The sequence below is a fragment of the Streptomyces sp. NPDC002888 genome, assembly GCF_042888465.1.
In the GTDB taxonomy this organism is placed as follows: Bacteria; Actinomycetota; Actinomycetes; order Streptomycetales; family Streptomycetaceae; genus Streptomyces.
Window position 1 is genome coordinate 114,727 of record NZ_JBIAPU010000005.1, and the last position, 57,302, is coordinate 172,028.

50 protein-coding genes and 5 tRNA genes (2 of these 55 only partly in view) are annotated in these 57,302 nt (G+C 70.2%); 37 read left to right on the forward strand and 18 right to left on the reverse strand.

What is annotated here, in order from left to right:
- The 4 genes from ACFYWX_RS10130 to serA all read left to right on the forward strand — a co-directional run.
- Positions 1-1,196, forward strand: partial view of an acetolactate synthase large subunit gene (locus ACFYWX_RS10130; RefSeq protein WP_389423515.1) — the 3' portion only. Its footprint begins 679 nt before the window's first position; the window shows 1,196 of its 1,875 coding nt (coding positions 680-1,875); the start codon falls outside the window, past its left edge; it ends in the stop codon at positions 1,194-1,196.
- Positions 1,197-1,215: 19 nt separating this feature from the next.
- The gene (gene ilvN / locus ACFYWX_RS10135; protein ID WP_389423516.1) at positions 1,216-1,740 is read left to right on the forward strand and encodes an acetolactate synthase small subunit; all 525 of its coding nucleotides are present in this window, start codon (positions 1,216-1,218) and stop codon (positions 1,738-1,740) included.
- Between the two features lie 127 nt (positions 1,741-1,867).
- Entirely contained in the window at positions 1,868-2,866 is a 999-nt protein-coding gene (ilvC, locus tag ACFYWX_RS10140) for a ketol-acid reductoisomerase (protein ID WP_389423517.1), read from the forward strand.
- A gap of 291 nt (positions 2,867-3,157) precedes the next feature.
- On the forward strand, positions 3,158-4,747 hold the full coding sequence (gene serA, locus ACFYWX_RS10145; RefSeq protein ID WP_389423518.1) for a phosphoglycerate dehydrogenase: 1,590 nt from the start codon (positions 3,158-3,160) through the stop codon (positions 4,745-4,747).
- 105 nt (positions 4,748-4,852) lie between these two features.
- Here the strand turns inward: serA and ACFYWX_RS10150 are convergent, their stop codons facing one another.
- Complete coding sequence (locus tag ACFYWX_RS10150) at positions 4,853-6,358, reverse strand: MFS transporter (protein ID WP_389423519.1); 1,506 nt, start codon at positions 6,356-6,358, stop codon at positions 4,853-4,855.
- A 109-nt stretch (positions 6,359-6,467) separates the two neighbouring features.
- Between ACFYWX_RS10150 and ACFYWX_RS10155 the strand changes: the two genes are divergently transcribed.
- Positions 6,468-7,055 carry a TetR/AcrR family transcriptional regulator gene (locus tag ACFYWX_RS10155; RefSeq protein WP_389423520.1) on the forward strand — a complete coding sequence of 196 codons (588 nt, stop codon included), beginning with the start codon at positions 6,468-6,470 and terminating at the stop codon, positions 7,053-7,055.
- A gap of 176 nt (positions 7,056-7,231) precedes the next feature.
- On the opposite strand, the gene ACFYWX_RS10160 is transcribed toward ACFYWX_RS10155, so the two are convergent.
- Positions 7,232-8,500, reverse strand: a complete 1,269-nt coding sequence (locus ACFYWX_RS10160; RefSeq protein ID WP_389423521.1) for a PucR family transcriptional regulator — start codon at positions 8,498-8,500, stop codon at positions 7,232-7,234.
- Between the two features lie 163 nt (positions 8,501-8,663).
- Here ACFYWX_RS10160 and ACFYWX_RS10165 point away from each other — a divergent pair, with 163 nt between their 5' ends.
- The 4 genes from ACFYWX_RS10165 (at position 8,664) to ACFYWX_RS10180 (ending at position 12,806) form a co-directional block, all read left to right on the forward strand.
- Positions 8,664-9,590, forward strand: coding sequence for a proline dehydrogenase family protein (locus ACFYWX_RS10165; protein ID WP_389423522.1), 927 nt, complete (start codon positions 8,664-8,666; stop codon positions 9,588-9,590).
- Positions 9,591-9,647: 57 nt separating this feature from the next.
- On the forward strand, positions 9,648-11,279 hold the full coding sequence (gene pruA / locus ACFYWX_RS10170) for an L-glutamate gamma-semialdehyde dehydrogenase (RefSeq protein WP_389423523.1): 1,632 nt from the start codon (positions 9,648-9,650) through the stop codon (positions 11,277-11,279).
- A gap of 87 nt (positions 11,280-11,366) precedes the next feature.
- On the forward strand, positions 11,367-12,221 hold the full coding sequence (locus ACFYWX_RS10175) for an alpha/beta fold hydrolase (protein ID WP_389423524.1): 855 nt from the start codon (positions 11,367-11,369) through the stop codon (positions 12,219-12,221).
- 45 nt (positions 12,222-12,266) lie between these two features.
- On the forward strand, positions 12,267-12,806 hold the full coding sequence (locus tag ACFYWX_RS10180) for a GNAT family N-acetyltransferase (protein ID WP_389423525.1): 540 nt from the start codon (positions 12,267-12,269) through the stop codon (positions 12,804-12,806).
- 18 nt (positions 12,807-12,824) lie between these two features.
- Here the strand turns inward: ACFYWX_RS10180 and ACFYWX_RS10185 are convergent, their stop codons facing one another.
- Positions 12,825-13,850: a zinc-binding dehydrogenase gene (locus tag ACFYWX_RS10185; RefSeq protein ID WP_389423526.1), complete on the reverse strand. Its 1,026-nt coding sequence runs from the start codon at positions 13,848-13,850 to the stop codon at positions 12,825-12,827.
- Positions 13,851-13,972: 122 nt separating this feature from the next.
- Between ACFYWX_RS10185 and ACFYWX_RS10190 the strand changes: the two genes are divergently transcribed.
- On the forward strand, positions 13,973-14,869 hold the full coding sequence (locus ACFYWX_RS10190; RefSeq protein WP_389423527.1) for a LysR family transcriptional regulator: 897 nt from the start codon (positions 13,973-13,975) through the stop codon (positions 14,867-14,869).
- A 212-nt stretch (positions 14,870-15,081) separates the two neighbouring features.
- Entirely contained in the window at positions 15,082-15,213 is a 132-nt protein-coding gene (locus ACFYWX_RS10195) for a hypothetical protein (protein WP_106971817.1), read from the forward strand.
- Between the two features lie 52 nt (positions 15,214-15,265).
- Here the strand turns inward: ACFYWX_RS10195 and ACFYWX_RS10200 are convergent, their stop codons facing one another.
- Positions 15,266-16,834, reverse strand: a complete 1,569-nt coding sequence (locus tag ACFYWX_RS10200) for a purple acid phosphatase family protein (RefSeq protein ID WP_389423528.1) — start codon at positions 16,832-16,834, stop codon at positions 15,266-15,268.
- Between the two features lie 142 nt (positions 16,835-16,976).
- Here ACFYWX_RS10200 and ACFYWX_RS10205 point away from each other — a divergent pair, with 142 nt between their 5' ends.
- From ACFYWX_RS10205 to ACFYWX_RS10225, 5 genes are all read left to right on the forward strand, one after another.
- A complete protein-coding gene (locus tag ACFYWX_RS10205; RefSeq protein WP_389423529.1) occupies positions 16,977-18,020 on the forward strand; it encodes a 3-isopropylmalate dehydrogenase in 1,044 nt (347 codons plus the stop codon).
- 248 nt (positions 18,021-18,268) lie between these two features.
- On the forward strand, positions 18,269-19,375 hold the full coding sequence (locus ACFYWX_RS10210; protein ID WP_389423530.1) for a branched-chain amino acid aminotransferase: 1,107 nt from the start codon (positions 18,269-18,271) through the stop codon (positions 19,373-19,375).
- A 102-nt stretch (positions 19,376-19,477) separates the two neighbouring features.
- Entirely contained in the window at positions 19,478-19,975 is a 498-nt protein-coding gene (locus tag ACFYWX_RS10215; RefSeq protein ID WP_389423531.1) for a hypothetical protein, read from the forward strand.
- A 339-nt stretch (positions 19,976-20,314) separates the two neighbouring features.
- Positions 20,315-21,919 (forward strand): citramalate synthase, encoded by a 1,605-nt coding sequence (gene cimA, locus ACFYWX_RS10220; RefSeq protein ID WP_389423532.1) that lies wholly within the window; start codon positions 20,315-20,317, stop codon positions 21,917-21,919.
- A gap of 108 nt (positions 21,920-22,027) precedes the next feature.
- Positions 22,028-23,380, forward strand: a complete 1,353-nt coding sequence (locus ACFYWX_RS10225; RefSeq protein ID WP_389423533.1) for a hypothetical protein — start codon at positions 22,028-22,030, stop codon at positions 23,378-23,380.
- Positions 23,381-23,478: 98 nt separating this feature from the next.
- Here the strand turns inward: ACFYWX_RS10225 and ACFYWX_RS10230 are convergent, their stop codons facing one another.
- Positions 23,479-24,264 carry a S1 family peptidase gene (locus ACFYWX_RS10230; protein WP_389423534.1) on the reverse strand — a complete coding sequence of 262 codons (786 nt, stop codon included), beginning with the start codon at positions 24,262-24,264 and terminating at the stop codon, positions 23,479-23,481.
- A 1,999-nt stretch (positions 24,265-26,263) separates the two neighbouring features.
- Here ACFYWX_RS10230 and ACFYWX_RS10235 point away from each other — a divergent pair.
- A complete protein-coding gene (locus tag ACFYWX_RS10235) occupies positions 26,264-26,779 on the forward strand; it encodes a YdeI family protein (RefSeq protein WP_389423746.1) in 516 nt (171 codons plus the stop codon).
- 265 nt (positions 26,780-27,044) lie between these two features.
- Here the strand turns inward: ACFYWX_RS10235 and ACFYWX_RS10240 are convergent, their stop codons facing one another.
- Positions 27,045-27,656, reverse strand: coding sequence for a YceI family protein (locus ACFYWX_RS10240; RefSeq protein ID WP_389423535.1), 612 nt, complete (start codon positions 27,654-27,656; stop codon positions 27,045-27,047).
- A 173-nt stretch (positions 27,657-27,829) separates the two neighbouring features.
- Here ACFYWX_RS10240 and ACFYWX_RS10245 point away from each other — a divergent pair, with 173 nt between their 5' ends.
- From ACFYWX_RS10245 to ACFYWX_RS10255, 3 genes are all read left to right on the forward strand, one after another.
- Positions 27,830-30,241: a polysaccharide lyase 8 family protein gene (locus tag ACFYWX_RS10245; protein WP_389423536.1), complete on the forward strand. Its 2,412-nt coding sequence runs from the start codon at positions 27,830-27,832 to the stop codon at positions 30,239-30,241.
- Positions 30,242-30,392: 151 nt separating this feature from the next.
- Positions 30,393-32,000: an acyl-CoA carboxylase subunit beta gene (locus ACFYWX_RS10250; RefSeq protein ID WP_389423537.1), complete on the forward strand. Its 1,608-nt coding sequence runs from the start codon at positions 30,393-30,395 to the stop codon at positions 31,998-32,000.
- Between the two features lie 57 nt (positions 32,001-32,057).
- Positions 32,058-32,252, forward strand: a complete 195-nt coding sequence (locus ACFYWX_RS10255; RefSeq protein ID WP_389423538.1) for an acyl-CoA carboxylase subunit epsilon — start codon at positions 32,058-32,060, stop codon at positions 32,250-32,252.
- A 164-nt stretch (positions 32,253-32,416) separates the two neighbouring features.
- On the opposite strand, the gene ACFYWX_RS10260 is transcribed toward ACFYWX_RS10255, so the two are convergent.
- The 8 genes from ACFYWX_RS10260 to ACFYWX_RS10295 form a co-directional block, all read right to left on the reverse strand.
- Positions 32,417-32,998, reverse strand: a complete 582-nt coding sequence (locus ACFYWX_RS10260; protein WP_026248371.1) for an ATP/GTP-binding protein — start codon at positions 32,996-32,998, stop codon at positions 32,417-32,419.
- The gene (locus ACFYWX_RS10265; RefSeq protein ID WP_389423539.1) at positions 32,979-33,563 is read right to left on the reverse strand and encodes a DUF742 domain-containing protein; all 585 of its coding nucleotides are present in this window, start codon (positions 33,561-33,563) and stop codon (positions 32,979-32,981) included. The genes ACFYWX_RS10260 and ACFYWX_RS10265 overlap by 20 nt, the downstream gene beginning before the upstream one ends.
- Before the next feature lie 97 nt (positions 33,564-33,660).
- Complete coding sequence (locus ACFYWX_RS10270) at positions 33,661-34,074, reverse strand: roadblock/LC7 domain-containing protein (RefSeq protein WP_190151225.1); 414 nt, start codon at positions 34,072-34,074, stop codon at positions 33,661-33,663.
- A 10-nt stretch (positions 34,075-34,084) separates the two neighbouring features.
- Positions 34,085-37,336, reverse strand: coding sequence for a nitrate- and nitrite sensing domain-containing protein (locus ACFYWX_RS10275; RefSeq protein ID WP_389423540.1), 3,252 nt, complete (start codon positions 37,334-37,336; stop codon positions 34,085-34,087).
- 390 nt (positions 37,337-37,726) lie between these two features.
- Positions 37,727-38,302 carry an ATP/GTP-binding protein gene (locus ACFYWX_RS10280; protein ID WP_133930189.1) on the reverse strand — a complete coding sequence of 192 codons (576 nt, stop codon included), beginning with the start codon at positions 38,300-38,302 and terminating at the stop codon, positions 37,727-37,729.
- On the reverse strand, positions 38,283-38,681 hold the full coding sequence (locus ACFYWX_RS10285; protein WP_019058642.1) for a DUF742 domain-containing protein: 399 nt from the start codon (positions 38,679-38,681) through the stop codon (positions 38,283-38,285). Before ACFYWX_RS10285 ends, ACFYWX_RS10280 begins: the two co-directional genes overlap by 20 nt.
- A 111-nt stretch (positions 38,682-38,792) precedes the next feature.
- Positions 38,793-39,206: a roadblock/LC7 domain-containing protein gene (locus ACFYWX_RS10290; RefSeq protein WP_003993189.1), complete on the reverse strand. Its 414-nt coding sequence runs from the start codon at positions 39,204-39,206 to the stop codon at positions 38,793-38,795.
- A gap of 9 nt (positions 39,207-39,215) precedes the next feature.
- Complete coding sequence (locus ACFYWX_RS10295) at positions 39,216-43,058, reverse strand: nitrate- and nitrite sensing domain-containing protein (protein ID WP_389423541.1); 3,843 nt, start codon at positions 43,056-43,058, stop codon at positions 39,216-39,218.
- Between the two features lie 601 nt (positions 43,059-43,659).
- On the opposite strand from ACFYWX_RS10295, the gene ACFYWX_RS10300 reads away from it, so the two are divergent.
- From ACFYWX_RS10300 to ACFYWX_RS10340, 9 genes are all read left to right on the forward strand, one after another.
- Entirely contained in the window at positions 43,660-43,848 is a 189-nt protein-coding gene (locus ACFYWX_RS10300) for a hypothetical protein (RefSeq protein ID WP_389423542.1), read from the forward strand.
- A 178-nt stretch (positions 43,849-44,026) separates the two neighbouring features.
- Complete coding sequence (locus ACFYWX_RS10305; protein WP_389423543.1) at positions 44,027-44,803, forward strand: fumarylacetoacetate hydrolase family protein; 777 nt, start codon at positions 44,027-44,029, stop codon at positions 44,801-44,803.
- Positions 44,796-46,280, forward strand: a complete 1,485-nt coding sequence (gene gltX, locus ACFYWX_RS10310; protein ID WP_389423544.1) for a glutamate--tRNA ligase — start codon at positions 44,796-44,798, stop codon at positions 46,278-46,280. Before ACFYWX_RS10305 ends, gltX begins: the two co-directional genes overlap by 8 nt.
- A 99-nt stretch (positions 46,281-46,379) precedes the next feature.
- Positions 46,380-47,111, forward strand: a complete 732-nt coding sequence (locus tag ACFYWX_RS10315) for an HAD family hydrolase (RefSeq protein ID WP_389423545.1) — start codon at positions 46,380-46,382, stop codon at positions 47,109-47,111.
- Between the two features lie 90 nt (positions 47,112-47,201).
- Positions 47,202-47,273, forward strand: a tRNA-Gln gene (locus ACFYWX_RS10320).
- 22 nt (positions 47,274-47,295) lie between these two features.
- Positions 47,296-47,368, forward strand: a tRNA-Glu gene (locus ACFYWX_RS10325).
- 29 nt (positions 47,369-47,397) lie between these two features.
- Positions 47,398-47,470, forward strand: a tRNA-Glu gene (locus tag ACFYWX_RS10330).
- A gap of 20 nt (positions 47,471-47,490) precedes the next feature.
- A tRNA-Gln gene (locus tag ACFYWX_RS10335) sits at positions 47,491-47,562 on the forward strand.
- Between the two features lie 28 nt (positions 47,563-47,590).
- Positions 47,591-47,663, forward strand: a tRNA-Glu gene (locus ACFYWX_RS10340).
- A gap of 68 nt (positions 47,664-47,731) precedes the next feature.
- Here ACFYWX_RS10340 and ACFYWX_RS10345 read toward each other — a convergent pair.
- Entirely contained in the window at positions 47,732-48,376 is a 645-nt protein-coding gene (locus ACFYWX_RS10345) for a MerR family transcriptional regulator (protein ID WP_389423546.1), read from the reverse strand.
- Between the two features lie 85 nt (positions 48,377-48,461).
- Between ACFYWX_RS10345 and ACFYWX_RS10350 the strand changes: the two genes are divergently transcribed.
- Complete coding sequence (locus ACFYWX_RS10350; protein WP_389423547.1) at positions 48,462-48,971, forward strand: DUF4188 domain-containing protein; 510 nt, start codon at positions 48,462-48,464, stop codon at positions 48,969-48,971.
- A 170-nt stretch (positions 48,972-49,141) separates the two neighbouring features.
- Here the strand turns inward: ACFYWX_RS10350 and ndgR are convergent, their stop codons facing one another.
- On the reverse strand, positions 49,142-49,858 hold the full coding sequence (gene ndgR / locus ACFYWX_RS10355; protein ID WP_028806673.1) for an IclR family transcriptional regulator NdgR: 717 nt from the start codon (positions 49,856-49,858) through the stop codon (positions 49,142-49,144).
- A gap of 189 nt (positions 49,859-50,047) precedes the next feature.
- Here ndgR and leuC point away from each other — a divergent pair, with 189 nt between their 5' ends.
- From leuC to ACFYWX_RS10375, 4 genes are all read left to right on the forward strand, one after another.
- A complete protein-coding gene (leuC, locus tag ACFYWX_RS10360; RefSeq protein WP_389423548.1) occupies positions 50,048-51,478 on the forward strand; it encodes a 3-isopropylmalate dehydratase large subunit in 1,431 nt (476 codons plus the stop codon).
- A gap of 6 nt (positions 51,479-51,484) precedes the next feature.
- On the forward strand, positions 51,485-52,078 hold the full coding sequence (gene leuD / locus ACFYWX_RS10365; RefSeq protein WP_389423549.1) for a 3-isopropylmalate dehydratase small subunit: 594 nt from the start codon (positions 51,485-51,487) through the stop codon (positions 52,076-52,078).
- A gap of 265 nt (positions 52,079-52,343) precedes the next feature.
- Positions 52,344-52,574 (forward strand): hypothetical protein, encoded by a 231-nt coding sequence (locus tag ACFYWX_RS10370; RefSeq protein WP_389423550.1) that lies wholly within the window; start codon positions 52,344-52,346, stop codon positions 52,572-52,574.
- 137 nt (positions 52,575-52,711) lie between these two features.
- Positions 52,712-53,374 carry an HU family DNA-binding protein gene (locus ACFYWX_RS10375; protein ID WP_389423551.1) on the forward strand — a complete coding sequence of 221 codons (663 nt, stop codon included), beginning with the start codon at positions 52,712-52,714 and terminating at the stop codon, positions 53,372-53,374.
- 82 nt (positions 53,375-53,456) lie between these two features.
- Here ACFYWX_RS10375 and ACFYWX_RS10380 read toward each other — a convergent pair whose 3' ends face one another.
- Both ACFYWX_RS10380 and cofC read right to left on the reverse strand, forming a co-directional pair.
- A complete protein-coding gene (locus ACFYWX_RS10380; RefSeq protein WP_389423552.1) occupies positions 53,457-53,660 on the reverse strand; it encodes a hypothetical protein in 204 nt (67 codons plus the stop codon).
- Between the two features lie 9 nt (positions 53,661-53,669).
- Complete coding sequence (gene cofC, locus ACFYWX_RS10385; RefSeq protein WP_389423553.1) at positions 53,670-54,308, reverse strand: 2-phospho-L-lactate guanylyltransferase; 639 nt, start codon at positions 54,306-54,308, stop codon at positions 53,670-53,672.
- Positions 54,309-54,453: 145 nt separating this feature from the next.
- Between cofC and ACFYWX_RS10390 the strand changes: the two genes are divergently transcribed.
- The 3 genes from ACFYWX_RS10390 to ACFYWX_RS10400 form a co-directional block, all read left to right on the forward strand.
- Entirely contained in the window at positions 54,454-55,260 is an 807-nt protein-coding gene (locus ACFYWX_RS10390) for a lysophospholipid acyltransferase family protein (protein ID WP_389423554.1), read from the forward strand.
- Positions 55,257-56,267, forward strand: a complete 1,011-nt coding sequence (locus ACFYWX_RS10395) for an NAD(P)H-dependent glycerol-3-phosphate dehydrogenase (RefSeq protein WP_389423555.1) — start codon at positions 55,257-55,259, stop codon at positions 56,265-56,267. The genes ACFYWX_RS10390 and ACFYWX_RS10395 overlap by 4 nt, the downstream gene beginning before the upstream one ends.
- A 91-nt stretch (positions 56,268-56,358) precedes the next feature.
- Positions 56,359-57,302, forward strand: partial view of a D-alanine--D-alanine ligase family protein gene (locus ACFYWX_RS10400; protein WP_389423556.1) — the 5' portion only. 214 nt of this gene lie beyond the right edge of the window; only the first 944 of its 1,158 coding nucleotides appear in the window; it begins with the start codon at positions 56,359-56,361; its stop codon lies off the right edge, out of view.

A 57,302-nucleotide genomic window follows, 5' to 3' on the forward strand; every position in this document is an offset into this window, starting at 1 on the left:
CCAAGCGGCCGATCCTCTACGTCGGCGGCGGAGTCATCAAGGCCGGCGCCACCGCCGAGCTGAAGGTCCTCGCCGAGCTGACCGGCGCCCCTGTCACCACCACCCTGATGGCGCTGGGAGCGTTCCCCGACAGTCACCCGCAGCACCTGGGCATGCCCGGCATGCACGGGTCGGTGGCCGCTGTCACAGGACTCCAGAAGGCCGACCTGATCGTCGCCCTCGGCGCGCGCTTCGACGACCGCGTCACCGGCAAGCTGGACAGCTTCGCCCCGTACGCCAAGATCGTCCACGCCGATATCGACCCGGCGGAGATCGGCAAGAACCGCGCCGCCGACGTGCCGATCGTGGGCGATGCCCGCGAGGTCGTCGCCGACCTGATCCAGGCCGTCCAGAACGAGCACAGCGAAGGTCACGCCGGCGATTACACCGCCTGGTGGAAGGACCTCAACCGCTGGCGCGAGACCTACCCGCTCGGCTACGACCAGCCCGCCGACGGCTCGCTCTCCCCGCAGCAGGTCATCGAGCGGATCGGCCGGCTCGCCCCCGAGGGCACGGTCTTCGCAGCCGGCGTCGGCCAGCACCAGATGTGGGCCGCCCACTTCATCGAGTACGACAAGCCCGCCACCTGGCTGAACTCCGGCGGCGCCGGGACCATGGGCTACGCCGTCCCGGCCGCCATGGGCGCCAAGGCCGGCGTGCCCGGGAAGACCGTCTGGGCGATCGACGGCGACGGCTGCTTCCAGATGACGAATCAAGAGCTCACCACCTGCGCCCTGAACAACATCCCGATCAAGGTCGCCATCATCAACAACGGCGCCCTCGGGATGGTCCGCCAGTGGCAGACCCTGTTCTACAACCAGCGCTACTCCAACACCGTGCTGCACTCCGGCCCCGAGGCCGACGGTGCTGCATCCAACGGCGGCTCCGCCGCGGGGCCCAGTTCCGGCACCCGCGTCCCCGACTTCGTGAAGCTGTCGGAGGCCATGGGCTGCTACGCCATCCGCTGCGAGTCCCTGGACGACCTCGACAAGGTCATCGAGGAGGCGAACTCCATCAACGACCGCCCGGTCGTCGTCGACTTCATCGTCCACGAGGACGCGATGGTGTGGCCGATGGTCGCCGCCGGCACCTCCAACGACGAGATCATGGCCGCACGGGACGTCCGCCCCGACTTCGGCGACAACGAAGACGACTGAGCGAGAGAGACCAAGAGACATGTCCAAGCACACGCTCTCCGTCCTGGTGGAGAACAAGCCGGGCATCCTCGCCCGGATCGCCGCCCTGTTCTCCCGCCGCGGATTCAACATCGACTCGCTCGCCGTGGGCGTCACCGAGCACCCCGACATTTCCCGCATCACCATCGTGGTGAGCGTCGACGCCCTGCCGCTGGAGCAGGTCACCAAGCAGCTCAACAAGCTCGTCGAGGTGCTGAAGATCGTCGAGCTGGAGCCGTCGCAGGCCGTTCACCGCGAACTCGTTCTGGTGAAGGTGCGCGCCGACAACGAGACGCGCTCCCAGATCGTCGAGATCGTCCAGCTGTTCCGCGCCAAGACCGTCGACGTCTCCCCGGAGGCCGTCACCATCGAGGCCACCGGAAGCAGCGACAAGCTCTCGGCGATGCTCAAGATGCTCGAGCCCTTCGGCATCAAGGAACTCGTCCAGTCCGGCACCATCGCGATCGGACGCGGTGCGCGTTCGATCACCGACCGGTCCCTGCGCGCTCTGGACCGTTCGGCGTAAGCCTCCTTACGACCGGAAACGGGCGGCCACAGGTCGTCGGCCGCCCGTATACCGAGACCCCGAAACCTCCCTCCCGCTCCCCGTCATACGGTGGACGCAACACCTGCATCCAAGGAGAGAACCCAAAGTGGCCGAGCTGTTCTACGACGCTGACGCCGACCTGTCCATCATCCAGGGCCGCAAGGTCGCGGTCATCGGCTACGGCAGCCAGGGCCACGCCCACGCCCTGTCGCTGCGTGACTCCGGTGTCGACGTGCGTGTCGGTCTGCACGAGGGCTCCAAGTCCAAGGCCAAGGCCGAGGAGCAGGGCCTGCGCGTGGTGACGCCGTCGGAGGCCGCCGCCGAGGCCGACGTCATCATGATCCTCATCCCGGACCCGATCCAGTCCCAGGTCTACGAGGAGTCCATCGCTCCGAACCTGAGCGACGGCGACGCGCTGTTCTTCGCCCACGGCTTCAACGTCCGCTTCGGCTTCATCAAGGCCCCGGCCGGCGTGGACGTCGCCCTGGTCGCCCCGAAGGGCCCGGGCCACCTCGTGCGCCGCCAGTACGAGGAGGGCCGCGGCGTCCCCGCGATCGCCGCCGTCGAGCAGGACGCCACCGGCAATGCCTTCGCGCTGGCCCTGTCGTACGCCAAGGCCATCGGCGGCACCCGCGCCGGTGTCATCAAGACGACCTTCACCGAGGAGACCGAGACCGACCTGTTCGGTGAGCAGGCCGTCCTCTGCGGTGGCACGGCCGCGCTGGTCAAGGCGGGCTTCGAGACCCTGGTCGAGGCCGGCTACCAGCCGGAGATCGCCTACTTCGAGTGCCTGCACGAGCTGAAGCTGATCGTCGACCTCATGTACGAGGGCGGCCTGGAGAAGATGCGCTGGTCCGTCTCCGAGACCGCCGAGTGGGGCGACTACGTCACCGGCCCGCGCATCATCACGGACGCCACCAAGGCCGAGATGAAGCAGGTCCTCGCCGAGATCCAGGACGGCACCTTCGCCCAGAACTGGATGGACGAGTACCACGGCGGTCTGAAGAAGTACAACGAGTACAAGGACCAGGACTCCGAGCACCTGCTGGAGACCACCGGCAAGCAGCTGCGCAAGCTGATGAGCTGGGTGAACGAAGAGGCGTGAGCCTCGTGCTCCGCGACGGTGCCGCCACCTTCGGGGCGCCGTCGCGGGGCTCCGCCCCGGACCCCGCTCCACAAACGCCGGAGGGGCTATTTTGGTGTTATCCGGCGTGTACAGCCTCGTCCGGGTGATCCCGCCGTCGTGGCGTAAGGCGACGTTCGCGGCGCCACTACACTGCTGCACTACATACGCGTCAGGCCCACAGCGTCGTGCGTCTTCCACGCGGCTAGCAAACCTCCTCCGCTGCGGCCGTCGGGACGGCCGTCCGCACGCATTGGACTTGTGAGGACTCACGTGAGCTCGAAACCCGTCGTACTCATCGCTGAAGAGCTGTCGCCCGCGACCGTGGACGCGCTTGGCCCGGACTTCGAGATCCGGCACTGCAACGGAGCGGACCGCGCCGAACTGCTCCCGGCCATCGCCGACGTCGACGCGATCCTGATCCGCTCGGCCACCAAGGTCGACGCCGAGGCGGTCGCCGCCGCGAAGAAGCTGAAGGTCGTCGCCCGAGCCGGCGTCGGCCTGGACAACGTCGACGTCTCCGCCTCCACCAAGGCCGGCGTGATGGTCGTCAACGCCCCCACCTCCAACATCGTGACCGCCGCCGAGCTGGCCTGCGGTCTCCTCCTCGCCACCGCCCGCCACATCCCGCAGGCCAACGCCGCGCTGAAGAACGGCGAGTGGAAGCGCAGCAAGTACACGGGCGTGGAGCTCGCCGAGAAGACCCTCGGTGTCGTCGGCCTCGGCCGCATCGGTGCGCTCGTCGCGCAGCGCATGTCCGGCTTCGGCATGAAGGTCGTCGCCTACGACCCCTACGTGCAGCCCGCGCGCGCCGCGCAGATGGGCGTCAAGGTGCTGTCGCTGGACGAGCTGCTCGAGGTCTCCGACTTCATCACCGTCCACCTGCCCAAGACCCCCGAGACGGTCGGCCTGATCGGCGACGAGGCGCTGCGCAAGGTCAAGCCGAGCGTGCGCATCGTCAACGCCGCGCGCGGCGGGATCGTCGACGAGGAGGCGCTGTACTCGGCGCTCAAGGAGGGCCGGGTCGCCGGCGCGGGCCTGGACGTGTACGCGAAGGAGCCGTGCACCGACTCCCCGCTGTTCGAGTTCGACCAGGTCGTGGCCACGCCGCACCTCGGTGCCTCCACCGACGAGGCGCAGGAGAAGGCCGGTATCGCCGTCGCGAGGTCCGTGCGCCTGGCGCTCGCCGGTGAGCTCGTGCCGGACGCCGTGAACGTTCAGGGCGGTGTCATCGCCGAGGACGTCAAGCCCGGTCTGCCGCTCGCCGAGCGCCTCGGCCGCATCTTCACCGCCCTCGCGGGCGAGGTCGCGGTCCGGCTCGACGTCGAGGTGTACGGCGAGATCACCCAGCACGACGTGAAGGTGCTGGAGCTCAGCGCTCTCAAGGGTGTCTTCGAGGACGTCGTCGACGAGACGGTGTCGTACGTGAACGCGCCGCTCTTCGCCCAGGAGCGCGGTGTCGAGGTGCGGCTGACCACCAGCTCCGAGTCGTCGGACCACCGCAACGTCGTCACCGTGCGCGGCACGCTCTCGGGCGGCGAGGAGGTGTCGGTCTCCGGCACGCTGGCCGGTCCGAAGCACCTGCAGAAGATCGTCGCGGTCGGTGAGTACGACGTCGACCTCGCGCTCGCCGACCACATGGTCGTCCTGAAGTACGAGGACCGTCCCGGCGTCGTCGGCACGGTCGGCCGTATCTTCGGCGAGGCGGGCATCAACATCGCCGGTATGCAGGTCGCCCGTGCGGCGGCGGGCGGCGAGGCGCTGGCGGTGCTGACCGTCGACGACACGGTGCCGGCCGGTGTGCTGGCCGAGGTCGCCGCGGAGATCGGCGCGACGTCTGCTCGCGCGGTGAACCTGGTCTAGAAGTGGGCCTCGTCCTCGAACGTCGGACGGGCTGTTGTAGCTGAACCCGGCTGAAAAGGCGCCGGCGGCTGGAGTGAACCAGCCGCCGGCGCCTTTCGCATGCCCCTACTTGACGCGAATCCTGCGCAGCGTCATCGAAGCCGCCACCGCCGCCCCGGCCAGCAGCACCGCCCCCGCGATGCCCGCCCCCTGCATCCCGCTGGTGAAGGCTTCCCGCGCGGCCGTCACCAGGGCGTCTCCCGCGCGCCCCGGGAGCTGGTCCGCGACCGCCAGCGCGCCGCCCAGCGTCTCCTGGGCCGGAGCCGGCGCCGACGTCGGCATCTCGTGGCGGTAGATGGCCGTACCGATGGAGCCGAGGATCGCCATGCCGAGGGCGCCGCCGAACTCGGCGCCGGTCTCCAGGAGGGAGGAGGCGGAGCCCGCGCGTTCGACCGGGGCCGCGCCCATGGCCAGGTCGGTCATCTGGGAGACGACCATGACGATTCCGGAGGCGAGGACGCCGCAGGCGACCAGCACGAGCCACATCGAGTCGGTGCCGGTGAAGGCCAGCAGGGCGTAGCCGGCCGCGGCGATCGCGAAGCCCGCCGTCACGACGTAGGCGCGGTTGACGCCCTTCTGAACCAGGGAGGTGGCCAGCGGGGCGGCCATGCCGATCGGCACCGCGGGCAGCAGCGCCCACAGGGCCGCCTCCAGCGCGCTCTTGCCGAGCACCGACTGAAGGTACTGCGTGGTGAAGAATGCCGAACCCATCATTCCGAACGAGGAGACGAGGTTGAGGACGACGGCGGGCGTGAACCCGTGGCCGCGGAACAGCGCCGGGGAGATCATCGGAGAGTCCGCCGTGCGCTGGCGCTGGACGAAGAGGGCCGCGAAGAGCAGGCCGACGGTGACCGAGACGACGTACTCGGTGTGCCAGCCCTCGGAGGGGATCTCCTTCAGGCCGTAGACGACGGGAAGCACGGCGGCCATCGACAGCGGGACGCTCGGCCAGTCGAAGCGGCCGGGAGCGGGGTCACGCGACTCGGGCAGCAGGACCGGGCCGAGGACCAGGAGCAGCGCCATCGCCGGCAGGTTGACCAGGAAGACCGAGCCCCACCAGAAGTACTCGACCAGGACACCGCTCAGCACCGAGCCGAGCGCGACGCCCGCCGTCATCACGCCGGACCACAGGCCGATCGCCTTCGCGCGCTGGGCGGGGTCGGTGAACATCGTGCGGATCAGGGCCATCGTCGAGGGCATCAGGGTCGCGCCGCCGATGCCGAGGACCGCGCGGGCCGCTATCAGGGTCTCCGCGCTGTTCGCGTAGGCCGCGATCAGGGACGCGGTGCCGAAGGCGGCGGCGCCGATCATCAGGAGTTTGCGGCGGCCGATGCGGTCGCCGAGCGAGCCCATCGTCATCAGCAGGCCGGCCAGCACGAACGCGTAGATGTCGAAGATCCACAGCTGCTGGGTGCCGCTCGGTTCGAGGTCCGCGCTGATCGCCGGGATCGCGAAGTACAGGACCGAGACGTCCATCGAGACCAGCAGGAGCGGAAGCATCAGGACGCCGAGGGCGGTCCATTCGCGGCGGCCGGCTCGGGAGCCGGTGGAAGTGCTCGTCGGGTTCGTCATGCCGAGGACTGTACGAGCGTCTTAAACGCTTGTCTAGTACGAACGTTTAAATCGATCGTATAGGTCAAACGTCTAGGACGTTTGTATGGATCGGCTGTAGGGTGTCGGCATGGGACATCGTGAGGATCTGCTCGAAGGCGCCAAGCGCTGCTTGCTGGGCCAGGGGTTCGTACGCACGACCGCGCGCGACATCGTCAAGGAGTCGGGGACCAACCTGGCTTCGATCGGCTACCACTACGGATCGAAGGACGCGCTGCTGGTACAGGCGTACGTCTCGCTGATCGAGGGACTCGGCGACACCTTCGACCCAGCCTGGGGCGGGGCCGAGGCCACGTCGGCCCCGGGGTCGCTGGAGCGCTTCCAGGAGGTGTGGGCGACCATCATCCGCTCACTGCCCGAGGCGCGCGCGATCTGGATGCTGAGCCTGGAGGTCATCATCTACGCGGACCGGCTCCAGGAGGTGCGCAAGCTGCTCGCCGAGGCGCAGGAGCAGGGCCGCTCGGGGATCGTGCCCCTCTTCAACGATGTTCCGGAGGCCGAGCTCGACAAGGAGACCGTCGGCACGGAGGGCCGCTTCTACCAGACCCTCCTCAATGGGCTCATGGTCCAGTGGCTCTTCGACCCCGACACCGCGACGGACGCCGAGCAGCTCACCGAGGGGCTGCGCCGGGTCATCAAGGGTGCGGCGAAGGGCTGATCCTCCGTCCCTGTACGGCACGGGCGCGTCTGCCGCTCCTCGGGCGCGACGAGCTCGCCTCAACTGGTGCTCGGCTTCGGAGATGTGACGGAGCGTGGGATCAAGGAGGGGATCGCGATCGTGGGGGACCTGCTCGGTCAGGTGCGAGTGAGCTGACGCCGGACCTGCCGGGAGACCTACAGCCGCGCCCCTTTCAGCGCCATGTGCAGCAGCAGCCGGTCCTCGCCGTCGTCCAGGTCGAGCCCCGTCAGCTGCTCCACCCGGGACAGCCGGTAGTACAGGGTCTGGCGGTGGATGCCGAGCTCCGCTGCCGTGCGGCCGGCCTGGCCTGCGCAGTCCAGGTAGATCTCGGCGGTACGGGCGAGTTCGCGGTGGGCGGGGGAGAGGAGGGGGCCGGTCGCCGGGTCCTGGGCAGCCTCCGGCGGCAGCGCGGTGAGCAGGCGGTACGGCCCGATCGACGCCCACTCCGCGACCGGACCGAGCCGGGGCTCCGCGAGCGCCGCCCGAGCCGCACCGGCCGCCTCCCGCCAGACGGCCCCCAGCTCCTCGAGCCCGGGCCGCGCCCAGGCGACACCGGCGACCGGCCCGCCTGCGGGCCCGGCACCTCCAGGTACGGCCTCCGCAGACACCGCACCCCCAGCCCCTCCGGACACCGCCCCCGCCCGCTCCAGCAACCGTCCCGCCGCCGAAGTCGCCGGTGTCAGCACGTCCGCCGACCGCAGCCGTACCAGCAGGGCGAGGCAGTGGCCCCGCGCCCCCCACGGCACCGTGCACAGCGCCGTCGCCCCCGGCACCGTACGGACCGAGGGGGCGTCCTGCGGGGCGGCGGACGGCCAGGGGGCCACGCACACCATGGTGTGGAGGGCGTCGGCGCGGGGGCCGAGGGCCGTGCGGAGCTCGGCGATCGCCATGTCGCGCGGCCAGCCGGGCTCGGCGGTGAGGACCGCCCGCAGTTCCCGGGTGAGATCCGCCCCGTGCTGCGCCTCGTCCGCGAGAAGCGCACCGATACGGACCGTCACGTCCATCGCCGCCGCCAGCTGCCGCTCGGCGGGCCCCGGATCGTCGGCCAGCAGCCAGACGTAGCCGAGGACGACGCCCCGATGGCGCACCGGCAGGCAGATGCGCCCCCGGTTCACCCCCGCCTCCGGGGTCGGCGGGATGCGGACCGGGCCGGTCGCCCGGGTGATGCCGAAGCCCTCGAACCACGTGCGCACGGCCGCCGTCGAACGCCGGGTCAGGATCGAGCGGGTCCGCACCGGGTCCAGCGCGGACGCGTCCAGCTCGCCCTCGCTGTCGTACGCGCCGAAGGCGATCAGCTCGAAGTCCCGGTTCTCCAGGGTCGCGGGCGCGCCGAGCAGCTCCGAGATCTCGTCGACCAGCTCCTGGTAGTCACCCGCGTGGTGGGAAGATGCAGCATCGGACGTCACCCGGGCATTCTCCCCCATTCCGTAAGCCCTTCATACATCTGTCTGAGATCTGGGGCACGGATGCGTGACAGCTGTCGATGGCCGACGAACAGAGGGATCCTTAGGTTTCACGGTGGTTCTCCGTGCCGTTCCCGGATCTTCGGGAATCGGCCTCGTATGCGTTGGTATGTGGAGGTGCCCCGTGCTGGGTCCCGTGATTCTCGCCGCGTCGCGCAGCGACCGGATGCGACGCCTGATCTCGGCGGCCCCGGTGACCAAGGGGGTCGTCGACCGCTTCATCCCGGGCGAGACAGTGGACGAGGTCGTCCCGATCGTGCGGGCGCTCACCGACCGGGGTCTGGAGCTGACGATGGACGTCGTCGGCGAGGACATCACCCGCCCCGATCAGGCCGCCGCCGCCCGGGACGCCTACCTGGAGCTCATCGACCGGCTCGGGGGGCTGGAGCTCGGCACCCGCGCGGAGATGTCCGTGAAGCTGTCGATGTTCGGCCAGGCGCTGGAGGACGGCCACGAGCTGGCGCTGAAGAACGTCCGCCCGGTCGTCGAGGCGGCCGCCGCCATCGGTACGACGGTCACGCTGGACGCCGAGGACCACACCACCCTCGACTCGATGTTCGCCATCCACGAGGAGCTGCGGAAGGACTTCCCGCAGACCGGCTGCGTGATCCAGGCCTACCTCTTCCGCACCGAGGCCGACGCCCGCCGCCTCGCCGGCAACGGCAGCCGCGTGCGTCTGGTCAAGGGCGCGTACAAGGAGCCCGCCGAGGTCGCCTACCAGCAGAAACACGAGATCGACAAGGCGTACGTCAGGATCCTGAGGATCCTGATGGAGGGCGAGGGCTACCCGATGATCGGGTCCCACGACCCGCGCCTGATCTCCATCGCCCAGGAGCTCGCCCACCGCACCGGACGCAAACTCGACGAGTACGAGTTCCAGATGCTGTACGGCATCCGCAGCGACGAACATCTCCGCCTCGCCGCCGAGGGCCACCGTATGCGCGTCTACACCGCCTACGGCACCGACTGGTACGGCTACTTCATGCGCCGGCTGGCCGAGAAGCCCGCCAACCTGCGGTTCTTCGCACGAAGCATGATCACCAAGGGCTGACCCCCGCACCCCCCCGCTCGCAGCAGCAACACCGCTCAGTAAGGAGTTACGGAACCCATGGACGCTGTGACCCAGGTCCCCACCCCCGTCAACGAGCCGGTGCACGGCTACGCCCCCGGCTCGCCCGAGCGCGCCCGGCTGGAGGCCAAGCTCAAGGAGCTGGCCGAGAACCCGGTCGACCTGCCCTGCACGATCGGCGGCGTCAAGCGGCTGGGCGGCGGCGAGCGCTTCGACGTCGTGCAGCCGCACAACCACAAGTCCGTGCTCGGCACCTACGGCAACGCCACCCAGCAGGACGCCCAGGACGCCATCGACGCGGCCCTCGCCGCCGCGCCCGCCTGGCGCGCGATGTCCTTCGACGACCGCGCCGCGATCATCCTGCGCGCCGCCGAGCTGCTGTCCGGCCCCTGGCGCGAGACGCTCGCCGCCTCCACCATGCTCGGCCAGTCGAAGACGGCCCAGCAGGCCGAGATCGACACCCCCTGCGAGCTCATCGACTTCTGGCGCTTCAACGTCAAGTACGCCCGTGACCTGCTCGCCGAGCAGCCCCCGGCGAACTCCCCCGGCGTGTGGAACCGCCTCGACCACCGCCCGCTCGAGGGCTTCGTCTACGCGATCACGCCGTTCAACTTCACGGCGATCGCCGGAAACCTGCCCACCGCGCCCGCGCTCATGGGCAACGTCGTCGTCTGGAAGCCGTCCCCGACGCAGACCCACGCGGCCGTGCTGCTCATGCAGGTCCTGGAGGAGGCCGGGCTGCCCAAGGGCGTCATCAACCTGGTCACCGGCGACGGCATCGAGGTGTCCGAGGTCGCCCTGGAGCACCGTGACCTCGCCGGCATCCACTTCACCGGCTCGACCAAGACCTTCCAGTACCTGTGGAAGACGGTCGGCAACAACATCGAGAAGTACCGCTCCTACCCGCGTCTGGTCGGCGAGACCGGCGGCAAGGACTTCGTCGTCGCCCACCCGAGCGCCGACCGGGCGATCCTCAAGACCGCCCTGACCCGCGGCGCCTTCGAGTACCAGGGCCAGAAGTGTTCGGCGACCTCCCGCGCGTACGTCCCGGCCTCCATCTGGAACTCCGGCTTCAAGGAGGAGTTCGCGGCCGAGGTCGACGGCATCGCCATGGGTGACGTCACCGACCTGTCGAACTTCATCGGCTCCGTGATCGACGAGCGTGCCTTCGCCAAGAACAAGGCCGCCATCGACCGCGCGAAGACGGACCCGGCCTGCACGATCGTCGCGGGCGGCAGCTACGACGACTCCGTCGGCTACTTCGTCCGCCCGACCGTCATCGAGTGCGCCGACCCGGAGAACGAGGTCTTCACCACCGAGTACTTCGGCCCGATCCTCGCGGTGCATGTCTACGAGGACGACCAGTACGACGAGATGCTGACCCAGATGGAGTCGGTGTCCGCCTACGCCCTCACCGGCTCGGTCATCGCGGGCGACCGCGCGGCCGCCGCGTACACGATGGCGAAGCTGCGCTACGCCGCCGGCAACTTCTACATCAACGACAAGTCGACCGGCGCCGTCGTCGGCCAGCAGCCCTTCGGCGGCGGCCGCGCCTCCGGCACCAACGACAAGGCCGGCGCCCCGCAGAACCTGATGCGCTGGACCCTGACCCGCGCCATCAAGGAGACGCTGGTCCCGCCGACCGACTACCCGTACCCGCACATGGGCTGACGTCCCCGCGGACATTCCTGCACGGGAACGGGCCAGGTCGATCCGGACCTGGCCCGTTCCCGTGTCCGGGCGGGCAGACTGATCCGCATGACACGAACGGAGAGCGTCACCGCCGACGACGGCGTGGGCCTGTGGGCGTCCCGGTCGGGCGAGGGCACGCCCCTGGTGCTGTGCCACGGCGGCCCCGGCCTGTGGGACACGTTCACCGACGTGGCCGCGCTGCTCGCCGACCGGGCTACGGCGATCCGCTGGGACCAGCGCGGCTGCGGCCGTTCCGAGCCGTGCGCCGGGCCGTGGACGAGCGAGCGGTTCGTCGCCGATCTCGACGCCGTACGACGCCACTTCGGCCTGGAGCGCATGGCGCTGCTCGGCCATTCCTGGGGCGCACAGCTGGCGTTGAGCTACACGCTGGCCCACCCGGAGCGGGTCGGCTCGCTGATCTACGTGTCCGGGACCGGCATCGGGCCGGACGCCGACTGGCACGGCGCGTACCACGCGAACTTCCGCGCCCGGCTCGGTGAACATCCCGAACGCCTGGACCGCTGGCAGGAGTTGACCGACCGTCCCGACCTGACCGCGACCGAGGAGCGGGAACGCGCGGTGCTCCAGTGGTCCATCGAGTTCGAGGACCGAGAACGGGCCCTGGAACACGCCGCCCACATGGCCGATCCCTGGCTCGGCATCAACGCCGAGTGCAGCACGGCGCTCAACGCCGAGCGGCGGCGGAGCTGGGGCACACCCGAGCTGTCCGCCGCCTGCCGGGCCCTCGACGTGCCCGTGCTCATCGTCGACGGCGCCCACGACATCCGGCCGCGCTCGGCGGTGGACTCGCTGGAGCGGGCCCTGCCCCGGGTGCGGCGGGCGATCCTGCCGGACGCCGGCCACCTGCCCTGGGTCGAGGACCCCGAAGGCTTCCGGGAGGCGGTGGCGGGGGCGCTGTGACCTGATACCGGCCGTGGTGCCGACGGGGCTGGTGATACTTGGCCCATGTCCCTCGACCTGCGCACCGCCCACACCGCCGACCTCACCCCCGCCGAACTCCGCTCCGTCCGGGGCCTGTTGTACGACGCGTTCGACGCCGACTTCGGCGACGAGGACTGGGACCACACCGTGGGCGGCATGCACGCCCTCGCGTACGACGAGCGCGGGCTCGCCGGGCACGGGGCGGTCGTCATGCGGCGCGTGCGGTACCGGACGCGGTGGCTGCGCGTCGGATACGTCGAGGGGGTCGCCGTACGCCGGGACGTGCGGCGTACCGGGATCGGCGACCGGATCATGGGCGCCCTCGAAGGGGTCGTCACCCGCGCCTACGACTTCGGAGCGCTCTCGGCGAGCGACGAGGGCGCCCAGCTGTACACCTCCCGCGGCTGGCGGACGTGGGCCGGGCGGATCTGCGCGCTCGGCCCCGACGGCGTGGTCCGGCTGCCCGAGGAGGAGGGCACCACCTTCGTGTGGCCCGCACCGGCCGACGTGGACGATCCCGAGGCCGAGCTGGTCTTCGACTGGCGTGACGGGGACGTACTCTGACGCTTCGTCAGAACGCCGTCACTTGCGTACCAGGATCTTCCCCGTGTTCCCGCCCCGCAGCATCAGCAGGAACGCCTCCACGATCCGCTCGAAGCCGTCCACGATCGTCTCGTCCGACTCCAGTGTCCCGTCGAGCAGACGCGGTACGGCGAACTCGTACAGCTCGTCCTGCACGTCCCGGTGGTCGCTCACCAGGAAGCCCTCGATGCGCAGGCGCTTCTCCACCACGTCGGCGTGGTTGAAGACGACCGGCGGGGCGTCGGGGGTGTTGTACTGGCTGATCGTGCCGACGCGGACCACCCGCCCGCGTTCCCGCAGCGCGCCGATCGCCGCGCCGAGATGGTCGCCGCCGACGTTGTCGACGAAGACGTCGATGCCGGTCGGGGCAGCCTTGTCGAGGAGGTCGGCGACCGGGCCCGTGCGGTAGTCGAAGGCCTCGTCGTAGCCGACGTGTTCGCGCAGGTACCGGACTTTTTCCGCCGAACCCGCGCTGCCGACCAGCCGGCCCGCGCCCAGCAGCCGGGCGAAGCGGGCGGTCGCCGTGCCGACCGCCCCCGCGGCCCCGGAGACGAACAGGTCCTCACCCTCGCGGAGTCGAGCGATCCGGGTCAGGCCCACATACGCCGTCAGGCCCGTACCGCCGAGCACGCTCAGGTACGCCGACAGCGGCACGCCCTCGTGGTGGGGGAGGCGTCTGACCTCGTCCGGTCGGACGACCGCGTGCGTGCGCCAGCCCTGCCGGTGGAAGACGATCTCGCCCTCGGGCAGGGACGGTTCGCGCGAGGCCACGATCCGGCCGAGCGCGCGGCCCTCCAGCGGGGCGTTCAACACGAAGTCCCCGTCCATCATTTCGCGGTGGTACGGGTCCACGGACCAGTAGAGGTTCTCCACCAGGGCCGTGCCCGGGGCCGGCCGAGGGACGGGTGACTCGACGAAGCGGAAGTGGTCGGAGGTGGGGAAGCCGGTCGGTCGGGCGGTCTGCTGCACGGTGAGCGCGACGTCGTTCACGGAGCGCACGGAGCGCACGGAGTTCACGGAGGTCATGGAAGGGGACCGTACGAAGGAATGCGGGCGCCGGGCAGAGGGTTGCGTTCATGGAACGGCCCGATCCATGAAACATCCTCATAGCAGCAGGTGGGAGCCCCCGCGTGAACCCAGTCGACCGTGTGAACCCAGTCGATCTGGCGCCCCAGGAGCTGCGGACCCTGGTCGCGGTCGCGGCCGAGGGCGGTTTCTCGGCGGCCGCCGTCCGGCTCGGCACCACCCAGTCCGCGGTCTCGCACGCGGTGCGCGGCATCGAACGCAAGCTGGGCGTCGTGCTGTTCGACCGCGGCCGGTACGGCGCCCGCCCCACCGCCGCCGGCACACGCGCGGTGGCCCACGCCCGCCGGGTGCTGCGGATGCTGGAGGCCCTCGTCATCGAGGCGCGGGGCGTGGCGGCCGGCGACGAGGTCGCAGGACCCCTGCGCATCGCCGCCTTCCGCAGCGCGGCCCTGCACCTGCTGCCGCCCGTCCTGGAACGCCTGGCGGCCCGGCACCCCGGCATCGAGGCGAGGGTGACCGTCGTCCGGGAGGTCGGCCCCGGCACCGCCGGCGAGGTGGCCGAAGGGCGGGCCGACCTGGGCATCGCCACCATCGGCACCAGCTCGCCGATCCCGCCCGAGCTGGTCGGCGACGTACTGCTGGAAGAGCCGTACGCCCTGGTGCACCCGACAGGTCATCCGGACCCGCGCTCGCTGCCGCTGGTCGACTGGATGGAGAACTGCACCTCCTACACACGCGCGTGGTGGGCCGCCCAGGACTGGATCCCCACCGCGACCGTGCGCGCCGAGGACGACGGAGCGGTGCTGTCGATGGTGAGCAGCGGCTTCGGCATGGCGATCATGCCCGCGCTCTCCCTCACCGGCGCCCCGGCCACCACCCAGATCACCGACCTCGGCCCCGAGCGCCCCACCCGTCACGTCGGTTACGTCACCACACCGGAACTCGCCGCCACGGCGGCCGTGCGGGCCCTGATCAGGGAGCTGAGGGCGATGGTAAAAGGCCAGGTCAGCGCGGTGTGACTCGATTCACCGTCTCAGATAGTAGGAAGCCCAAGTAATTGTGGAGACAGGCGCGCTCTCCTCACTTACTTTTGTAGAAGCCGAACGTCTCGCTCGACCAAGCGAATGGCGTCGTGAGCCGGGCCACGCAGGCAACCCCTGCGGCCCGAAGCTCCCCGCCCCTTCCGGCGTCTCTTGTCCGCCTCCAGGGTTTTCGAAGGAGTCGATCCCCCATGGCCGAGACGACCGTCCGCCGCCGAGTCCGTCACGTCTCCCGTACGACCGAGTCCGACCGCAAGAACGCTGCAGCCGCCCTCCAGCGTGCCCTCGACCGCCGCGACAACGGCGGCGAGACCGGCCACTGAGCCCTGCCCGTCCGAAGTCGGGAGCCGCACCCGCACGAGGTGCGGCGCGGTCTCACCGGCCGCGCCGCACCTCGAAGTGGTCGACGCGCCGACCCGTTTCGGTGAACGCCGACACCTTCAGCCGGGGGTCGGATCCGCCGCGCGCCTCCACGGAGAGCACGGAGAAGCCCCGGTAGCGCACCCGCGACCACTCCACGGTCTCCGGGCTGTTCTGCCGTGACTTCGTCCAGTGGAAGGTGTCGACGGACTCCCGGTCGCCGACGTGCCCCTCGTAGCTCTCCTTCACGCCCGCCGGGAAGCCGTACAGGTCCTTGCCGCCCCCGCCGGCCGTGACGTACACGATGCCGTCCCGGGTCGGATCCGTGGACCCGCCGATCGGCACCGGCCTGCCCACCTCGCCGTTCTTCACGGCGTCGGTCCGCTCGTAGACGTGGTTGTGCCCGTTGATCACCAGGTCCACCTGGTGCCGCGCGAACAACGGCAGCCACTCCGCGCGCACTCCGCCGTCGGAGGCGTGGGCGGAGGTCGAGTAGGCGCAGTGGTGGAAGAAGACGACGACGAAGTCGACGCCCTTCGCCGCCCGCAGCTCACCCAGCTTCTGGTCCAGCCACGCCGTCTGCTTCCCCTCCGAGTAACCGAAGTTGGCGGGGATCTCGTACGACACGTCGTTCGCGTCCAGCGCCACGACGCCGACGTTGCCGTACGTGAACGCGTAGACGCCCGGCGCCGTGCGCGGGTCGAAGCCGCTGTCCGGGAGGGAGAAGCGGGCCAGTTGGCCGCCGTAGCCGTCCGGTGAGTACCAGGCCTCCATGTCGTGGTTGCCGGTCGTCACCATCCACGGCACCGACTTCGCCACCGGCTCGGTCTGCTTCAGGAACAGGTCCCAGTAGCGGGCGTCGTAGCCGTCGGACTCCTTGCCGGTGCCGTTGGTGTTCGCGTAGCAGATGTCGCCCGCGTGCAGATGGAAGGCGGGCTTCTCCCGCAGCAGCACCTGGTCGTTGGCGGCCGCCGCCTGGCCCACGCCCTGGTCGCCGAACGCGGTGAACACGAACGTCTCCGGGTTCGCGGGCGCCGTACGGAACGAGGTGATGGTGGAGCGGTGCTCCGGGGCGGCCGGGTCGAAGCCGTCATGGCCGACGCCGTAGTAGTACGTCGTGCCGGGCAGCAGGTCGTCCAGGGCCGCGTGGAGGTAGTACTGCTCCACGGCCGGCCGTACACCCTGGACCCCCGGGGTGCGCAGGTCGCGCACCTCCGCCTCGACCTTGCGGCCCAGCTCGTCCGGCCGCGACCCGAGGCGCAGGTAGGGCTTCCTGACGGTGGACGGCACCTGCCAGGAGATCCGCATCTGCGTCCTGGGGTCGGCGCCGAACGCGAGATGGCGGCCGAAGGGGGTGACGGCGGCGCCGGGGGCCTTGTCGAGGGAGGAGGTGGTGGGGGCGGGCGTCGCCCCGCCGGACGGTTGCGACCCCCCTGAGCAGCCGGTCAGCAGCCCGCCCGCCACCGCGCCAGCCGTCACCAGCGTGCGGCGCCGGGACAGCCTGGTGCGCAGGTACTCGTACTGTTCCGCCATGTTCATCCGGCCAGCGAGCCTGGGCGGGATGCCGAAGTCCGGGGTCTCCATGACCGTGAACTTCCCAGCAAACCCCAACGCCCGTCCAACACACGGGTGAACGCAACCCGACGGGATGAAGCCGTCACCCGCGCGCATGTCCGGATGGCGGACATCCTGTGTCATCCCATGGGACGAGGAGTAGGGTGCCCGCATGTCTCGCAGCCTCAATCTCGCAGTGATCCCCGGTGACGGCATCGGCCAGGAAGTCGTGGCCGAAGGCCTGAAGGTGCTCTCCGCCGTCCTTCCGCAGGATGTGAAGCTGGAGACCAAGGAGTACGACTTCGGCGCCCAGCGCTACCACGCCACCGGTGAGACCCTCACCGACGCCGACCTCGACGCGCTGAAGAAGCACGACGCCATCCTGCTCGGCGCCATCGGCGACCCGTCGGTGCCGTCCGGTGTCCTGGAGCGCGGCTTCCTGCTCAAGCTCCGCTTCGCCTTCGACCACCACGTCAACCTGCGTCCGTCGAAGCTGCTTCCGGGCGTCGCCACCCCGCTGGCCGGCGAGCCGCAGATCGACTTCGTCGTGGTCCGCGAGGGCACCGAGGGCCCCTACACCGGCAACGGCGGCACGATCCGCAAGGGCACCGAGCACGAGGTCGCCACCGAGGTCTCCGTCAACACGGCCTTCGGTGTCGAGCGCGTGGTCCGCGACGCCTTCGCCCGCGCCCAGGCCCGCCCGCGCAAGAAGCTCGCGCTGATCCACAAGAACAACGTGCTGACCTTCGCCGGTCACCTGTGGACCAACATCTTCAACAAGGTGGCCGAGGAGTTCCCCGAGGTCACCACCGAGTACATGCACGTCGACGCGGCCACCATCTACCTGGTGACCCAGCCCGAGCGCTTCGACGTCATCGTCACCGACAACCTCTTCGGCGACATCATCACCGACCTCGCCGCGGCCGTCTCCGGCGGCATCGGCGTCGCGGCCTCCGGCAACATCAACCCGGCCGGCGCGTTCCCGTCCATGTTCGAGCCCGTCCACGGCTCGGCCCCGGACATCGCCGGCCAGGGCAAGGCCGACCCCACCGCCACGGTCCTGTCCGTCGCCCTCCTCCTGCGCCACCTCGGCTACGACGCCGAGGCCGCCCGCATCGACGAGGCGGTCTCCGCCGACCTCGCGGAGCGCACCGGCAAGCCCGCCCGCTCCACCACGGAGATCGGCGACGCCCTCGCCGTACGAGTAGCCGGCTGACCCCGCGCCACTCGAAACCTTTCGAAGCCGCCGGGTCGCATCCGCACCCGGCGGCTTTTCGTATGCCTCGCCGGGTGCCACCATCAACCCCTGGGCAGCATTCACCCCGTTTTCTTCCGCCGCAGGCCTCGCGAGATAATCGAACGCGGAGCCGCGGATTGAGGGAATGCTCGGACGTCCTAGCACTGGCCGGAAGGCCTGGGGCGTGAGCGCGGCCCGTCACTACAACCGGTGAAGGACAACCACTCATGACGACGCCCACGATCGAGCTCAAGCCATCCGCCCACCCGCTCGCCGCCGCGGAGCGCGAGGCGATCCTGGCCAACCCCGGGTTCGGCCGCCACTTCACCGACCACATGGTGACGATCAAGTGGACGGAGGGCCGCGGCTGGCACGACGGCCAGCTCGTTCCGTACGCGGCCATCCCGCTCGACCCGGCGACCAACGTCCTGCACTACGCCCAGGAGATCTTCGAGGGCCTCAAGGCCTACCGCCGCCCCGACGGCTCCGTCGCCACGTTCCGCCCGGACCAGAACGCCAAGCGCTTCCAGCGTTCCGCCCGTCGTCTCGCCATGCCCGAACTGCCGGTCGAGACGTTCATCGAGGCGTGCGACGCCCTGGTGAGCCAGGACAAGGACTGGGTGCCCGCCCATGGCGGCGAGGAGTCCCTCTACCTGCGCCCCTTCATGATCGCCACCGAGGTCGGCCTGGGCGTCAAGCCGTCCAACGAGTACCTCTTCATCGTGATCGCCTCCCCGGCCGGCGCGTACTTCCCCGGCGGCGTCAAGCCCGTCTCCATCTGGGTCTCCGAGGACCACGTCCGCGCCGTCCCCGGCGGCATGGGCGACGCCAAGACCGGCGGCAACTACGCCGCCTCCCTGCTCGCCCAGGCCGAGGCCGCCGCCCAGGGCTGCGCCCAGGTCTGCTACCTCGACGCGGTCGAGCGCAAGTGGGTCGAGGAACTCGGCGGCATGAACCTGTACTTCGTGTACGGCGCTGCAGCCAATGAGAAGCCAGTGATCATCACCCCCTCGCTCACCGGCTCCATCCTGGAGGGCGTCACCCGCGACAGCCTCCTCGCCGTCGCCCGCGACCTCGGCTACGAGGCCGAGGAGGGCCGTGTCTCCGTCGACCAGTGGCAGCAGGACTCCGCCAACGGCACGCTGACGGAGGTCTTCGCCTGCGGCACCGCGGCGGTCATCACCCCCGTCGGCACGGTCAAGCGCACCGGCGCCGAGTGGCAGCAGTCGGGCGGCGAGCCCGGCGAGGTCACCCTCAAGCTGCGCCAGGCCCTGCTGGACATCCAGCGCGGCACGGCCGAGGACAAGCACGGCTGGATGCACGAGCTGGGCTGACCCGTGAGGTAGAGGCCGCTTCGGACGGGGGTCCGAGGCGGCCCGTTGGTCCACTGCATTACTCAGCAGCGGCCCAGGGTGGCGGTCCGGTAGAACGTATGAGTGAACGTACTGCTCTGCGCCGCCTGTGGGCGCCGGTTGACCGAGCCCGTCCGGCAGCTCGACGAGATGCCCGAGTATCCCGGCTGGGACGGCCTTCCCGGCCCGGACGGCCTGCGGCACGGCCCCCCGAGCGTCCCGCGCGGGACATACGTCGTCGACCCGCTGCCCTTCGGGGCGCCGTTCGAGCCGGTCGGGGAGGACGCGGAGGAGGAGTACGACGGAATCGTGCCCGGCGGCATGTGGATGTCCGACGAGCGGGGCTTCCTCGTCTCGGCCGGGCCGCGAGGCACGTACGTCCTGCATCCCGACGACGTCGTGGACCTCGCCTTCCACTCGGACACCTCCCGCTGGGGCGGCTGCTGCGGCGCCGACCCCCATCGCGGCGTCAACCGGGTCTGTTCCTGCGGGGCCGAGATCGCCATCGAGGGCAGTGACTGCTCGGGCGGCTACGAGACGCGGCTCGTTCCGGACGCCGTCCGCCTGGAGGCGGCCCCCTGACCCGGGCGATACGAACGACACGGTGGACGTATTCGTACGCAGACTGCTCGCATCCTGAGACAGGCGTGAGACGGGGGCAGGGCTGTGCCAGACTGCCCCCGTGCTCTCGTTCGCCACGATTATTGGCAGCAGGCGCGCCGGTCCGCAGTGACCGCCACGTACGACCAGGTACGGGCGGCCATCGTGTCCTCGACCCGCGCGCAGACCTCTCGCACCCGCGAGAGGTTTTTCGTTTTCCTGGCCCACCCACAGCCGGGGAAGAGAGCGCGAGGGACCATGGGGGGACGGTGGAGCCGGTCATTCCGGTAGACCGAGATTCATAACAGGAGCCTTGACACCATGACGGAAACCAGCGAGCTCGACGACTCGTTCCACGTCTTCGACACCACCCTCCGCGACGGCGCCCAGCGAGAGGGCATCAACCTCACCGTCGCCGACAAGCTGGCCATCGCACGGCACCTGGACGACTTCGGCGTGGGCTTCATCGAGGGCGGCTGGCCCGGCGCCAACCCCCGCGACACCGAGTTCTTCGCCCGCGCCCAGCAGGAGATCGAGTTCCGGCACGCCCAGCTGGTGGCGTTCGGCGCCACCCGCCGCGCCGGCGCCAAGGCCTCCGAAGACCCGCAGGTCAAGGCACTCCTCGACTCCGGCGCCGCGGTGATCACCCTCGTCGCCAAGTCCCACGACCGGCACGTGGAACTGGCCCTGCGCACCACGCTCGACGAGAACCTGGAGATGGTCCGCGACACCGTCTCCCACCTGCGTGAGCAGGGCCGCCGCGTGTTCGTCGACTGCGAGCACTTCTTCGACGGCTACCGCGCCAACCCCGAGTACGCGAAGGCGGTCGTCCGCGCGGCCTCCGAGGCCGGCGCGGACGTCGTCATCCTGTGCGACACCAACGGCGGCATGCTCCCCGCCCAGATCCAGGCCGTCGTCTCCACCGTCCTGGCCGACACCGGCGCCCGCCTCGGCATCCACACCCAGGACGACACGGGCTGCGCGGTCGCCAACACGCTCGCCGCCGTGGACGCCGGCGCGACCCACGTCCAGTGCACCGCCAACGGCTACGGCGAGCGCGTCGGCAACGCCAACCTCTTCCCCGTCGTCGCCGCCCTGGAACTGAAGTACGGCAAGAAGGTCCTCCCCGACGGCCGCCTGCGCGAGATGACCCGCATCTCGCACGCCATCGCCGAGGTCGTCAACCTCACCCCCTCCACGCACCAGCCGTACGTCGGCGTCTCCGCCTTCGCCCACAAGGCGGGCCTGCACGCCTCCGCCATCAAGGTCGACCCCGACCTGTACCAGCACATCGACCCCGAACTCGTCGGCAACACCATGCGGATGCTGGTCTCCGACATGGCCGGCCGCGCCTCGATCGAGCTCAAGGGCAAGGAACTCGGCATCGACCTCGGCGGCGACCGCGAACTGGTCGGCCGGGTCGTCGAGCGCGTCAAGGAGCGCGAGCTCAAGGGCTACACGTACGAGGCGGCGGACGCGTCGTTCGAGCTGCTGCTGCGGGCGGAGGTCGTGGGCAGGCCCTTCAAGTACTTCGACGTCGAGTCCTGGCGCGCCATCGTCGAGGACCGCCCCGACGGCACCCACGCCAACGAGGCCACCGTCAAGCTCTGGGCCAAGGGCGAGCGCATCGTCGCCACGGCCGAGGGCAACGGCCCGGTCAACGCCCTGGACCGCGCCCTGCGCGTCGGCCTCGAGAAGATCTACCCCCAGCTGGCCAAGCTCGACCTGGTCGACTACAAGGTCCGCATCCTGGAGGGCGTGCACGGCACCCAGTCCACGACCCGGGTACTGATCTCCACCACCGACGGCTCCGGCGAGTGGTCCACCGTGGGCGTCGCCGAGAACGTCATCGCGGCGTCATGGCAGGCGCTGGAGGACGCGTACACGTACGGCCTGCTGCGGGCGGGCGTGACACCGGCGGAGTGACCCGAGCGGGGTGGGCACGGTCCCCGACGGTGTCCACTCCCCGCCTCGGCTCAAGTCGATAATGGTAGACGATGTCTGGTATTGCGGCGCTTTGGGTAACTTCGAAGTATGAAGGTCGTGACACCGACCCGAGGCCTCGCCGGACTGCTGATCGCGCTGGTGCTCGCCGCCCTGACCCTGCTCTCGGCGGGCGCCCCGCGAGCCGGTGCCGTCACCGGCGTCTCGACGATCGCCGCGGCCCTCCGCGAGAGCCCGGTCTACGTCGACCCCGCGGCCTCCGGCCAGCTGTCGGAGGCGGACGCGAACGCCCTGGAGAAGCAGATCAAGGACGCGGACAAACCGCTGTTCATCGCGGTGCTGCCCGAGGGCTACCCGAAGCAGGACCTCTTCACCGACCTGCGCACGGCCACCGGAGTCACCGGCCTCTACGCGATCCGCCTCGGCGACGAGTTCAGTGCCCGCGCCGACTCCTCCGTCATGTCCAACGCGGCCGTACGGAACCTGGCCACCAGCGTCGAGGGCGAGCAGAACGCCAAGACCCAGCTCGATGACTTCACCGACCGCGCCCTGGCCAACATGGGCGGCTCGGCCCCGTCGAGCTGGGGTACCACCGGCGGCGACGGCAGGATGTCGGCCACCTCCCTGATCACCCTCGGCGTGGTCCTGGCCGCGGGCGGCGCGGGCGCGTACACCCTCGTCCGGCGCAACCGCCGCCGCCACGAGAGCGAACAGCGGGTCGCCCTGGAGCGGCTCCGCGTGGTGGTCGACGAGGACATCACCGCCTTCGGCGAGGAGCTGGACCGCCTGGACTTCCACCCGGCCGAGGCGGGCGCCGACGACGCGATGCGCGCGGACTACGAACGCGCGCTGGACGCCTACGACAAGGCGAAGTCGTCCATGGCGGAGGCCCGCAAACCGGAGGACGTCCGCGCGGTCACCCAGGCCCTGGAGGACGGCCGCTTCTCGCTGACGCAACTGGCCGCCCGCCGCGAGCGCCGCCCCCTGCCGGAACGCCGTCCGCCCTGCTTCTTCGACCCCCGCCACGGCCCGTCGGTGGCCGACGCCACCTGGACACCGCCCGGCGGCACCTCCCGCGAGGTCCCGGTCTGCGCGGCCGACGGCACCCGCCTGGCCGACGGCCGCGACCCCGTCATTCGCGAGGTGGACAGCGACTACGGCCGCCGCCCCTACTGGGAGGCCGGCCCGGCCTACGGCCCCTGGGCCGGCGGTTACTTCGGCGGCGGCCTCCTGCCGGGCCTGCTCGTCGGCACCCTGCTCGGCAGCATGATGGCGACCCCGTCCTACGCCGCCGACTACGGCTCCGGTTACGGCGACTTCGGCGGCGCCGGCTACGAGGGCGGCGACGTCTCCGGCGCCGACTTCGACTCGGGCGACTTCGGGGGCGGGTTCGGTGGGGGAGGGGACTTCGGTGGGGGTGGCGACTTCGGTGGGGGGTTCTGAGGTCCGGGTCGGCCCGGGAAGGGAAGGCGCACGGGCCCGGCGCAGGGAGCGCCGGGCCCGTGGATGTCGTACACGTCTTACGCGATCAGGTGGCTGCGTCAGAGAGTGGACGCCGCCGAGGCGATGGCGGAGGCGAAGGTGGAGACCTCGGTGTAGACACCGGGGGCCTTGGGCCGGGCGCAGCCGTCGCCCCAGCTGACTATGCCGACCTGGATCCAGGCACCGGCGCTGTCCTTGCGGAACATCGGGCCGCCGGAGTCGCCCTGGCAGGTGTCGACGCCGCCCGAGGCGAAGCCGGCGCAGATCTCCTCGCTCCCGACGAGCCCGCTGTAGAGGCCGCCGTACGCCTTGCAGGTGGCGTCACTGACGAACGGCACCGTGGCCTTGAGCAGGTATCGCTGCTGGCTGCCGCCCTCGCGGGCCGCTCCCCACCCGGCGACCGTGAAGTCACCGGTGTTGTACTGCGTGCTGGTGGCGATCTTCAGGGTCGGCAGGTTGATCGGCTGGGCGAGTTTGATGAGCGCCCAGTCCTTGCCGGTGCCGTTGTAGCCGGGGGCCTGGAGGACCTTGGTGGAGCGGACCTGGACGCGGCCGCTGCTCGACTGGAGGTCCACGACTCCGGCGGTGGCCGTGATACTCGTGTTGGTGCCGGAGCCGTTCACACAGTGCGCGGCCGTCAGCACGATCTGCTGGGTGTAGAGCGCGCCGCCACAGCCCATGGAGAGCCGGACCATGAACGGGAACTCGCCCTGCGCGGCGCGGGTTCCGCCGACGACGGGCGAGGGGGCCGCCTGCGCGGCGGAGACGGGCTGAAGGCTGGCGATCGCGAGGGCGGCGGCGCCGATGGCCGCGCATCTCTTGAGGGCCGTGAGGAGCTTCTTCAAGGTGATGCCTTCCGTGGGGGGTTGACATGCGGACCCGTGCGACTGTTCGGCAGAAATGGATCAGAGCGATCAGTGCGAGCAGAGGGAGTGAGTGACATATGCATGTCAAGGCAAGTTCCGCAAAGGATCGCCCCTCTGCTGGCATGGTCTGGTCAAAATTCTGCTGATGGATTATGAGAACGCCACAAGCGCCCGCACAAGGGGCGCGATCCGGCCACACGACCACCCCAGGCCACGGCCGGACCAGCAGTCGGGCGGCTCACCCTCACGCCCCGCGACGCCTCATCTCCACCGCATACCGCTCCCCGGCCGCATGCCACCATTTCGGCGGCGACGGCCCCTCGACGAGGGAACTCGGCCGACTCGGATGCAGCCCCAGCCGCAGCAGCGCGCCCCCGCTGACGTACACGCCGACCCACGCACGCCACCGCCCGTCCACCCCGGGCCCACACCGCCGATCCGAGCTCAGCTCGTCCCCGCCGACCGGCATCCAGTCAACCCGAACCGCCGCACCGGGATGAGGGCACCCCTTCTCGACCTCATACGTCACTACGATCACCCACTCGGTGCCGCTACGGGTTCCAACAGTCACACCACCATCACGCCGGGCCCCACCGGACGGAGCGGGCACCTCAAGCGAACTGCGGTGACCGCAAGTTGGTGAGGTGGAGTTGGGCCGTCCGCTTCTTTGCCGGTGTCGTGCTTCCGCGACCCGAGTAAAGGGCGCTCCGCGTCGGCTGCGCCGACCGGCCTCCGGCCGACCCTTGACTCGGCTCGCTCCAACACGGGTGAGAAGCGAGCGGGCGGCGGGGGAGGGGTGGGTGTCCTGGGTGGGCGGCCCCTTGAGCGGACTGAGTTGTCGGCCGGGGCAGAGGGCCGCGCCCGCGCCTCGCACGGACGCCGGGTGGGCATAGCGGCTTGCGGCCGGTGGGTGGCGGGGGTGCGCGCCGGGCGAGTGGAGGCACGTCGGGTGGGCGCGGCGGCAAGCGGGAGGGCTTGGCGTCTGCGGCCGGCGGGGGTGCGGGGGCGCGTCCGGAGTGCGGGGGTGCGGGCTGGTTCAGCGACCTGCTGCGGGTAGGTGGACGCGGCTCGATCGGGGCCAAGGAAGGGCCCTGCGACCACAATTGGAGCCAATGGGCCAGATTCCGATGCCGAAATGGCTGGGCGAGAGCCCGACAGGTGGCCCAAGGCTGCCAATTCCCCGTAGCCAGGAGGTGATTGGCGGATCGGTGCCAGACATGGGACGGAAAACCCAGGCGGAGCCGATGACCAGTGGCACAGATCCGCCAACCACCACCCACCCACCGTCCGCAAGCCGCCAAGCTCACCCGACGTCCATGCGAGACGCCGCCGCGCACCACCCACCGTCCGCAAGCCGCCAAGTCCGCCCGGCGTGCCGCCACCCCGCCGACGCGCACCCCCACCCACCGGCCGATCGCCGCTAAGCAAACCCGGCGTGCAGGCGAGGCGCGAGCGCGCCCGCCAACCCCGGCCCGCGACGCAGCCCGCCCCATCCGCAAGCATGCGCCGGCCACCCGCTTTTCCGGGCCGCTCGCTCGCTTCTCACCCGTGCTGGAGCGGACCGGGTCAAGGGGCGGCCGGAGGCCGATCGGCGACAGCCGACGCGAAGCGCCCTTGAGGCGGGCCGTGGAAGCACGACACTGACGAAGAAGCGGGCGGCCCCAACGGCAACCTGCGAAGGAAGCTCTCACACGAGCCGACCTCGGCGTCCGTGATGTTCCCTAGCTGCCCAAGCCGCGCGGGACATGATCGACGCGGACGGCGCCGACAGGGGAAGCCGCTCCCCGACTCACCCTTCCCGTGCCAGCGTCGTCGGCCCACCCCCGGAGCGGGCCGCCAAGCGGACAGGGGCTGACCTACTTCCCGCCTACCGTCTCCTCATGCCCTCGCCCGACACCACGCCAGAGCTCCAGCCCCACCACTCCCACCCCCACCACCCCACCACCCCCACCCCCACCCCTTCCCCTCCGCCCCCGACCTGGACAGCTGGCTCTCCGCCCACCCGGCCCCCCACTCCGGCCTCTGGGTCAAGGTCGCGAAGAAGGGCTCCGGCGTTCCGTCCGTCACCGCCGCCGACGTGAACGACCTTGCTCTGTGCCACGGTTGGATCACAGGGCAGCGGAAGGGGCTGGACGGTACGTACTACCTGCAGCGGATCACGCCGCGTCGGCCGGGGAGTCTGTGGTCGATGGTCAACGTGCGGCGGGTGGAGGAGCTGGCCGCCGCTGGTCGGATGCGGCCCGCGGGGCTCGCCGAGGTGGAGGCGGCGAAGGCGGACGGGCGGTGGGCCGGCGCCTATGAGTCGCAGAGGAACGCCACCGTCCCCGACGACCTTGCCGCCGCGTTGGAGCGCAGCCCCCGTGCCAAGGTCGTCTTCGAAGGGCTCGGGCGCACCGATCAGTACCTCGTGATGCTCCGTCTGCTCCGCGCCCGAACCCCGGAGGGCCGCGCGGCTCAACTGGCCGCGGCCGTCACAAGACTCCAGGCCCGCTGACAGCCGAGCGCCCGCCCTCCCCAAGGCTGGGGAGTGGAGGGCGGGCGCGCTCAGAGGGGCGGTGAGGAGGCCGCCGGGAACAGGCTGCCGGGAAGAGGCCGTCGGGAAGAAACCTCCGGCAAGAAACTACCGGCAAGAAACCTCCGGCAAGAAACCTCCGGCAAGAAACCTCCGGCAAGAAACCTCCGGCAAGAAACCTCCGGAGAGGCCCGTCAACAAGAAGCCGCAAGGAAGAACCCTCCGAAGAGGCCCCGAACAACGCCCCTCACGCGTTGCGGATCGCCGAGATGTCGAAGTTCAGCTTGATCTTGTCGGAGACCAGGACGCCGCCCGTCTCCAGTGCCGCGTTCCACGTCAGGCCCCACTCGGAGCGCAGGATCTCCGCCTTGCCCTCGAAGCCGACGCGCTCGTTGCCGAAGGGGTCCTTGGCGGCGCCGTTGAACTCGAGGTCGATGGTGAGGGGCTTGGTGACGCCGAGGATGGTGAGGTCGCCGGTGATGCGGTAGTCGTCGCCGCCCAGTGCCTGCGCCGAGGTCGAGCGGAAGGTCATCGTCGGGAACTCGTCCGTCTTGAAGAAGTCCGAGCTCTTGAGGTGACCGTCGCGGTCGGCGGAACCCGTGTCGATGCTCTCCATCTTGGCGTCGATGGACGCGGTGGACGCAGCCGGGTCGCTGCCGTCCAGGTGCAGCGAGCCGGTGAAGTCGAGGAACTTGCCCTTGACGTTGGTGACCATCGCGTGGCGTGCGACGAAGCCGAGAGTGGAGTGGGCGGCGTCGATCGTGTAGTCGCCGGTCAGCGCGGCCAGCTCGGGGTTCACGGCGGCGGCGGTGGTCTCGGCGGTCGTGTCGGAGGTGTTCTTGCGGCCGAAGATGCCCATGGCGTGCTCCTGGGGGGACGGGACTGAGTTGCTGTTGTGTTGTTGAAGCTTCAATCAGATCCAACGAGGACGACCATAGACCCATTCTGTTCAATATTCAACATCATCCGCAGCGTATCGCTGAGACTACTTTCTGTTCACTTTCGTCGCTCCAAGTGATAGACGCCGGTGACATGACCTCCTCCCGCCGCGCCTTCCTGTTCACCTCCCTCCTCACCACCACCGGCCTTCCCTCGGGCGCTCCCGACCCCTACGCCCCCCTCCGTCACCGCTGGCTCGGCATCGCCCTCGGCGCCCGCTACGACCCCTCCGCCGAGCCCTACGCCTCCCGCCTCGCCGAGACCGGTCGGCTGGCCCTCGCCTACCGCGCCGCCATGGCCCCCGCCCTCACGTCCCTCTGGCCGGACCGCCCCTACGACCCCCCGTCCGGCATCACCCACAGCTACGGCCGCCTGTGGACCATGACCCAGGCGTACGTCCAGCCCGCCACCGGCTCCACCGGCGACCCCGCCCTCCTCGCCGACGTCCTCCGCGGCCTGGACCACCTCTCCGCCACGGTCTACAACCCCTCCACCACCCGCTACGGCAACTGGTGGGAATGGCAGATCGGCAGCCCCCGTCTGCTGATGGACATCGCGGCCGCCCTCCACGACCACCTCACCGACGGCCGGCGAGCCGCCGCCTGCGCCGCCGTCGACCACTTCATCCCGGACGCGATGCTCACCGACTACTCCGGTACGTCGACCGGCGCCAACCGCGTCGACCTGTGCCGTTCCGTCGCCCTGCGCGGCATCCTCGGCCGGGCCGGAGACCGGATCGCCCTCGCCAGGGACGCGCTCTCGCCGGTCTTCCCGTACGTCAGCCGGGGGGACGGGATGTATGCCGACGGCTCCTTCGTGCAACACACCTGGGTCGCCTACTCGGGGACGTACGGCCAGGTCATGCTCGACGGGCTCGGCCGCCTTTTCACCCTGCTCGCCGGATCCGCCTGGGAGGTGACCGACCCGAACCGGCAGATCGTCCTGGACAGCGTCGAACGGGCCTACGCGCCGCTGATCCACGACGGGTTGGTGATGGACTGCGTCAACGGGCGGGCCATCAGCCGGGGGCACCTGAGGAGTGACGACCGTCCGCTGTCGCGCAGCGACCACTTCCACGGACACGCGCTCATCGCCGCCATCGCCCTGCTCGCCGAGGGGACCGGCCAGGGCGAGCGCGAGCGCTGGCACGGCCTGATCAAGGGGTGGATCGAACGGGACGACGTGACACGGGTCCTGACCGCGCCGCAGTTCGGGATCGCCGACCTCGCCCGGCTGCACGACGTCGCCGAGTCCGCCGTACCGGCCACCCCGGAACCGACCGGCCACCACCTCTTCGCGGCCATGGACCGCGCCGTCCACCGCCGCCCCGCCTTCACCGCGAGCATCTCCATGGCGAGCGACCGCATCGCCCACTACGAGTGCGGCAACGGCGAGAACCCGCGCGGCTGGCACACGGGCGCCGGGATGCTCTCCTGGTGGGCGGGGCACACCGGCCAGCCCGATGGCCCCGATGGCCCCGATGGCCCCGATGGCCCCGATGGCCCCGATGGCCCCGATCGGTCCGATCGGTCCGATGGGGCCGATCGGTCCGATTGCGTCGATCGGGCCGGTCAGTACACGGACTGGTTCTGGCCCACCGTGGACTGGTACCGGCTGCCCGGCACCACCGTCTCCACCCGGCGCCTTCCCGACCGCGCGGGCGGTGAGTGGGGTGAGCCGAAACCGGACGTGCGCTGGGTGGGCGGCGCCACCGACGGGGAGTACGCGGCGATCGGCCAGCACCTCAAGGGGCTCGGCTCGACCCTCCAGGCCCGTAAGTCGTGGTTCTGCGTGGCCGATGCGGTGATCTGCCTCGGTGCGGGCATCACCTGTGCCGACGGGGTGCCCGTGGAGACGGTCGTGGACAACCGCAACCTCGGCGAGGGCGGCACCCAGACCTTCGTACGCGGCCGGAACTGGGCGCACTTGGAGGGCCATGGCGGCTGGATCGTGCTGGACGGGGAGTTGCGGGCGCTGCGCGAGGACCGTACCGGCGCCTGGGCCGACATCAACACCGGCGGTACGACCGAGCGGCGCACCCGGCGCTGGCAGACGCTCTGGCTCGACCACGGCACGGACCCGGCCGGCGCCACGTACGCCTACCTTCTGCTCCCCGGTGCCTCCCGCCGGACGGTCACGGCCCGGGCCGCCGCCGGGGGCCGGCTGTCGGTCCTCGCCAACGACGGCGACCGGCAGGCGGTGTCCGTGCCCTGGCTCGGTCTCACGGCGGCCAACTTCTGGCGGGGCGGCACGGCGGGCCCGCTGTCCGCCTCGGCCGGCGCGAGCGTGCTGGTCCGCCGCAGGGGCCGTACGGCTACGCTCTGCGTGAGCGAGCCGCCCCGCACGGGTGAGCCGCTGGAGATCGTCTGGGATCACCCCGTGGCGGGGGTGGTGCGGGCGGACGCGTCGGTCGACGTACTCTCGACGGGGCGCCGTGCGAGGCTCCGTGTCACTCCGGGGGCGGTATGCGCCACACATGTCTGTGAGGTGGCTCTCAGCCCCTGACTTTGTGTGACCCCTACAACGGGAACGCCCCCTGAGCAGTCAGAAGGGCTGCATGACGGTGCGGTTCTGTTCAGTGGTACCAGGAAAACGTGCCGGAGACTGTGAGGAGTCGACGGCCCGCTTTCCTTGCTTGGCTTCGTATGGTCACTACATGACCGTTTTGGAAGAGACGACGGGTGAGTCGACCGACGGGCCGACACAGGAGCCGACGGACGCTCGCGGCCGCGTCGCCGAGTTGCACGGGATCCGTGAGCAGGCGCTGGCCGGGCCGAGCGAGAAGGCGACCCAGGCGCAGCACGCCAAGGGCAAGCTGACCGCCCGGGAGCGGATCGAGCTGCTGCTCGACCCGGGCACCTTCCAGGAGGTCGAGCAGCTGCGCCGGCACCGGGCGACCGGTTTCGGCCTGGAGACCAAGAAGCCGTACACCGACGGTGTCATCACCGGCTGGGGCACGGTGGAGGGTCGTACGGTCTTCGTCTACGCCCATGACTTCCGCATCTTCGGCGGCGCGTTGGGCGAGGCCCACGCCACGAAGATCCACAAGATCATGGACATGGCCATCGCGGCGGGCGCGCCCCTGGTGTCGCTGAACGACGGCGCAGGCGCCCGTATCCAGGAGGGTGTATCGGCCCTCGCCGGCTACGGCGGCATCTTCCAGCGCAACACCAAGGCGTCCGGTGTCATCCCGCAGATCTCGGTGATGCTCGGCCCGTGCGCGGGCGGCGCGGCCTACAGCCCCGCCCTGACGGACTTCGTGTTCATGGTCCGCGAGACCTCGCAGATGTTCATCACCGGACCGGACGTGGTCAAGGCGGTCACCGGCGAGGAGATCACCCAGAACGGCCTCGGTGGCGCGGACGTGCACGCCGAGACCTCCGGTGTCTGTCACTTCGCCTACGACGACGAGGAGACGTGCATCGCCGAGGTGCGCTATCTCCTCTCGCTCCTCCCGCAGAACAACCGCGAGAACCCGCCGCGCGTGGAGTCGACCGACCCGGCTGACCGCCGCGGTGACGCCCTGCTCGATCTGGTCCCGGCGGACGGCAACCGGCCGTACGACATGGTCAAGGTGATCGAGGAGCTCGTCGACGACGGCGAGTACCTGGAGGTCCACGAGCGCTGGGCGCGCAACATCATCTGTGCGCTGGCCCGCCTCGACGGCCAGGTCGTCGGCATCATCGCCAACCAGCCGCAGGTGCTGGCGGGTGTGCTGGACATCGAGGCGTCGGAGAAGGCCGCGCGCTTTGTCCAGATGTGCGACGCCTTCAATATCCCGATCGTCACCTTCCTGGATGTTCCCGGGTTCCTTCCCGGTGTCGACCAGGAGCACGGCGGAATCATCCGGCACGGCGCGAAGCTGCTGTACGCCTACTGCAACGCCACCGTGCCGCGGATCTCGCTGATCCTGCGCAAGGCCTACGGGGGCGCGTACATCGTCATGGACAGCCAGTCCATCGGCGCGGACCTCACGTACGCCTGGCCGACGAACGAGATCGCCGTGATGGGCGCAGAGGGTGCCGCCAACGTCATCTTCCGCCGTCAGATCGCCGACGCCGAGGACCCCGAGGCCATGCGTCAGAAGATGGTCAAGGAGTACAAGGCCGAACTGATGCACCCGTACTACGCGGCCGAGCGCGGCCTGGTCGACGACGTGATCGACCCGGCGGAGACCCGCGAGGTGCTGATCAAGTCCCTGGCGATGCTGCACACCAAGCACGCCGACCTGCCCTCGCGCAAGCACGGCAACCCTCCGCAGTAACCCGGCGGACCCTTCGCGGTACTTCCGCGGAAACCTCTCTCACGGAGACTGACACCCATGGAAAACCCTGACATCCGCGTCGAGAAGGGCCACGCCGAGCCCGAGGAAGTCGCCGCCATCACGGCGATCCTCCTGGCCCGCGCCGCGGCCCGTACCTCCGAGTCCACCCCGACGCACCGCGGCCGCGCCAAGGCCGGCTGGCGCCGTCTGGAGCGCGAGGGCGGCTTCCGCGCCCCGCACAGCTGGCACTGAGCCTGTACGACGAAGAAGGGCCCCTCTCGAAAGAGGGGCCCTTCTTCGTGCCTGGGGGCGCGGGGCTGTATCGACATGCGGCTCCGCGCGTAAGCGCGAACGGCCACTGACGGCCCGCAGACGGCCAATGACCGTCCGGGGCAGCTCAGTGGCCGCCGGTGCTCCTAGCGGAGTCGTGCCATCAGCGCGTGCTCCACGAGAGTGATCAGCGCCGACTTCGCGTCAGCCCGGTGACGCGCGTCCGTCGTGATGATCGGCGTGTCGGGGCCGATCTGGAGCGCCTCGCGGACCTCGTCCGGGTTGTACGGCTGGTTGCCGTCGAAGCCGTTGAGGGCAATCACGAAGGGAAGGCCGCTGTTCTCGAAGTAGTCGACCGCGGGGAAGCAGTCGGCGAGGCGGCGGGTGTCCACCAGGACGATCGCGCCGATGGCGCCGCGCACCAGGTCGTCCCACATGAACCAGAAGCGGTCCTGGCCCGGCGTACCGAAGAGGTAGAGGATCAGGTCCTGGTCGAGCGTGATACGGCCGAAGTCCATCGCCACGGTCGTCGTGGTCTTGTCTCCGGTGTGGGTGAGGTCGTCGATGCCCGCGCTGGCGGACGTCATGACGGCCTCGGTGCGCAGCGGGTTGATCTCCGAGACGGCGCCGACGAACGTGGTCTTGCCCACGCCGAAGCCGCCCGCCACCACGATCTTCGCGGACGTGGTGGAGCGGGAAGGCCCTCCGCTAGAGCTTGCGAAGTCCACTGAGCACCCTTTCGAGCAAAGTCACGTCTGGCTGGCCGCCGGCGTTCTCGTCGCCGCCGGGCTGATGGATGGCGACCAGGCCCGCCTCCGCCAAGTCGGCGACGAGGATCCTGGCCACGCCGAGAGGGATCGTCAGGAGTGCCGAGATCTCGGCCACCGACTTGATCTCGCGGCACAGATTGCAGATCCGCTGATGCTCGGGCAGCTGGCCCTGCATCTGGTGCGGCTGCGCGGTGGTGTGGACCAGCGCCTCGATGGCGAGCTGGTACCGCGGCCTGGTGCGGCCGCCCGTCATGGCGTACGGGCGCACCAGAGGGTTGTTCGACGCCCCGGCGGGCGCCGGCTCGGGGCTGCGGCGCTGCGGCTGCACGGGCTGGATGCGCGGCGCCGGCGGCTGGTCGTACGGCGACGGCCCGGGGCCCTGGGGGCCCTGGGGTGCGTACGGCTGCCGCCCGTGGCTGGGTGCGGAGGGGAAGTTGTACCGGTTCGCCGAGCCGTCGCCCTGGCCCTGGCCAGGGCCGTACGACCAATTGCCCGAAGACGAACCGCCTGGGGGTGTTGCCACTTTCTCTCCTCCTCCGACTGTGCCGGGCACCCATCGCTGTGGAAGCCGCGTCCCGAAACCTTACGGCCCCGGGACGCCAAACCGCACCGTCCGTCTGTTAGTTGAGCAGGCTGCCCTGGAGCTCCGCACGAAGATCGGGTGTCAGAACCGAACCGGCACGGTCCACCAGAAGGGCCATCTCGTACCCAATGAGGCCGATGTCCGCCTCGGGGTGAGCAAGAACCGCGAGTGAGGAACCGTCGGAGATGGACATGAGGAAGAGGAATCCCCGCTCCATCTCCACAACCGTCTGGTTCACGCTGCCTCCCTCGAAGATCCGGGAGGCGCCTGCCGTCAGGGACGTCAGGCCGGAGGCGACGGCCGCGAGCTGGTCGGCGCGGTCACGGGGAAAGCCTTCGGACATAGCCAGAAGGAGTCCGTCGGCGGAGACCACCACCGTGTGGGACACCCCCGGGGTGTTGTCCACGAAGTTGGTGATCAACCAGTTCAGGTTCTGTGCCGCCTGGCTCATCGGGCTCACACTAACGCTCCTGGTTGTAGGTGCTGTCAGGACCGAAGCCCTGGCCGTTCGTTTCACTGCCTGCGTTGCGTCCGCGCTGGACGCCTCGACGCAGGTTGCTCAGCCTGCCCCGGACGTCCTCCGGGGCGCGGGAGACCTGTGGGCCCCCCTGGGGGGTGGTTTCGGCGGCGCCCTCGACCAGGTTGGCCTTGGGAACCCGCCGCGGCAGACCGGAGGAGGTGACCCCGCCCGCCTTGGGCTTCCGGAGTTGTGCGGCCTGCTGCCAGCGCGCGTCGTTCGCCGAACGCCAGTCGCCGTTGCCGTTGCTCTCCGGCGTGGGGGCCGGGGCTTCCTGGCGCGCGGGCCGCGCGCCGTTCGAACCGTTCGCGAAGGATCCGCGGCGGGGAAGCCCGGCGTCGGTCAGCTGGTGATCGGCGGAGGGGGCCGGTTCCGGACGGTCGAAGCCTACGCGGTCCTGCTCACTTGCGTCAGCGGCCTGCGCGGATTCCGCTTCCGGAGCGTACTGGTCCGGGTAACCGTTCTGGAAACCGTTCTGCTGCGGCTGCTGCGGCCAGTCGTCCTGGTAGGACTGCTCCTCGTAGGCCTGGTAGCCCTCCGGCGCGGCGGCGGCGGCCGACGCGGGCTCCTCCTGGGCCGGCTCCGCATAGGAGGGCTCAGGGTAGCCGCCGTTCGACGAGAAGGACTCACCGCCGTTCGGCGAGAAGGTGTCGTTGCGCGGCAGACCGCCGTTGGGCGCGAAGTACTGCTCATCGTACGACGGGCGCTGCTGCTCCCCGTACGGCGTCTGCTGCTGCTCGTCGTACGCCGTCTGCTGGTCGTACGCGGTCCTCTGGTCCGGGTAGGCGCCGTTGTCGTAGGCGGGCGGCGCCTCGAACGCGTCGGCGTATCCGGGCGTCTCGGGGGACTGCTCACCGGGCTGCTGGCCGTGCGTCTGGGCCTCGAGGGCCGCGCGGCGCTCCTCGCGCATCAGGGAGCGGCCCACGGGGTCCAGGTCCCGGATGTCGTCCGGGACCTCGGAGTAGCGGCTGTCGTCGAAGCCGAGCTCGGCGGCCGTGCGCATGGGCGGGAGCTGGTTGAAGCTCTCGCCCTGGAACGACGGCTGCTCCGGGATGATCTGCGAGACGGTGAACTCGTCGGCGCCCAGCGCGGTCTCGCCGCCACCGCCGTGCGTGATCGCGTCCGGCAGCATGACCAGCGAGGTGGTTCCGGCCTGCTCGCCCGAGGGGCGCAGCTGAACGCGGATGCCGTGCCGGTCGGACAGCCGGCCGACCACGAAGAGGCCCATGCGCTGGGAGATCGCGGCGTCCACGGTCGGCGGGTTGGCCAGCTTGTGGTTGATGTCCGCGAAGTCCTCGGCCGTGAGGCCGATGCCCTTGTCGTGGATCTCGATCATGACGCGGCCGTCGGGGAGACGGGTCGCGGTGACGCGGACCTTGGTCTGGGGGGAGGAGAACGTGGTGGCGTTCTCCAGCAGCTCGGCGAGCAGGTGCACGAGGTCGGTCACGGCGCGGCCGTGGATCTCGGCCTCCGGGACGCCGGAGAGCTCGACGCGCTCGTACTGCTCCACCTCGGAGGAGGCGGCGCGCAGCACGTCGACCAGCGGGACCGGCTGGTCCCAGCGGCGGCCGGGCTCCTCGCCGGCGAGGACGAGGAGGTTCTCGCCGTTGCGGCGCATACGGGTCGCGAGGTGGTCCAGCTTGAAGAGGTTCTCCAGCTGGTCCGGGTCGGCCTCGTTGTTCTCCAGGTCGGTGATCAGGGTCAGCTGGCCCTCGATCAGCGACTGGTTGCGGCGCGAGAGGTTGGTGAAGATCGCGTTGATGTTGCCCCGCAGGAGGGCCTGCTCGGCGGCGAGCCGGACGGCCTCGCGGTGGACCTGGTCGAAGGCGCGGGCGACCTCGCCGATCTCGTCCGTGGTGGTGATCGGGATCGGGGCGACTCGGGTGTCGACGCGGCCGGGGTCGGTGCGGGAGAGCTGGTCGACCAGCATCGGCAGGCGCTGCTCGGCGATGCCGAACGCGGCGTTGCGCAGCTGACGCATCGAGCGGCTCATCTGGCGGGCCATGAGACCGGCGATGATGAACGCGGCGAGCAGGGCGACGACGACGATGGCGCCGTTGATGTAGGCGTCACGCTGGGCGTCGGACGCGATCTGGCCGGCGTCCTGAACGGCCCGGTTGATGAGCTCGGTCTCGACCTGGCTGTAGCCCTCGAACTTCGCGGTCGCGGCCGCCATCCAGGTGGAGGGGGTGATGCCCTGCTGTTCCAGCTGGTCGGGCGTCTGGCCGGCGCCGATCCGCTGGATCATGTCGGTCATCGAGGGCGGCGCCACGACGGTCTTGCCGGCGGACTCCTCCTTGGCCTGGGCGGCCGCGAACTGCTTCTTGGCCTCCTCGGTCTTCTGCTTCATGACCTCGTTGAGCCGGGCGGCGTCCTGCGTGGTGCCACCGGAGACGTACTCCTGGAGGGCGACACCCTCCAGGTAGGCGTACGAGGTGAAGGCGGTGACCTGCTGCCGGTAGATCTTCTCGTCGCTGCTGGGCCGGACCAGCAGGTGCATGCCGATGGAGCGCTGGAGGGACTCGGCGCCCTTGGCGAGGGCGACCGCGTAGACCGTACGGCCGTACGCCGTGATGTTGCCGGTGCCGAGGCCGAGCTCGTTGGAGAACTCCATCAGCAGGTGCTCGACCGCGACGTAGCCCTCTTCGGTCTTCACCGGGTCCATGGACTCGGTGTAGGCGGCCTGGCGGATCTTCTCCAGGCTGGGCTCGGCCTTCTCCACCAGGCCAAGGCGGCGCTCCAGGCCCTGCTTGGCCGGCATGCCGATGACTTCCTTGTGGAAGGCGGCGGCCTTTTCGTCGGTGAGGGCGCGGGCGTCCTTGACGGCCGTGCTGTTGCGGTCGCCGCTGAGGAGGGGCTGGGCGGAGGTGTCCCGCTCGTTGAGGAGGGCCTCGGCGTAATCGCCGGCGGCGGCGACGATCTTCGCGACCTTCTCGGCGTCGCGGGCCTCCTGCCAGGTGTCGATCGAGCCCTTCACCTGGAAGCCGCCCATGACGAGGCCGACCAGCACGGGTATGAGCAGGATCGCGTTCAGCCGGGTGGGCACCCGCCAGTTGCGCGGGGAGAGACGGCCGGCGCTCTTGGGAGGTGCGGCCGTCGGCTCCGAACCGGGCACAGGGGCGGGCGCCGCTCCGCGCGGCGGCGGGGTGAAGTTGCCCCGCGCCGCCGGCTCGGGACTGTTCTTGCTTCGCCTCACTCGACCAACAACCTCTCGGCGGTCGGCACCTTCGTCGTGCCGCAGTGTCTCAGCGCCCGGTCCGCCATCGATCAACCAGTACCTAGTACGAGTACGTCTTTGACTATTGGGCAGTTCAGGCATTCCAGCACGACGGCCTGCGCTCTTCCAAACATGGGAAAGAGATGGTTCCGAGTGATGTAAGCCCCAGATAAAACGGTCATAAAGAACGAGCCCCGTCAAATGACGGGGCTTATGTGGACGCAGCGAGACCGGTTGAACGCGACGCGTGTCGGTACCAACCGATTCCTCTGCCGAAACGTTATGAACACCGGAGCCGACCGTGTCAAAGGCCACAGCCGACTCCGGAGCATCTACGGCAACTGCCGTACTTCTTTGATCACTTGAGAGCTATCTCAGGCGTGCCATCAGGGCATGTTCGACCAGGGTGATCAGCGCACTCTTGGCGTCCGCGCGGTGGCGGGCGTCCGTCGTGATGATCGGGGTGTCGGGCCCGATCTGCAGGGCCTCGCGCACCTCCTCCGGTGCGTAGGGCTGCTGGCCGTCGAAGCCGTTGAGGGCGACGACGAACGGCAGGCCGCTGTTCTCGAAGTAGTCGACGGCCGGGAAGCAGTCGGCCAGGCGGCGGGTGTCCACCAGGACCACCGCGCCGATGGCGCCGCGCACCAGGTCGTCCCACATGAACCAGAAGCGGTCCTGGCCCGGCGTACCGAACAGGTACAGGATCAGGTCCTGGTCGAGCGTGATGCGGCCGAAGTCCATGGCGACCGTGGTGGTCGTCTTGTCCCCGGTGTGGGTGAGGTCGTCGATACCCGCGCTCGCGGACGTCATGACGGCCTCGGTGCGCAGCGGGTTGATCTCCGAGACGGCGCCGACGAACGTGGTCTTGCCCACGCCGAAGCCGCCCGCCACCACGATCTTCGCGGAGGTGGTCGCCCGGCCCGCGTCAGAGCTTGCGAAGTCCACTGAGCACCCTTTCGAGCAGTGTCACGTCCGGTGCACCGCCGTTGTTCTCGTCGCCACCCGGCTGGTGGATGGCGACCAGGCCGGCCTCGGCGAGGTCGGCGACGAGGATCCGCGCCACACCGAGCGGCATGGCGAGCAGCGCCGAGACCTCGGCGACCGACTTCACCTCACGGCACAGGTGGCAGATCCGCTGGTGCTCGGGAAGCAGCCCCATGAGCGCTGCCGGGTCGGCCGTGGTGCTGATCAGCGCCTCGATGGCGAGCTGATAGCGCGGCCGTGTCCGCCCGCCGGTCATCGCATACGGACGTACCAGCGGCTGGTCGCCCTCGTCCCCGTACGGCTCCGCGTACGGATCATGAGAGGCGGTGGGCGGGGTCATGAATCCTCCGGGCGGGACAGCAAGTGGGTCAGTCAAGCCGTCTGACGGGGCCGGTGGGGGGATTGTGGCGGCCGGACGGTTTTTTGGTGAGGTGAGTGGTGCCGAAACCGATCAGTGGAGCAGACTGCCCTGGAGCTCAGCGCGCAGGTCGGGCGTGAGTACGGCGCCCGCGCGGTCGACCAGGAGCGCCATCTCGTAGCCGACGAGGCCGATGTCGCACTCGGGGTGGGCGAGGACGGCCAGCGACGAGCCGTCCGAGACGGACATCAGGAAGAGGAACCCGCGTTCCATCTCGACGACCGTCTGGGCCACGCTCCCGCCCTCGAAGATCCGGGAGGCCCCGGCGGTCAGCGAGGTGAGCCCGGACGCCACGGCGGCGAGCTGGTCCGCGCGGTCGCGCGGGAAGCCTTCGGACATCGCCAGAAGGAGACCGTCGGCGGATACGACGACGGTGTGGGACACACCGGGGGTGTTGTCCACGAAGTTGGTGATCAACCAGTTGAGGTTCTGTGCCGCCTGGCTCATCTGGCTCAACTAACGCTCCTGCTGGTGAGTGGGGCTCGGGAAGCTGCCGGTCTGACCGTTGCCGGCCTGGCGACCCTGCGCGATACCCCGACGGAGATTGGTCAGCCGGCCGCGAACGTCGTCAGGCGCACGCGAGACCTGCGGACCGGTTTGGTGCTGTTGCTGCTGAGCCGTGCCCGGGACGAGGTTCGCCCGGGGCACCCGGCGCGGCAGGCCGGAGGTGGTGATGCCGCCCGCGGCCGGCTGGCGGACGCGTTCGGCCTGCCGGACGAGTTCGTCGTTCGGCGATGTCCGCCACCCGGAAGGGGGCGTGGCGGGACGCTGAGGTGCGGCGGGCGCGGGAGCGGCCGGAGCCGCCTGCTGCTGCGGGGTCTGCGCCGAGCCGTTGCTGTTGCCCGGCCCGTTGTCCGCCTGCTGCTGGCCGTGGAACCAGTTGGTCTCCAGCGTGTCGTACAGCGGCGTACGGCCGTCGCCGGGGCCCGAGGCAGGCGGCAGCGCCCACCCGTCACTCGATCCCCGACCCTCGTCGGGCCGCTGCTCGGCGCCCCTGCTGTCGGGCTCGGGGCGGGCGGCGGGCCGCTGCGGAGTCGGCGGCTGCGGGTAGCCGTAGCCACCGCGGGAGCCGTTGACCTGCGGCCGCTCGAACTGCCCGGTGGAGGCGGGGTCCTGGCGACCGGGCAGGGAGTGCTGGCCGGTGGAGGATGCGTCGTAGCCCGGCACCGCCTGCTGACCCGTGGACGAGGCGTCGTAGCCCGGCGCGGGGAACTGGCCGGTGGAGCCGTTGTCGTAGCCCTGGTGAGTCGGGAACTGGCCCGTGCCACCCGAAGTCCCGAAGACGTCCGGGCGGACGAACTGGCCGCTGTCCTGAGAGCTGTTCTGCCCACCGCTCGCACCCGGGCGGGCGTCGGCGTCGGGGCGCGGGAACTGGCCCGTGCCCTGCGGCGCGTTCGCACCCGGGCGGTTGAAGTCCTGGCGGGCGCCGGGGCCCTGCCGGTCGTCGAGCCGGGGGATCGCCGGGATCTCCGAGGTCGAGCCCGGGCCCTGCCGGTCGTCGATGCGGGGCATCGGCGCGGTCTGCGAGACGTCCGGTTCTTCGTGGCCGCGCGGGGCGTCCAGCGAGGCACGCGGCACCGGCGGCTGCGCGTTCTCGTCGCCCCAGCTGGGCGTGCGGGGCTGCTGCTGGTTGCCGCCCGGCAGCTCGGCGCGCGGACCACCGCGGCCCGGGAGCTGCGGCCGACGGCGCGTACGGCCGCCCTGCTGCTGCTCGCCGTCGTTGCCGGGGCGCTGCGGGGAGACGGGGTTGCGGGGAGCGAAGGCGTCCTGGCCCGGCGCACCGGTACCGGCCGCCTGCAGGCCCTGCGGGGCACCCGGCGCCTGGCCGAAGCCGGCCGGAGCGGGCCGGCCCTGCTGCGGGGAGGGCGGGGTCTGCGGTCCGCGCGGGGCGCCCGGCGCACCGGGACGACCGCCCTGGCCCGCACCGGGCAGCGCGGCCCGCGGGCCCGGACCGGCGCCGAGACGGCCGGCGCCGGAGGCGGGAGCGCCACCGAGGGCACCGCCCGGCGCACCGCCGCCGAAAGCGCCACCGCCGAGGGCGCCACCGCCGGCCTGAGCGGCCTGGCGACGGGCCGCGGCCACACCGGCGGCGGCCTGCGCGGCGGCGGGACCGCCGGACGTGCCGCCCTGGCCGGGCTTGGGCTGAGGCTTCTTGCCGCCCTGGGCGACGTCGACGGGCAGCATGACCAGCGCGGTCGTACCACCGGAGTCGGACGGGCGCAGCTGGATGCGGATGCCGTGACGCTGCGACAGACGACCGACCACGAAGAGGCCCATGCGGCGGGAGACCGACACGTCCACGGTGGGCGGCGAGGCGAGCCGCTCGTTGATCGCCGCGAGGTCCTCGGGGGAGAGGCCGATACCGGTGTCGTGGATCTCGATCAGCACACGGCCGTCGGGCAGTGCGTGACCGGTGACCTTGACCTTGGTCTGCGGCGAGGAGAAGGAGGTCGCGTTCTCGAGCAGCTCGGCGAGGAGGTGCACGAGGTCGTTGACGACCCGGCCGGCCACTTCGGTGGTCGGCACGGCGGCCAGCTCGATGCGCTCGTACTGCTCCACCTCGGACGCGGCGGCGCGGAGCACGTCGACCAGCGGGACCGGGCGGGTCCAGCGGCGGCCGGGCTCTTCACCGGCGAGAACGAGGAGGTTCTCACCGTTACGGCGCATGCGGGTGGCGAGGTGGTCGAGCTTGAACAGCGAGGACAGCTGGTCCGGGTCGGCCTCGCGGGACTCCAGCTCGGAGATCAGCGACAGCTGGCGCTGGATCAGACCCTGGGAGCGGCGCGAGAGGTTGGTGAACATCGCGTTGACGTTGCCCCGCAGGAGGGCCTGCTCGGCGGCGAGGCGGACCGCCTCGCGGTGCACGTCGTCGAAGGCCGCGGCCACCTGGCCGATCTCGTCCCGGGAGTGCACACCGACGGACTCGACGGAGGTGTCGACGTCCTGCGGGTCGGATTCGGACAGCTGCTTGACCAGCTCGGGCAGGCGGTCCTGGGCGACCTTGGTGGCGGTCTCCTGGAGGCGGCGCAGCGAGCGGATCATGGAGCGGGCCACGACGAACGCGCCGACCAGCGAGACGCCGAGCACGAGCAGGATCAGCGCACCGGAGATGATCGCTTCGCGCTCCGACTCGCTGCGCAGCTCGCGCGCCTTCTGCTCCATGTCGTCGAGCAGCGTGTGCTCGATCTTCCGCATTTCCTCGATCTTGGTCGAGGAGTCGTCGACCCAGTCCTTGTACGACCGCTTGTCCAGCGACTGCAGACCGCCCTCGTTGAAGGCGCGGGTCGCGTAGGTGTCGGCCGCCTCGATGGTCGGGTTGCCCTCTTCGATGGGCTTGAGCAGTTCCTCGGCACCGTCGTCGCCGTAGATGCTGCGGAAGCTGGAGAGCTCGGACTCCTCGCTCTCCAGGGCCGACTCGGCGTAGAGCCGGTCGTTGTCGGAGAGGGTGCCGTAGGTGGTGTTGCTGGTGGGCAGCGCCGCCGCGAGGACCGCGCGCTGGATGGACGCGTACTCCTTGGCGGAGGAGAACGCGGCCAGGGCGCGCGTGCGCTTGATCATCTCCGGGTTGCTGGTGGCCTCGGCCATGTCCTGGGAGAGTTCCAGCAGGTGGGTGATCAGGCGGTGGTAGGCCTCGACCGTCTGCGTGGAGTTGCCCTTGGCCTGGTAGGCGGTGTTGCGGAACTTCGCGATGTCGCCGATCTCGCCGACGAGGCCGACCAGGCTCTCGCGGACGCCCTGGAGGTTGCCGTCCTTGCTGGAGGCGTCGATCTCCTCGGAGGCGTTGATGAAGTTCTCGGAGGCCCGGTCGGTCTTGTCCCGGTAGCCCTTGATCGTGTACTTCGTCGACGTCGAGCCGTGCGCCAGCGGACCGGCCGACTGGTCGCGCTCCTCCTGGAGCGCGGCGGCCAGTTCGGTGGCCTGGTTGGTCATGTCCGTCAGCAGCTTCATGTTGTCGAGCTGCTGGATGTCGTCCATGGACTGGTTGATGCGCAGCGCGCCCAGGGTGGTGGCCGCGACCACGGGGAGCGTGAGCAGCGCCACCAGACGGGTGGAGATGCGCCAGTTGCGCAGAGCTATTCGCGAGCCGGACCCACCGGGTTCGCTCGGCGGCTTCACCTTCGGTGCCGAGGGGTTCGTCGACGACGTGGGCGCACCGGGGCGACCCGCACGCTCGCCGCCGTCACCGGTCGGGGCTGGACCCGGGTTCTGGGCGTGCTGGGGCGAGGAACCGCGGTCGGTCCCGCCATGCGGCTCCGGCTCCGCCGAAGCGCTGCCATCCCTCTTGAAACGTCCCTGCACTAGCGTCGCAACCTCTGGACCAGGCGCCCCTCCGCGTGAACGGAAGGACGGGTGTCGGCGTCTTGGGGAACGCCCTGAATACGTCCCCCGGGTGGTCGTGAGTGACCGGCGCTGGCTCCCCCTATCCCGCCGCCACTCGGCGCTGCTGAGCGCCCCCTGCGCGCCGGCTCGATCCTGCGGCGGTCCGTGAGATTCCAGCACAGTGCAGGATCTCCAACAAGGCCAGTTGGCCAGGCTGTGACATCCGTGACACCGCGTGAGGGGTGCGTCACGAGCCGTAGAAGTCGATCCCGTCCATAAAGGACTTACGCCAGCGTACCGACGTGTCCGGGCACGTGTCCCAGTCGCCATGATCAGGAGCGGAATGACGCCTTCAGGGCGTCAATGTCCGTTTCGTTGGGGTCGATTGGGAGCCTGAATTGACCGGTTTGGTCGGGGATCCGTGAGCAAACTCACACGCTGATCATGAGCCCTTCACGTCTTCCCGGGGAATCGCATGTTTAGCCTGACGCTTTACAGAGATGGCAAAACCGACAACCTGCGCTGAAGCGGGGGCCCCTGGACCCTCCACGCGCCCGAACACGACAGGGTCAGTACAACCGTGAAGACGACGACGATGTTCCGCACCATAGCCAACCCGCGACGCACGACGCTGGTCCACCTCGAGGACGCCGACGCACTGCAGACGCCGGAGCAGCCGGAACACTCTGTCGACCTCCCCTCCCAGACCGCCAATCCCCGGCGCACCGTCCTCATGGAGGCCCCGGTCGCGGCGGCCCCCGCGCAGTAGTACGCACCCGGGCCGCCAAACGCTCAAGGCGGTCGGATACGGAAACGAAGGGCGCCCCGACCCCGGAGGCGCCCTTCGTCCATGCGGGCGCCCCGAGTAATGCGAGGGGCACGGGCCCCTGCCGCGTTAGCCTGGAGCGTCAGACTCCAGCCAGCTCAGTCAAGGGGCCAAGCAACCCGTGCGCATCGCCAGGTTCTCCATCGACGGGAACGTCGCCTTCGGCGCGGTCGAGGGCGAAAAGCAGGACGAGCTCGTCCTCGACATCATCAAGGGCATCCCCTTCGCGGACCACGAGCTCTCCGGTACGAAGGTCCCGCTGAGCAAGGTCAGGCTCCTGCCGCCGGTGCTCCCCAACAAGGTCGTCGCCTTCGGCCGCAACTACGCCGAGCACGCGCGGGAGCTGGGCAACGAGGTGCCCGACGCCCCGTTCGCCTTCTTCAAGCCCGCGACCTCGGTCATCGGCCCCGGCGACGAGATCCAGTACCCGTCCTTCTCCGAGGAACTCCACCACGAGGCCGAGCTGGCCGTGGTCATCGGCCGCATGTGCCGCGAGGTCCCCCGCGAGCGCGTCAAGGATGTGATCTTCGGCTACACCTGCGCCAACGACGTCACCGCCCGCGACGTCCAGAAGCGCGAGAAGCAGTGGGCCAGGGCCAAGGGCTTCGACACCGCCTGCCCGCTCGGCCCCTGGGTGGAGACCGAACTGGACCCCTCCGACCTGACCCTCCAGCTCACGGTCAACGGCCAGCAGCGCCAGCTCGCCCGCACCAGCGAGATGATCCACTCGATCGAGGACCTGATCGTCAACATCACCGAGGCCATGACGCTGCTCCCCGGCGACGTGATCCTCACGGGCACCCCGGCAGGGGTCGGCCCCCTCAACGTCGGCGACGAGGTCGCCGTCACCATCGAAGGCATCGGCACTCTCACCAACAAGGTTGTCAAGCGTGGCTAGCGCACCCGGCTCCCCCGTCCGCGTCCGTTTCTGTCCGTCGCCCACCGGTAACCCCCACGTGGGCCTGGTCCGCACCGCCCTGTTCAACTGGGCGTTCGCCCGGCACCACCAGGGCACGCTGGTCTTCCGCATCGAGGACACCGACGCGGCCCGCGACTCCGAGGAGTCCTACGAGCAGCTGCTCGACTCGATGCGCTGGCTGGGCTTCGACTGGGACGAGGGCCCGGAGGTGGGCGGCCCCCACGCGCCGTACCGCCAGTCGCAGCGCATGGACCTCTACAAGGACGTCGCGGCCAAGCTCCTGGACGGCGGGTACGCCTACCGCTGCTACTGCTCCCAGGACGAGCTGGACACCCGCCGCGAGGCCGCCCGCGCCGCCGGCAAGCCGTCCGGCTACGACGGCCACTGCCGCGACCTGAGCGCCGAGCAGGTCGAGGCGTACACGGCGCAGGGCCGCACGCCCATCGTCCGCTTCCGCATGCCCGACGAGACGATCACCTTCACCGACCTGGTCCGCGGTGAGCTGACCTTCACGCCGGAGAACGTCCCGGACTACGGGATCGTCCGCGCCAACGGCGCGCCCCTGTACACGCTCGTCAACCCGGTCGACGACGCCCTGATGGAGATCACCCACGTCCTGCGCGGCGAGGACCTGCTCTCCTCCACCCCCCGCCAGATCGCCCTGTACAAGGCACTGACCGAGCTGGGCATCGCCAAGCAGACCCCGCAGTTCGGGCATCTGCCGTACGTGATGGGGGAGGGCAACAAGAAGCTGTCGAAGCGCGACCCGCAGGCGTCGCTGAACCTCTACCGGGAGCGCGGCTTCCTGCCCGAGGGCCTGCTCAACTACCTCTCGCTCCTTGGCTGGTCGCTCTCCGCCGACCGGGACATCTTCACGATGGACGAGATGGTCGCGGCCTTCGACCTCAAGGACGTGAACCCCAACCCGGCCCGCTTCGACCTGAAGAAGTGCGAGGCGATCAACGCCGACCACATCCGCCTGCTCGATGTGAAGGACTTCACGGAGCGCTGCGGCCCGTGGCTGAAGGCCCCGTTCGCCCCCTGGGCCCCTCAGGACTTCGACGAGGCCAGGTGGCACGCGATCGCCCCGCACGCCCAGACCCGCCTGAAGGTGCTCTCCGAGATCACGGAGAACGTCGACTTCCTGTTCCTGCCGGAGCCCGTCTTCGACGAGGCGAGCTGGACGAAGGCCATGAAGGAAGGCAGCGACGCCCTGCTGCGCACGGCCCGCGAGAAGCTGGACGCGGCCGACTGGAGCTCCCCGGAGTCCCTCAAGGAGGCCGTCCTGGCCGCCGGCGAGGCCCACGGACTCAAGCTCGGCAAGGCCCAGGCCCCGGTCCGTGTCGCCGTCACCGGCCGCACGGTCGGCCTGCCCCTCTTCGAGTCCCTCGAAGTGCTCGGCAAGGAGAAGGCCCTGGCCCGCGTCGACGCGGCGCTGGCGCGGCTGACGGCGTAACGCGCCCACGCGTGATGTGAGGGGCGGCACCCGGACCACGGGGGCCGCCCCTTCGCCGTTCCCCGGACAGGCCCCGGGCCGGCGGGTTACCGTCGATCCATGAGCATCCGTGCCGTGGTCTGGGACGTCGACGACACCCTCTTCGACTACGGCGCGGCGGACCGCGCCGGAATGCGCGACCATCTGACGGCCGAGAAGCTCCTCGCCGCCCACGAGACCGTCGAGCAGGCCATCCTGCGGTGGCGGGCGGTCACCGACCAGCAGTGGGAGCGGTTCGCGGCGGGCGAGCTGACCTTCGAGGGGCAGCGCCGGGAACGGGTGCGCGTCTTCCTCGGCGAGACGCTGAGCGACGCCGGCGCGGACGCCTGGTTCCAGCGCTACATCGGGCACTACGAGCGGGCCTGGGCGCTCTTCCCGGACGTGCTGCCGGTCCTGGACGCCCTCGCGGCCAGCCACCGACACTCCGTGCTGTCCAACTCCAGCATTCACGTCCAGGACCGCAAGCTGCGCGTCCTCGGCGTGCACGACCGCTTCGAGAGCATCCTGTGCGCCGCCGAGCTCGGCATCTCCAAGCCGGAGGCCGGCGCCTTCCACGCGGCCTGCGAGTCCCTGGAACTCGCTCCCCACCAGGTTGCCTACGTCGGCGACCACCCGGAGATCGACGGGCGCGGTGCCGCCGAGGCCGGTCTGCTGTCCGTCTGGATCGACCGCGGGGGCGTGTTCACCGGCGGCGACGCGCCCGCCGGACGGCACCGCATCGCCTCCCTCGCCGAACTTCCCGCGATCCTCGGCACGGATAGTCGTTTTGGAGCCCCGTCCACCTTCAGGTAATGTTCTTCCTGCGCCGCCGGGGAGCGGGCCGAAAGGCCGGAACCGGGGGTGCAAGCTAGAACAAAATCCCTTCAGGGGCTTGTGTTCCAGTGGCCTATGGTGTAATTGGCAGCACGACTGATTCTGGTTCAGTTAGTCTTGGTTCGAGTCCAGGTAGGCCAGCTCGCAGAGCTCATCTGCACCCGCCCCCGTTGTGTAGCGGCCTAGCACGCTGCCCTCTCAAGGCAGTAGCGCCGGTTCGAATCCGGTCGGGGGTACTGATCTCGATCAACTCGGGATCGCTAGGGCCCCCGTTGTGTAGCGGCCTAGCACGCCGCCCTCTCAAGGCGGTAGCGCCGGTTCGAATCCGGTCGGGGGTACTGACTGGTCTAAACCACATTGGTCTATGGTGTAATTGGCAGCACGACTGATTCTGGTTCAGTTAGTCTTGGTTCGAGTCCAGGTAGACCAGCTCGGGCCTGCGGAAACGCAGAGTCCACGCCCCCGTTGTGTAGCGGCCTAGCACGCCGCCCTCTCAAGGCGGTAGCGCCGGTTCGAATCCGGTCGGGGGTACGCACAGGGAAGGCCCTCCACTTCGGTGGGGGGTCTTCGTCGTTGGCGCGGCGCACCGCGGGCCCGCGCTACTCGAAGCCGTATCTCCGCGCCGACTCCTCCTCCTGCGCCAGCCGGTGCAGCGACTGCAGCATCGGCTGGACGAGGACCGCTCCCAGGACCGCGATCTCGACCTTCTCGGCCTCCGTCGGAAACGTCTCCATGAAGTCCAGGTCGAGGACGGCCGCCTGGTGCATCAACCGGGCGTAGGAGGCGAGGAGTTCGGGACTCCAGTCGTAGCCGAGCCGGCGCAGCGCGGCCACCGCCACCACCAGCGAGCGGTACGCGGGCGAGATGGTGACCAGCGCCTTGGCGTTCGACCAGTCCAGCGCGTCCAGCAGCTGCTCCGTCTCGTCGTGCGCGGCCCGGACGTACTCGTCCTCCGCGTCCGGCTCGGGAACCTGCGGCAACGCCCACAGCGCGGCGCCGAGGCGGACCGTACGGCCGAGGGAGTCGTCGTCGACGTGCCCGAGCACCTCACGGACCGTCGCCACCGGCACCCGGCCGACCTGGATCATCGCGCGCACCAGACGCAGCCGGCGCAGATGCTCCTCGTCGTACTCGGCGGTGGTCGTGTTGATCTGGCGGCCGGGCGCCAACAGTCCTTCGCGCAGGTAGTACTTGATCGTCGCCGTGGACACCCCGCTGCGCTCGCTCAGCTCCGCCAGCCGCATCTCTTGCGCCTCTCCTTGGGAAGTGTCACTATCCAAGCATCGCTCAAGAAGATAGTGACGCTATCCAATGAAGCAGGGGGCTGCCATGTCCACGAAACCGGTACTGGGTCGCACGACCGCGGCTGCCGAAGGGGATGTGGTGGTCCTGCTGATCGGCATGCGCGTCAACCACTTCTGGGCGGTGCACCAGTGGGTGCCGGTCTTCCTGGCGATGTTCCGCATGCTGGCGGAGCTCGCACGGGACAAGGACCGGGGACTGCTGGGGCGCGTACTGCTGACAGCCTCGCCACGGACGTACTACGTCGTCCAGTACTGGGAGTCCAAGGAGAAGCTGTACGCGTACGCGACCTCGCCCGACATGTTCCACCACCGGGCGTGGTCGATCATCAACCGCAAGGAGCGGGCGGGGAAGGTGCGCGGGCACGTGGGGCTGTGGCACGAGACGTACGTCGTGCCCGAGGGGTCCTACGAGGCGATCTACGCCGACATGCCGCCCTTCGGCCTCGCGGCAGCCACGGGGGTGTTGCCGGTCGAGCGTCGGGGGCGGCGGGCGAAGGAGCGGTTCGCGCATCGGGGGCAGCGTTCAGGTGCCTGAGCGCCGTAGCGGGCTCTGCTGTGTGGCGTGGGCGGGTTGTCCGTAGCTTGTCGCGCCCACGCGGCGGAGCCGCATATCGATACAGTCCCGCGCCCCTTGGGGGTGTGATCCCTGCCGTTGGGGGAGGCTGCCGCGGCGTTGAGGCTGCCTCCTCCTCCGGCCTGTGAACCTCAGCCCGTGCGGCGCAACGCCTCTGACAGGCGGCCCGCGGCGTCGATGACTGCCTGGGCGTGCATGCGGCCCGGGTGGCGGGTCAGGCGTTCGATGGGGCCGGAGACCGAGACGGCGGCGACCACGCGGTTGGAGGGGCCGCGCACGGGCGCCGAGACGGAGGCGACGCCCGGCTCCCGCTCGCCGATGGACTGGGCCCACCCGCGGCGCCGTACGCCCGACAGGGCCGTCGCCGTGAAGCGGGCGCCCTGCAGGCCCCGGTGCAGACGCTCCGGCTCCTCCCAGGCCATGAGGATCTGAGCCGACGAGCCGGCCTTCATCGTGAGCGTCGAGCCGACCGGGACCGTGTCCCGGAGTCCGGACAGGCGCTCCGCCGCGGCGACGCAGATGCGCATGTCGCCCTGGCGGCGGTAGAGCTGTGCGCTCTCGCCCGTGATGTCACGGAGGTGGGTGAGCACCGGGCCCGCCGTCGCGAGGAGGCGGTCCTCGCCGGCGGCAGCGGCCAGCTCGGCCAGGCGCGGGCCGAGAATGAAGCGGCCCTGCATGTCGCGTGCCACCATGCGGTGGTGTTCCAGTGCCACAGCCAGGCGGTGGGCCGTGGGTCGTGCGAGTCCGGTGGCCGCGACCAGGCCCGCGAGGGTGGCCGGACCGGACTCCAGAGCGCTCAGGACGAGGGCCGCCTTGTCCAGAACGCCGACGCCGCTACTGTTGTCCATGAAACGATACTCACGTCTCACTCTGTGAAACGCAAGTTCAATTTTGCGTGGAACACGCCACCCTGGAAATACACAGCGGCTCGTGGACCGACGGGCCTGTCGGCGGACGCCCGGAACAGGGGCGCGGGCGCCGTCTCCTGAAGATCTCTAGTTGGGCCGGTGCACGTTTTTCCGGCCGGAGGGAAAGCGATGGGTAGGACACTCGCGGAGAAGGTCTGGGACGACCACGTCGTCCGGCGCGCCGAGGGCGAGCCCGACCTCCTCTTCATCGATCTGCACCTGCTGCACGAGGTGACCAGCCCGCAGGCCTTCGACGGTCTGCGCCAGAACGGTCGGCGGGTCCGCCGCCTCGACCTCACCATCGCGACCGAGGACCACAACACCCCGACCCTCGACATCGACAAGCCGATCGCCGACCCGGTCTCCCGCACCCAGCTGGAGACGCTGCGCAAGAACTGCGCAGACTTCGGCGTCCGCCTGCACCCGCTGGGCGACGTCGAGCAGGGCGTCGTCCACGTCGTGGGACCGCAGCTGGGCCTGACCCAGCCGGGCATGACCGTCGTCTGCGGCGACTCCCACACGTCCACGCACGGCGCCTTCGGCGGTCTGGCCTTCGGTATCGGCACCTCCCAGGTCGAGCACGTGCTGGCCACGCAGACGCTGCCGCTGGTGCGGCCCAAGACCATGGCCATCACCGTCAACGGCGAACTGCCCGACGGCGTCACCGCCAAGGACCTGATCCTGGCGATCATCGCCCGGATCGGCACGGGCGGCGGCCAGGGCTACGTCCTGGAGTACCGCGGCTCCGCCATCGAGCAGCTCTCGATGGAAGCCCGGATGACCATCTGCAACATGTCGATCGAGGCCGGCGCCCGCGCGGGCATGATCGCCCCCGACGAGACCACCTTCGCGTACCTCAAGGGCCGCGTCCACGCCCCGGAGGGCGAGGACTGGGACGCCGCCGTGGCGTACTGGAAGACGCTGAGGACGGACGAGGACGCCGAGTTCGACGCAGAGGTCGTCATCGAGGCCGCCGAGCTGTCGCCGTTCGTCACCTGGGGCACCAACCCCGGCCAGGGAGCGCCGCTTTCGGCGTCCGTCCCCGACCCGGCTTCGTACGAAGACGCTTCGGAGCGCTTCGCCGCCGAAAAGGCCCTGGAATACATGGGGTTGGAGGCCGGACAGCTGCTGCGCTCCATCAACGTGGACACCGTCTTCGTAGGCTCCTGCACCAACGGCCGCATCGAGGACCTGCGCGCCGCCGCCGAGCTGCTCAAGGGCCGCAAAGTCGCCGACGGCGTACGGATGCTGGTCGTGCCCGGCTCCGCGCGAGTCGGTCTGCAGGCCGTCTCCGAGGGCCTGGACGTCGTCTTCAAGGAGGCCGGCGCCGAGTGGCGGCACGCGGGCTGCTCGATGTGTCTGGGCATGAACCCCGACCAGCTGGCCCCGGGGGAGCGCTCCGCGTCCACCTCCAACCGCAACTTCGAGGGACGACAGGGCAAGGGCGGTCGTACGCACCTGGTGTCGCCGCAGGTCGCCGCCGCGACGGCGGTCCTGGGCCACCTGGCCTCCCCGGCCGACCTGTCCGACGTCGAGACCCGTACGCCCGCTGGAGTCTGATCAGTCATGGAAGCATTCACCAAGCACACCGGCCGGGCCGTTCCGCTGCGCCGCAGCAACGTCGACACCGACCAGATCATCCCTGCTCACTGGCTCAAGAAGGTGACCCGGGACGGGTTCGAGGACGGGCTGTTCGAGGCCTGGCGCAAGGACGAGTCCTTCATCCTCAACCGGCCCGAGCGCCAGGGCGCGACCGTCCTGGTCGCCGGCCCCGACTTCGGCACCGGCTCCTCCCGTGAGCACGCCGTCTGGGCGCTGCAGAACTACGGCTTCAAGGCGGTCATCTCCTCCCGCTTCGCCGACATCTTCCGCGGCAACTCGCTCAAGAACGGCCTGCTCACGGTGGTTCTCGAGCAGAAGATCGTGGACGCCCTGGTGGAGCTCACCGAGCAGGACCCGCAGGCCGAGATCACGGTCGACCTGGAGGACCGCGAGGTGCGCGCCGAGGGCATCACCGCCTCCTTCGAGCTGGACGAGAACTCCCGCTGGCGGCTGCTGAACGGGCTGGACGACATCTCCATCACGCTTCAGAGCGAGGACGACATCGCCGCGTACGAGGCCAAGCGCCCGTCCTACAAGCCGCGGACGCTCCAGGTCTGACCACCGGGCTCGGCGCAAGTCGAGATTCGGCCACCCCGAAACCCCCGCTGTACCCCCGATCGGCCCGATCGGGGGTACAGCCGTTTCTGCACCCGAACGGCCCCGCCTGCTTGTGGGTGCCATCTCAACTTCCCACGTTAGGGGCCTTGTTGTCGGGGTACGCGAGAGTTGAGGACGCGGCTTCCGCAAGCGCGGAGAGGGCCGTTCGAGGCAGGAGTTGCCCCCTGGGCGGGCGACAACTCGCCCCAGATGGCACAATCTGTGCATGGAACACGACGGCCAACTCGAGCTCTATGCGGCAGTCGCGATCCAACTCAAGGAAGCGCACGCAAGGGTGCGCGCACTGCAAGTCCCGGAGGGCGTACGGATGGCGCTGACCCGGAAGCTGCTGGTCATTACGGCCGCGGCCAAGCACGATCTCGCCGATGCGACAAGGCGTCTGGAGCGGTTCATGAAGGACCTGGACGAGGGACGAATCCCCGACGAGGAACGCTGAACAGTCCAGGACAGTCGAGTCCGCTGCGGCACATCGGGTGATAAGCCCGTTTCGTGTTTGATTTGCGGTATATATCTGCCTAACGTGCGAAAAAGCTTGAACACTTTCGTTCTGGCGATGTCTCCGAAGGGGAAGACGTGAACAAGGCGCAGCTCGTAGAAGCGATTGCCGACAAGGTGGGCGGCCGCCAGCAGGCCGCCGACGCTGTCGACGCGGTCCTGGACGCCATCGTCCGGGCGACCGTGGCGGGGGAGAGGGTCTCGGTCACCGGCTTCGGTTCGTTCGAGAAGGTCGACCGTCCGGCCCGCTACGCCCGCAACCCCCAGACGGGCGAGCGGGTTCGGGTCAAGAAGACCTCCGTTCCGCGCTTCCGTGCGGGCCAGGGCTTCAAGGACCTGGTCAGCGGCACGAAGAAGCTCCCGCGCGGCGGCGAGGTCGCCGTCAAGAAGGCCCCCAAGGGCAGCCTGACCGGCGGTGCTTCCGCGACGGTCAAGAAGGCCGCCGCGAAGAAGGCCACCGCCAAGACGGCGGCCGCGAAGAAGGCCGCCGCGAAGAAGACCACGGCCAAGAAGACGGCCGGGGCCGCCGCGGCGAAGAAGACCACGGCGAAGAAGACGACCGCGAAGAAGACGACCGGAGCGGCCGCCAAGAAGACCACCGCGGCGAAGACCACGGCGGCGAAGAAGACCACGGCCAAGAGCGCCCCCGCGAAGAAGGCGACGGCCAAGAAGGCCCCGGCCAAGCGGTCGACGGCCCGCAAGACCACCACCGCCAAGAAGGCCACCGCCCGCAAGTCGTAAGGGCGCAGGGGCACAAGGGCACTCACGCGCCGGGCCGGACTCCCTCGGGAGCCCGGCCCGCGGCGTGTTCGGGGTCGGTCACTCAGAGTGTCTGAAGCGTCACCAGGGTGATGCGAAGGTCGTCCTTCGCGCCCTCCACCTCGATCCGCACCCGCTGGCCGGGCCGCAGCAGCCTCAGGCCGCCCGCGTCGAACGCCGGCGCGTCGAAGGGCACGGGGGTGCCGTCGTCCAGCAGCACCTGCCCGCTGCGGGTTTCGGGGTCGTACGTGTATGCGGTGGCCTGCATGGCGGCAGCCTACTGCCCCGGGATCAACAGGCGCGCGGTCGCCGCCGCCGTCCGGGGGCCCACGCCGAGCGCCAGCGCCGCGCGCAGGTCGTCGCCGGTGTCCACGTCCTGCCGTACCGAATCGACCGCGTCCAGCCGGAGTTCCACGGCCCCGGACGCGCGGTGGCGGGCCCGGGAATCGGTGCCGAATGCCGGGAGCAATTCGCGGCCGGGGGTGGCGGCCAGCAGAGTGGTGCCGATTGCGGCGGCATCGGGGAGAAAAGCCCGGGGGAATTCCGCGGCCGCGTCCAGGACCCGCGTCAATTCCAGCGGGCGCAGGGCGGGCAGATCGGCGTTCAGGGCCGCCACCGGGCTTTCGGGGCGCGAACCGCGTACGACCGCCGCCCCATGCGCCAGAGCGGCGTTCAGGCCGCCGGTCGGCTCGTCGGTGACGATCCGGGCGCCCAGCGCCGCCAGCTCGCGACGCGCCAGGGCGTCGTTGGTGACGACTGCCACATCCGCCACCGACGCCGCGGCCAGCGCGGCCGCCACCGTGTCCTGGGCGAAGGCGAGGGCCAGCCCGGGGCGCAACCCGTCGGCAGCGGTGTCCGAGAGCCTGCTCTTGGCTCGCGCCAGGGGCTTCAGGGGTATGACCAAGGTCCACTGCACCGACGTACCGTCCCTCTCTCGTCGCGGACATTGTCACCCGGGCCACCGGGTCGGCCGGGGGTCGGGGCGTACGGTGTTCTCGACAGACCGGCGGCCTGGGGCGACACTTGTGCGGCCCCCCAAGGCCCTAGAGGAAGGTGCTCGCGTGCCCCGCCGCAGAATCGGCTTCTGGTACCGCTTCGCCGCGGTGATCTGCAAACCGCCGCTGGTGGCTCTGATCAAGCGGGACTGGCGCGGAATGGAGCACATTCCGGCCGAGGGTGGATTTATCACCGCGGTGAACCACAATTCGTACGTGGATCCCTTCGCATACGCGCACTACCAGTACAACACCGGAAGGGTTCCGCGATTCCTGGCGAAGAGCGCACTTTTCCGGAAGGGATTCGTCGGCGCCGCCATGCGCGGCACCGGGCAGATCCCCGTCTACCGCGAGAGCACGGACGCGCTCAGCGCCTTCCGGGCCGCGATCGAGGCCGTGGAGCGCGGCGAGTGCGTCGCCTTCTACCCCGAGGGCACCCTCACCCGCGACCCCAACGGCTGGCCCATGACCGCCAAGACGGGCGCCGCGCGCGTGGCCCTGCAGACCAAGTGCCCGGTGATTCCCGTCGCGCAGTGGGGCTGCAACGAGCTGCTGCCGCCGTACGCCAAGAAGCCCCAGTTCTTCCCGCGCAAGACCCACCAGGTGCTGGCCGGGCCGCCCGTGGACCTCTCGCGCTTCTACGGCAGGGAGATGACCGCGGAGGTCCTCAAGGAGGCGACCGAGGTCATCATGGCCGCGGTCACCCGTCAGTTGGAGGAGATCCGCGGCGAGAAGGCCCCTCAGACGCCCTACGACCCGCGTCGGGAGCGGATCGAGCAGCGGCGCCGGACCGAGGCGCAGGCACAGCTGCAGGCACAGGCACAGGCACAGGCACAGGCCCCGGGTACGCCGGTGGAAGGACAGGGCACGTGAGCAACCCGGTCAAGGCGGCGGTCCTCAGCGCCGGTTCGTGGGGCACCGCATTCGGAATGGTGCTCGCCGACGCGGGGTGCGAGGTCACCCTGTGGGCGCGGCGGGCGGAGGTCGCGGAGGCGATCAACTCCACCCGGACCAACCCCGACTACTTTCCCGGTGTGGAACTGCCGCGGACCGTGCGGGCCACGACGGACCCGGCCGAAGCGGCCGCCGGCGCCGACTTCACGGTCCTCTCCGTCCCCTCGCAGACGCTGCGCGCCAACCTCGCCGAGTGGACGCCGCTGCTGGCCCGGAACACCGTCCTGGTGTCGTTGATGAAGGGCGTCGAACTCGGTACGACCATGCGGATGAGCGAGGTCATCGAGGACGTCGCCAAGGTCCCCTCGGAGCGCGTCGCGGTGGTCACCGGCCCCAACCTGGCCCGTGAGATCGCCGCCCGCATGCCGGCCGCGGCCGTGGTCGCCTGCACCGACGAGGGCGTCGCCCAGCGGCTCCAGGCCGCCTGCCACACCCCGTACTTCCGTCCGTACACCAACACCGACGTGGTCGGCTGCGAACTCGGCGGCGCGGTCAAGAACGTCATCGGTCTCGCCGTCGGCATCGCGGACGGCATGGGCCTGGGCGACAACGCCAAGGGCTCGCTCATCACACGCGGCCTCGCCGAGACCACCCGACTGGGCCTGGCGATGGGCGCCGACCCGCTGACCTTCTCCGGACTCGCGGGCCTGGGCGACCTGGTGGCCACCTGCTCCTCGCCGCTGTCCCGCAACCACACCTTCGGCACCAACCTCGGCAAGGGCATGACCCTCCAGGAGACCATCGCGGTCACCAAGCAGACCGCCGAGGGCGTGAAGTCCTGCGAGTCCGTGCTGGATCTGGCCCGCCGGCACGGCGTCGACATGCCCATCACCGAGACGGTCGTCGGCATCGTGCACGAGGGCAAGCCTCCGGTGGTGGCACTGAAGGAGCTCATGTCGCGCAGCGCGAAGCCGGAACGACGCTGAGCGACGCACGGGGCGGCGCGGGCGACGCCCGCGCCACGCAGCCCCGTGCGCGCTGTATCACGGCACTACCAACGGGTACTCTCAACGCGATATGAGCACCGAGAACCTCCCCCAGAGCCCTGAGCAGCCGTCCCGCAAACCGCGCGTGGCCGTCGTGTTCGGCGGGCGCAGCTCCGAACACGGGATCTCCATGGTCACCGCCGGCGCCGTACTGCGGGCCATCGACCGGACGAAGTACGACGTCCTGCCGATCGGTATCACTCGAGACGGCCGCTGGGTGCTCACCGCCGACGAACCGGACCGCATGGCGATCACCGAACGCCGTACGCCCGAGGTCGAGGAGCTCGCCGAGTCGAGCGAGGGCGGTGTGGTGCTCCCGCTCGACCCCGCCAACCGCGAAGTCGTCTACAGCGAGCCCGGTTCGGTGCCCAAGGCGCTCGGTGAGGTCGACGTCGTCTTCCCCGTCCTGCACGGCCCGTACGGCGAGGACGGCACCCTCCAGGGCCTCCTGGAGCTCTCCGGCATCCCGTACGTGGGTGCGGGTGTGCTCGCCTCGGCCGTCGGCCAGGACAAGGAGTACATGAAGCGGGTGTTCGTCTCGTTCGGCCTCAAGGTCGGCCCGTACGTGGTGATCCGGCCGCGCGAGTGGCAGCAGGACGAGTCGGCCGCCCGCAAGAAGATCGTCGACTTCGCCGGCGAGCACGGCTGGCCCCTGTTCGTGAAGCCCGCGCGCGCGGGTTCGTCCATCGGCATCACCAAGGTCGACGACCTCTCCGGCCTGGGCGAGGCGATCGCCGAGGCCCAGCGGCACGACCCGAAGATCCTCGTCGAGGCGGCGCTGCGCGGCCGCGAGATCGAGTGCGGGGTGCTGGAGTTCGAGGACGGCCCGAGGGCCTCGGCCCCCGCGGAGATCCCGCCGCCGGACGCGCACGCGTACTACGACTTCGAGGCCAAGTACATCGACTCCACCCCGGGGATCGTGCCGGCGCCGTTGACGCCCCAGGAGACGGCCGAGGTGCAGCGCCTCGCGGTCGA

Coding starts and splice junctions, on each gene's coding strand:
- ACFYWX_RS10200 (WP_389423528.1), bottom strand. CDS start 16,834: ATGGAGACCCCGGACTTCGGCATCCCGCCCAGGCTCGCTGGCCGGATG.
- ACFYWX_RS10225 (WP_389423533.1), top strand. CDS start 22,028: ATGAAGGTCGTGACACCGACCCGAGGCCTCGCCGGACTGCTGATCGCG.
- ACFYWX_RS10350 (WP_389423547.1), top strand. CDS start 48,462: ATGTCCACGAAACCGGTACTGGGTCGCACGACCGCGGCTGCCGAAGGG.
- ACFYWX_RS10155 (WP_389423520.1), top strand. CDS start 6,468: ATGGGACATCGTGAGGATCTGCTCGAAGGCGCCAAGCGCTGCTTGCTG.
- ACFYWX_RS10315 (WP_389423545.1), top strand. CDS start 46,380: ATGAGCATCCGTGCCGTGGTCTGGGACGTCGACGACACCCTCTTCGAC.
- ACFYWX_RS10195 (WP_106971817.1), top strand. CDS start 15,082: ATGGCCGAGACGACCGTCCGCCGCCGAGTCCGTCACGTCTCCCGTACG.
- leuC (WP_389423548.1), top strand. CDS start 50,048: ATGGGTAGGACACTCGCGGAGAAGGTCTGGGACGACCACGTCGTCCGG.
- ACFYWX_RS10150 (WP_389423519.1), bottom strand. CDS start 6,358: ATGACGAACCCGACGAGCACTTCCACCGGCTCCCGAGCCGGCCGCCGC.
- ACFYWX_RS10175 (WP_389423524.1), top strand. CDS start 11,367: ATGACACGAACGGAGAGCGTCACCGCCGACGACGGCGTGGGCCTGTGG.
- ACFYWX_RS10245 (WP_389423536.1), top strand. CDS start 27,830: ATGACCTCCTCCCGCCGCGCCTTCCTGTTCACCTCCCTCCTCACCACC.
- ACFYWX_RS10210 (WP_389423530.1), top strand. CDS start 18,269: ATGACGACGCCCACGATCGAGCTCAAGCCATCCGCCCACCCGCTCGCC.
- ACFYWX_RS10205 (WP_389423529.1), top strand. CDS start 16,977: ATGTCTCGCAGCCTCAATCTCGCAGTGATCCCCGGTGACGGCATCGGC.
- cimA (WP_389423532.1), top strand. CDS start 20,315: ATGACGGAAACCAGCGAGCTCGACGACTCGTTCCACGTCTTCGACACC.
- ACFYWX_RS10290 (WP_003993189.1), bottom strand. CDS start 39,206: ATGAGCCAGGCGGCACAGAACCTCAACTGGTTGATCACCAACTTCGTG.
- ACFYWX_RS10370 (WP_389423550.1), top strand. CDS start 52,344: ATGGAACACGACGGCCAACTCGAGCTCTATGCGGCAGTCGCGATCCAA.
- ACFYWX_RS10250 (WP_389423537.1), top strand. CDS start 30,393: ATGACCGTTTTGGAAGAGACGACGGGTGAGTCGACCGACGGGCCGACA.
- ACFYWX_RS10345 (WP_389423546.1), bottom strand. CDS start 48,376: ATGCGGCTGGCGGAGCTGAGCGAGCGCAGCGGGGTGTCCACGGCGACG.
- pruA (WP_389423523.1), top strand. CDS start 9,648: ATGGACGCTGTGACCCAGGTCCCCACCCCCGTCAACGAGCCGGTGCAC.
- leuD (WP_389423549.1), top strand. CDS start 51,485: ATGGAAGCATTCACCAAGCACACCGGCCGGGCCGTTCCGCTGCGCCGC.
- ilvN (WP_389423516.1), top strand. CDS start 1,216: ATGTCCAAGCACACGCTCTCCGTCCTGGTGGAGAACAAGCCGGGCATC.
- ACFYWX_RS10160 (WP_389423521.1), bottom strand. CDS start 8,500: ATGGGGGAGAATGCCCGGGTGACGTCCGATGCTGCATCTTCCCACCAC.
- ACFYWX_RS10285 (WP_019058642.1), bottom strand. CDS start 38,681: ATGACCCCGCCCACCGCCTCTCATGATCCGTACGCGGAGCCGTACGGG.
- ACFYWX_RS10380 (WP_389423552.1), bottom strand. CDS start 53,660: ATGCAGGCCACCGCATACACGTACGACCCCGAAACCCGCAGCGGGCAG.
- ACFYWX_RS10240 (WP_389423535.1), bottom strand. CDS start 27,656: ATGGGCATCTTCGGCCGCAAGAACACCTCCGACACGACCGCCGAGACC.
- ACFYWX_RS10185 (WP_389423526.1), bottom strand. CDS start 13,850: ATGACCTCCGTGAACTCCGTGCGCTCCGTGCGCTCCGTGAACGACGTC.
- ACFYWX_RS10255 (WP_389423538.1), top strand. CDS start 32,058: ATGGAAAACCCTGACATCCGCGTCGAGAAGGGCCACGCCGAGCCCGAG.
- ndgR (WP_028806673.1), bottom strand. CDS start 49,858: ATGGACAACAGTAGCGGCGTCGGCGTTCTGGACAAGGCGGCCCTCGTC.
- ACFYWX_RS10270 (WP_190151225.1), bottom strand. CDS start 34,074: ATGAGCCAGGCGGCACAGAACCTGAACTGGTTGATCACCAACTTCGTG.
- ACFYWX_RS10180 (WP_389423525.1), top strand. CDS start 12,267: ATGTCCCTCGACCTGCGCACCGCCCACACCGCCGACCTCACCCCCGCC.